Source organism: Rhodococcus sp. JG-3, assembly GCF_000482405.1.
Lineage (GTDB): Bacteria > Actinomycetota > Actinomycetes > Mycobacteriales > Mycobacteriaceae > Rhodococcoides > Rhodococcoides fascians.
This window is the reverse complement of the sequence record NZ_KI519398.1, coordinates 2,544,631-2,601,112: the sequence shown is the minus strand read 5'-3', so window position 1 is coordinate 2,601,112 and position 56,482 is coordinate 2,544,631. Positions and strand designations below refer to the sequence as shown.

Below are 56,482 nucleotides of genomic sequence, written 5' to 3'. Positions count from 1 at the left end.
GCCACCGCCGTCGTACTCGCGTCCTGCGATCCGGCCAACCCCTACGGCGGAGCACTGCCCTGGCCGAAGGCCGGCGGCGAAGACACCGACGACACGACGAAGCACCGGCCGGGTCGCAAGGCGGGAGCGCTGGTCGTACTCGTTCGTGGGGAGTTGACGATGTTCGTCGAACGTGGCGGGAAGTCGGTGCTGACCTTCGGCGACAACACCGAGGACATCGCTTCTGCAGCAACGGCATTGGCGACCACTGTCAAGCGCGGCGGGGTGGACAAGTTACTGGTCGAACGGATCAACGGTCACGATATCCACGGCACGGACTTCTCGAAGACGCTGACCGCGGCCGGTTTCTCGGCGACTCCCCGCGGACTACGCCTGCGGCGCTGAGGCACCGCACCACTGACGAAGAAGAGAACCGAAGAACGAGAGAGGACGTAGATGCCCGAGGGCGATACCGTCTGGCGCGCCGCCAACACTCTGCGGGCAGCGCTCGAGGGCCAGCAGCTCACTGCCTGCGACATTCGTGTACCCCGTTACGCCACAGTCGACTTCACCGGCGAAACGGTCGAGTCCGTCGCGTCGAGGGGCAAACACCTGCTGATCAGAGTGGGCGGCTACTCGATCCACTCGCACCTGAAGATGGAAGGCACCTGGCACGTCTATGCACTGGGGGCTCGCTGGCGTCGTCCGGCCTTCCAAGCTCGGATCATTCTGAACACCGAGAAGGCGCAGGCCATCGGATTCGAGCTGGGCGTGCTGGAGATCCTCGAGAACGAGGACGACGCTGTCGGCTATCTCGGACCGGATCTACTCGGACCCGACTGGGACCCAGGTGTCGCCCTGACCAATCTGGAGTCGGACCCCGGCCGACCGATCGGCCTGGCCCTGCTCGATCAGCGCAACATAGCCGGACTGGGCAATGTCTACCGCAACGAGATCTGCTTCCTTCGCGGAGTCGATCCCCGCACTCCGGTCGAGGACTCCGGAGACCTGAAGAAGATGATCGACCTGTCCTTCCGCACCATCACCGCCAACAAGAATCGCAATCAACGCGTCACCACCGGGGATCGTCGCGCGGGTCGTCATTTCTGGGTGTACGGCCGCGAGAACAAGCCGTGCCGACGGTGCGGTACCACCATCGAGTTCGGACTGATCGGCGACAACCCACTCGAAGAACGGCAGATCTACTACTGCCCGCACTGCCAGAGATGACCGGCCTTCACAGAGCTTCGTCAGGTGAGACCAAGCCTGCTCACAGCTTCGCCGATCACCATGGATCGTATGTTGACACTTGCGATACTCACCCTGCTGGTCATGGCTGTCTCCGGCGCGACGGCTGCTCGCGCACCGCGGACGCTGGTTCGGGTTCCGTGACTCAGAGGGTCCGGACGGGTTCGAGAATTTCCTGACGCGCTTCGGGGGCGACGACGCGCAGGGCGTCGGCAGATTCGTCGTCCGGCTGACGCTGCGACGCGATCTCGGCCTCGACCCGAGCCCGGTACGTGTCGACCTCACGGTCGACCGTGGCCTCGTCCCACCCCAGGATCGGGGCGATGAGTGCGGCGACCTGACCCGCGCAGTTCATCCCACGATGCGAGTACTCGATGGAAATCCGGGTGCGCCGCGACAGCACGTCCTCGAGGTGCAGTGCGCCCTCGGCCGCAGCGGCATAGACCACCTCGACCTGCAGATAAGCCGGCGCGTCGGTCAACGGTTGCAGCAGTTCGGGTTTGCCGTCCGCCATGGCCAGCACCTCGTCGATCAGCGAGCCGTACCGGTCCAGCAGATGAGTCACTCGGTGCGGATGCAGCCCGTGTACTTCGCCCAGGTGCGGGGCCTGATTGACCAGGGCGAAGTAACCGTCCGCGCCGACGAGCGGCACTTTCTCGGTGATCGACGACGCCACCCGCGCCGGGATGTCCTCGGCCGCGAGATCCACTGCGTCCTCGGCCATCACCCGGTAGGTCGTGTACTTGCCACCTGCGATGGCAATGAGTCCCGGTGCCACCCGCGCCACCGCGTGCTCACGGGACAGCTTGGACGTCTCGTCGCTTTCACCCGCCAGTAGCGGCCGCAATCCCGCGTAGACGCCGTCGATGTCGTCGTGCGTGAGCGGCGTGACGAGCACCCCGTTGACTTCGCCGAGAATGTAGTCGATATCGGCTTTGGTCGCGGCAGGATGCGCGAGATCGAGGTTCCAGTCGGTATCGGTGGTCCCGATGATCCAGTGCGCGCCCCACGGAATGATGAACAGCACGGACTTCTCGGTGCGCAGAATGATCGCGGCCTCGCTGACGATCCGATCTCGCGGCACCACGATGTGCACACCCTTCGAGGCCCGTACTCGGAAGCGACCACGCATGTTCGACAGCGACTGAATTTCGTCGGTCCACACGCCCGTGGCGTTGATCACCACGTGCGCACGTACCTCGGTGGTGGCCCCGGTCTCCGAATCTCGCACTCGCACACCGGAAACACGGTCGGCTTCACGGAGGAACCCCACGACCTGAGTGGACGTCCGCACCACTGCGCCGTAGTGGGCTGCCGTTCTGGCGACGGTCATCGTGTGCCGCGCGTCGTCGACGACGGTGTCGTAGTACCGAATTCCGCCGATCAGCGATTTCCGCTTGAGGCCGGGCGACATCCGCAGGGCACCCGAACGGGTCAGATGCTTCTGTTGCGGAACCGATTTGGCACCGCCCATCCGGTCGTACAGAAAGATACCCGCCGCGATGTACGGGCGCTCCCACCCCCGATGGGTGAGGGGGAACAGGAATTTCAGCGGTTTGACCAGATGCGGCGCGAGTGTGGAGAGCGAGAGTTCACGTTCGTGCAGCGCCTCACGGACGAGTCCGAACTCGAGTTGTTCGAGGTAGCGAAGGCCACCGTGGAACATCTTGGACGAGCGAGAGGACGTGCCCGACGCGTAGTCACGCGCCTCCACGAGCGCCACCTTCAGGCCTCGTGTTGCCGCGTCGAGCGCGGCACCCGAACCCACGACGCCACCGCCGACGACCACGACGTCGAATTGTTCGCGTCCGAGCTGGTCCCACGCCTCCACCCGTTGGGTGGGTCCGAGGAACTTCGTGTTCGATCGGTTGCTCACTGGACGCTCCCTGTCCTCGAAAATTCCTCGCGATGTCTCCCACGTCAGGCTACCGCCCCAGGTCGGCCGAGCGCAGAACCAGCGCAGGCTGGTCGCGGTTCAGCTCCGCCGTGTCATCGACGCATGTGCCGCGCTCAGCCGCCGCACCGCCTCGTTCAGCACCTCCGGTGTGGAGCCGGCGAAGCTCAACCTCAGCGAGTGGCGGAAGTACTCGGCCGACGTGGACGTTGCAGCGCGCACGAACGCGCTACCCGGCACGAACGCGACGCCGTGCGCGAGCGCCGCAGCGAGCAGCTCGGTGGTATCGGTCCCGTCACGAAAGGTCGCCCATGCGAACATTCCACCTGTGGGTCGCGAGACGTCCAGCGCCGAACCGAATTCCCCGGAAAGAGCGCTCGTCAATGCGTCTGCGCGACAACCGTACTCACGCCGAAGATCGGTCAGGTGGTCCGCCAGCCACTCGGTGTCGCCCAGCAGGTCGGCCGCCATCAGCTGTGTCAGCGAGGAACCGCACAGATCGGCACCCTGTTTGAGCAGTTCCACCGCCGCGCACACTCGGGGCGGGGCAACGAACCATCCCACGCGCAGAGTCGGCGCCAGGATCTTCGACGCGCTCGACAACCTGACGACCCGATCGCTGTGACACGCGATCGGCAACGGGGGCGGTCCGGATTCGATTGTGTCGAACCAGATCTCGCTGTACGGATCGTCCTCGATAATCCAGAATCCGTACCGGTCGGCCAGGGCCGCGAGTCGGCGACGGCGAGCCTCGGTCATCGTCACGCCGCGGGGGTTGTGAAAGTTGGCGACCGTATGGACCACCGCGGGCCGCAGGCCGGCGAGCAGCCGCGCTTCGAGCTCGTCGACATCCATCCCGCCATCGGTGATGGGGATGGATTCGATCTGTGCCTCGGCAATCGAAAACACCTGCAGCGCTCCGGTATACGCCGGTTCGTCGACCACCACGACGGCACCCGGGTCGATCAGCGCCTGCGCGAGCAGTGTCAGGGCCTGCTGCGATCCGTGCGTCACGACGACGGTGTCAGTCGGAACCGTCACTCCCCCGCGCACGGCGCTCTCTCTGGCGGCGATCACGTTGCGCAGTGTGCGGTGGCCGGAGGTCTCGCAGTACTGCACTGCGTCGGAGTGTCGCAGCACTGCGTCCGCTGCGGCAGCGATGCGGTCGACCGGTATGAGATCTGTGGCCGGTAAACCGCCGGCCAGGCTGATGATCTCGTCGCGAGCGGTCAGGGCCAGATGGTCGCGGATGGCCGAACTGTCGAGTGTTGCGGTGCGTCGGGCCAAGCCGGCAGGCGGATGAATCGAAGACACGAAAGAGACTCCAGGGCAGCAGGGACGGGAAGAACGGCCCGCGGATCCGCAGAGTCGAAGAGAGAGCGGACGGGTGTGTCCGCTCTCTCGACTATGTCATGTGCGTCCGGAATATGAAACGCACTTCTCACATTGTGAAATCAGTCCAGGTCGTCGTGCGCCATCAACTGACGCGCGGCCTCGATGACCGAACCCGACAGCGACGGATAGACCGAGAACGTGTTGGCGAGGTCGTTCACCGACAGATTGTTCTGCACGGCCATCGCGATCGGAAGAATCAACTCCGATGCGCTCGGAGCAACCACCACGCCACCGATGACCACACCGGTGGCGGGGCGACAGAAAATCTTGACGAAACCACGCTTGAGACCACTCATCTTCGCTCGCGGGTTGGTCGTCAACGGCAACATCACCGTGCGTGCCGGTACGTCGCCTGCATCGATCGCGGACTGTGCGACGCCGACCGATGCGATCTCGGGCCGCGTGAACACCGCCGACGCCACGGTCTTGAGCTTGATGGGACTGACGGCCTGGCCCAGGGCGTGGTACATCGCGATGCGTCCCTGCATCGCGGCCACCGACGCCAACGGCAGCAGACCCGTGCAGTCACCCGCCGCGTAGATGCCCGCGACCGCGGTACGAGACACGCGGTCGACACGCAGGTATCCACCCTTGTCGAGTTCGATGCCCACCTTTTCGAGTCCGAGACCGGAGGTGTTTGGAACGGAACCGACGGTCATCAGCGCGTGGCTGCCCTCGACGGTGCGCCCGTCGGACAGCGTGACGACGATGCCGTCGTCGGTGCGGACGACCGAGTCTGCGCGGGCATGCTTGACGAGGGTGACGCCGCGTTCGTTGAACGCGTCTTCGAGCACCAGGGCGGCGTCCTCGTCCTCGTGCGGGAGGACGCGATCGCGGCTCGATACCGCGGTGACCTTGACGCCCATCTCGGTGTAGGCCGAGACGAACTCGGCACCGGTCACACCGGATCCCACGACGACGAGGTGTTCGGGTAGTGCTTCGAGGTCGTACAACTGACGCCAGTTGAGAATGCGTTCGCCGTCCGGCTCGGCACCCTTGACGACGCGGGGGCGCGCTCCGGTGGCGACGAGGACGACATCGGCGTCGAGAATTCGCTCCTCGCCGTCGGCCAACACCGCCTTGATCTGGTGCGAGGCCAATCCGACGTGCGTGTCGATCATCTCGGCGCGACCGGCCAGTATTTCGACGCCCACCGAGGTAACCCGGTGCGCGATGTCGGTGGACTGCGCCTGCGCGAGGCTCTTCACTCGCGAATGAATCTGGGGCAGCGCGACGGCTGCCTGTGATGGGTCGAGTGAGATTCCGAGGTCGCTCGCGCGACGCATCTCGGTGCGAATGCCGGTCGAGGCGATGAACGTCTTCGACGGCACGCAGTCCCACAGAACGCACGCACCACCGATGCCGTCGGAATCGACGAGCGTCACCTGTCCGCCGTGCTGCGCCGCCACCAATGCTGCTTCGTACCCTGCCGGACCACCACCGATGATCACAATCCGGGTCATTGATCCTCTTCTCGCGTGCTGAAATCTTTGTACTGTGTCACGTCAACGGTATTGCAGTGTCCGGTTCCGCGCGTCGGTAAGGCTAGCTTCACTCCACCCGCCGCTCGGCGTACCTGCGACGACGCACCGAAACACCACCACGGGGCGTCAACGGGCGGCGATACGGTTTAGGCTGGCCGACGTGCCAATTTATGCCGCCTACGGATCGAACATGCATCCGGAGCAGATGTTGCAGCGTTGCCCCCACTCACCGCTGTCGGGAACCGGGTGGCTGCACGGGTGGCGCTTGACCTTCGGCGGTGGCGACATCGGCTGGGAGGGCGCGCTCGCCACGATCGTCGAGGACCCGGACTCACAGGTCTTCGTGGTGCTCTACGACGTCTCCGATGAGGACGAGGAGAGCCTGGATCGGTGGGAGGGCTCGGAGCTCGGCATCCACCGCAAGATCCGGCTGCGCATCGAGACCGGAGGCGAGCCGGTCCTGGCGTGGCTCTACGTTCTCGACGCCTACGAGGGTGGCCTACCGTCGGCACGCTACCTCGGGGTCATGGCCGAGGCCGCCGAAATTGCCGGTGCCCCAGCCGAATACGTGCGCGACCTACGCACCAGGAACAGCCGCAACGTAGGACCGGGCACCACGTCGTAGAAGTTCGCGGTCAGCGGCGACGACAACCGCCCGACCGCTAGTTCGGGTCCAATGCGATTCCGGTCATCACTTTCACACCCACGGCCAAGGCTCGCTCGTCGAGGTCGAATGTCGGCTGATGGATGTCGAGTTGCGGACCGGTCCCCGACCACACGCCCAGTCGGGCCATCGCTCCCGGCACGTTCTCCAGGTACCACGAGAAGTCCTCGCCGCCACCGGACTGCGCCGTGTCGGCCAATGCTGTCGGGCCGACTCGGCCGATGGCCTTCTCGAAGGTGGCCGTGGACGCCGGATCGTTCACCACAGGCGGTACGCCGCGACGGTAGTGCAGCTCGAAGCGCACCCCGGTCGGTGCCAGCAGACCGGTGACGATCTCGGAAACGAGCGGCTCGAGCAGCGCCCACGTTTCGTGGTCGCCGGTCCGTACTGTTCCGGTGAGCATGCCGGTCTGCGGAATGGCGTTGGGGGCCTGCCCCGCCACGACCGCGCCCCAGACCATCACTGTGCTGGTTCGCGGATCGATTCGTCTGCTCAACATGCCGGGCAGCCCGGTGATGACGGTGCCCAACGCGTAGACCAGATCGGTCGTCAGATGGGGCCTCGACGTGTGCCCGCCCGGCGAGTCCAGACGCAATTCGACGGTGTCGGCGGCGGAGGTGATGGCCCCGACACGCACTCCCACCTGCCCCACCTCGAGCCGAGGATCGCAGTGCAACGCGAAAATCTTCGACACCCCATCGAGCGCTCCCGCGGCAACAGCGTCGAGTGCACCGCCCGGCATGACCTCTTCGGCAGGCTGGAAGATCAGCCGAACCCCGTACTGCAGGTCCGGCAGCGACGCCAGCGCTAGTCCGGTCGCCAGCAACACCGTGGTGTGGGCATCGTGCCCGCACGCGTGGGATACGCCGGGAACCGTCGACGTGTACGGCGCACCGGTGATCTCCTGCAGCGGCAGCGCGTCCATGTCCGCGCGCAGCGCGACGCGCGGGCCGTCGGGACCGATATCGCAGATCAAGCCCGTACCGCCGGGCAGAGGTTTGGGTGACAGGCCTGCCGCCGACAGCTGCTCCATGACGAACGCCGTCGTAGCGAATTCACGACGGGCCAGTTCCGGATGGGCGTGAATGTGCCGACGCCACAGGGACAGATCTTCTGTGTGAGCCTGGATCCACCGATCGATCGCGGCTTCACGTGAACTCATCCGAACTTCTGCCTCTTCGCCTGCGCTCATCCGAACTTCTGCCTCTTCGCCTGCGCTCATCCGAACTTCTGCCTCTTCGCCTGCGCTCATCGCTGCACCGCGGATCGAGCGTTCACACCGTCGAGCAGACGCGCCCGGGTCTGTGGATCGGCTGCGGCACAAGCGGCCGTTCCGGCGAGGGCGAGAGCACCGTCGAGCAGTGCACGATCGGCGGACTCGGTGACACACGCGGCGGCGAACTCCGGTTGATGCGTCACCGCCCCTCCGGCATCGAGGCCGACGACGGGGTGGATTCCGGGTAGAACATTCGTCACGTTTCCCATGTCAGTGCTGCCCAACGGGCGAAATCCTTCCAAATCCGGTGCCAAGGGCGACCGTCCCAATGATTCGATTTCCTGACGAAATGCCGCCACCAGCCACGAATCCGGGGTCAGGGCCGCGTACGTCGGCGACACCGTGCGGATTTCGTGTGTGCATCCGGTGGCAATGGCACCCGCCTCGAAACAGGCGAACGTCTTCTTCGTCAGCGCCTCGAGTGACTCGGTGCTGTTCGCGCGAAGATAGTAGAGCAGCTCGGCATGTCCGGGCACGATGTTCGGCGCGACGCCGCCGTCGCTGACGATGCCGTGCAGTTGCTGGCCGGGCGAGAGGTGCTGGCGAATGAGCCCGAGCGCCACCTGCGCGACGGTGACGGCATCGCCCGCGTTGATTCCCCACTCGGGGGCGGCCGACGCATGGGCCGCACGGCCGGTGAATTTGACGGCAACGTCGGCCAATGCCAGCGACGTCGCGCCCACGATGTCGAACGGGCCCGGATGCACCATCAGTGCGGCACCGATGTCGTCGAAGACGCCGCGCTCGAGCATCAGGACCTTGCCACCGCCCGTTTCCTCGGCAGGGGTGCCGAGCACTCGGACCGTGATGCCGAGCGCATCGGCCACCGGCGCGAGCGCCAGGGCGGCACCCACCGCGGACGCGGCGATGATGTTGTGTCCGCAGGCATGACCGATCTCGGGCAACGCGTCGTACTCCGCGCAGATTCCGATCACGAGTTCGCCGCTACCCACCGACGCGGTGAATGCGGTGTCGATGCCGGCGACCCCGGATTCGATCTCGAAATGGTGGGCGCGGAGCGTGTCGAGGACCTTCGCAACGCTGCGGTATTCCTCGAACGCCAGTTCCGGTTCTGCGTGAATCGAGTGCGACAGCGCAACCACTTCGTCGGTTGCGTGAGCGAGCGCGCGGCCGATCTCCTCGCCCACGGCGGCACTGTTCGGTTCGTCGATCACGAGAGACAGTGTGTCACTAGCGCGGCGGCGTGTCGGAACGGCTGTGCCGACTCCGAGCCCGAACAGTGCCGGACGGGGCTAGTTGCCGAAGCTGAAGTTGCTGTCGTCCGTCGGCGTCGTCAGCGCAGCGAGCAGGTCCACGTGCATCCGCCTCTTGATGCCGGCCAGGTTCGCTCCCCGGGTGCTGGTCAGCGCCGCCGCCTTGGCAACGGCGTCGGAGACCACCGATTCCTCGGACGCGGTGGCCTCGACGATTCCTGCGGCCACCGCATCGGCCCCGCCGTAACGACGGCCGGTCAGCATCGCCTCGACGGCGGTCTGCTTGGGCAGCCTGGAATTGATCAGGGCAGACATGCCGACGGTGAACGGCATGTTGAGGTTGACCTCCGGCAGGCAGTAGAAGCCTCGGTCTGCGCGCTGGATGCGGAAATCCTGCGATGTCGCGAACATCGCGCCGGCACCGAACGCATGGCCCTGCACCGCTGCGACCGTGGGCATCGGGAACGCCAGCAGCCGCGTGTAGAGCGTGTGCACGCGGTCGAGGTACCAGGTGATCCGGTCCAGGTTCGCGAACAGCCAATCGGTATCGAGTCCGTTGCTGTAGAACTTGCCTGCCGAGGTGGTGACCAGCGCGGCCGGACCGGTCGATGCCTCGACCTCGTCGAGCAGTGCATGGACGGCATCTATCCAGTCGGGGTGGAACCTGTTCTCTGGATTGCCCGCGCCCTCCTGGGCACCGAGGAACAAGATGTGGACATCACCGTCGCGTTCGAGATAAGGCATGCAGCGGATACTACTCGGCGGTAACTTCCCGGTCGCACCGTCTCGGTTCCACATCCATCGCAGCGATCTCATACTGTTGTTCATCGTGGCAACTTCCGACGCACGAGCAACCGATCCCGTGACCGATCCCGATGCGGCGGCGCGCACCGCCGCCGATGCTCTCGCTGCAGCGACCGGCATCGACACCCATACCGTCGCCATCGTCCTCGGCTCCGGCTGGCAGGCGGCCGCAGATGTCTTCGGCTCCCCCACCGCGACCGTGCGCATGGCCGATCTCCCCGGCTTCGCGCCGCCGTCCGCGTCGGGCCACTCCGGCACGATCACCTCGGTGGACGTGGGCGGAACCCACACTCTGTTACTTCAGGGCCGTACGCACGCCTACGAGGGTCACGACCTCCGACGCGTCGTGCACCCGGTGCGCACCGCGATCGCGGCAGGCGCGACGACCGTCGTCCTCACCAACGCCGCCGGCGGCATCCGTGAAGGCATGAGCGTCGGCCAACCGGTTCTGATTTCCGATCACCTCAACCTGACCGCCCGTTCGCCGCTCGTCGGCGCCGAATTCGTCGATCTCGTCGGTGCCTACTCACCCGAACTCCGCGCTCTCGCGGCCGAGATCGATCCGTCTCTCGAGGACGGCGTCTACGCGGGACTGCCGGGCCCTCACTACGAGACGCCTGCCGAAATCAAGATGCTGCGCACGTTCGGTGCAGATCTGGTGGGCATGTCGACGGTGCACGAGACGATCGCCGCCCGTGCAAAGGGTGCTCGTGTGCTGGGAATTTCGTTGGTCACCAACCTCGCTGCCGGCATGACCGGAGAACACCTCGATCACTCCGAAGTGCTCGCTGCGGGCAAGGATTCGGCAGCTCGGATGGGCGCTCTTCTGCACGAGTTGGTCACCCGACTGTGATCGAGGATCTCACCGAGCGTGTGCAACGCTGGATCGCGGGAGATCCCGATCCGGCGAGCCGCGACGAACTCGACGGCCTCTCCGATTCCGAACTCGCGGACCGATTCAGCGGTCCGTTGACCTTCGGCACCGCCGGCCTCCGAGGGCCGGTGCGCGCCGGCCCGAACGGCATGAACGTCGCCGTGGTCGTGCGAGCGACCGCCGGTATCGCAGCGTGGCTGCTCGGGCAGGGCCTCGGCGGATCCACCGTCGTGGTGGGCCGTGACGCGCGCACCGGTTCGGAACAGTTCGCCTTCGCAGCGGCGGAAACGTTGGCCGCGCAAGGATTTTCGGTGGTCCTTCTGCCTCGACCACTCCCCACGCCCGTTGTCGCCTTCGCCGTACGGGCGCTCGATGCCGAGCTGGGGGTGCAGATCACCGCATCGCACAACCCCGCCGCCGACAACGGGTACAAGGTGTACCTGCGGGGCGGGTCGCAGTTGGTTCCGCCGAGCGATGCCCAGATCGAGGCGCTCATCGACGCCAGCGCAGATGCAGTCGACGTGCCTCGCACAGCCGTCGAGCCCAGCGGCTCGGACATCGCGTCGCGCTACCTCGATTCGGTTGTGAGACTGCCCCGTTCGAGATCACGCGATGTTCGTATCGCCCTGACCGCACTGCACGGCGTCGGCGGAGAACTCGCCGTGGCGGCACTGCGCGGCGCTGGGTTCCGCGACATCCGGGTGGTCGAGGAGCAGTTCGAGCCCGATCCGTCCTTCCCGACGGTGACCTTCCCCAACCCGGAAGAGCCGGGTGCTGCGGACGCGGTTCTCGCGCTGGCGGCCGAGACCGACGCCGACCTCGCCGTGGCACTCGACCCCGATGCCGATCGCTGCGCAGTCGGAGTCCGAGACGCTCACGGTTGGCGGATGCTGACCGGGGACGAAACCGGCGCTCTGCTGGCCGACTACCTGCTGCGTGACGCGCCGCCCGGCTCACTGGTGGCCAACACCATCGTGTCCTCGCAGCTGCTCTCGGCACTGGCACCGGCCCGCGGCGCGCGCTATGCCCGCACACTGACCGGTTTCAAATGGCTCGTGCGCGCCGGAGACGGCCTCGTGTACGCCTACGAAGAAGCGATCGGTCACTGCGTAGATCCGAATGTGGTGCGAGACAAGGACGGGATCTCTGCCGCCGTCGTACTGGCGGACCTCGCGGCAGCGCTGAAGCAGGACGGACGCACGCTACTCGACGTACTCGACGACCTCGCCGTCGAATTCGGAGTCCACAGCGGTGCGCAGGTGTCGCGCCGAGTGCAGGATCTCACCGACATCGGGGACATGATGCGCCGGTTACACAGCACGCCGCCGACGGAGCTGGCGGGACGCACGGTGACCGTCATGGACTACGCCGACCGGGACGACGAGTTGCGCACCGACGCAGTCGAAATCGCGGGATCCGGACTCCGGGTCATCGTGCGACCGTCCGGGACCGAACCCAAGCTCAAGGCGTACCTCGAGGTCGTCGAGCCCGTCTCGGACCGGCAGGATCTGGCAAGGGCGAGAGCGACGGCGTACGAACTCCTGGCCCAGCTCTCCGCGTTCGCAAAAGAGCTGTAACTCAGAACAGTGCCGACTGCACCGCAGGCAGATCGGACGAGAAGGCACCGAGTTCGATGCGCCGACCCTTCAATGCCGCCAGATCCGCGACGTAGGTCTGCTCGTCGACCGAGGCGATCACCGCCTGCCCGACGCATGTCCTGATCTGCAGTCCATGAGAGCCGGTTGCGACATCGGCGGGGTAGGCAACCCGAGTATCGTTTTCGCTCAATGTTTCCCGCCCCGCAGGCGGAGTCCACCGCTCCGCGATCGGCCGACATCCGCCGATCGCGGCGTCGGTCAACAGCTGACGGACCTGCTCCGCACGCGCGGCAGTGCCTGCCTCCAACCGGTCGAGATCGAGTGGCACGCACAGCGATGCTGCCTTCGTCGCCGACCGTACGGCCTGCCGTAGTCCGAGCCTTTCGGTCACCAGGTCCTCGGCGACACGCACGGCCTTGCCGTCGTCCGCGTACGCGACGTACTGCGCACAGATAGCCCCCTGCTCGGCCAGCCGACCCCATTTGCGAGTCTGCGCGGCTGTCCCGATCTTGAATGTGCCGTTGGCAAATGCCGCCAGGTAGAGCCAATGCGGTGCCATGACATGCTTTTCCAGATCGCGGGAGACGAATCCGCTGCGGTGCACGGTATGAACGAAACGAAACACGTCCTTGTCCGCGCACCGTGCGCACTGGCTCGACCCGACGGCCGGCTCTCGGCCCGGGCACGGAACGTACCGCGGTGGCCCGTCCGCAGTGAATGCCGTTCGGCCCGTGCAGTATCGGTCTGCCGAACCGCCGAGAGCGCGGTAGCTCAGTGTGTTACCCACCAGCTCCTGGAACTCGACCTGCTCGGTCTCGATATCGAGCAGGCGCAACCGCGGGGTGTCGGGCCCGGCGGAGGGCCAGGACACCCCGAGCGCGAGCAGGGTTGCACCGGAGCGAATCAGCGGGGTCCGAACTGACGGTCGCCCGCGTCGCCGAGGCCCGGGACGATGAAGGCATTGTCGTTGAGTCCGTCGTCGATGCTCGCGGCAACGAGTCGCACCGGGAGTCCCGACGCTTCGAGCGCTGCGACACCTTCGGGGGCGGCCACGACGCAGATGGCAGTGACATCGGTTGCGCCGCGTCCGACGAGCAGCTCGATCGTGTGCACCATCGATCCGCCGGTCGCCAGCATGGGGTCGAGCACGTAGACCGGAGTCTGGGACAGGTCGTCGGGCAGGGACTCCATGTAGGGCACCGGCTGATGCGTCTGCTCGTCCCTGGCCATCCCGACGAACCCGACGCGAGACTGTGGAATCAGACCGCTCGCCTTCTCCACCATACCGAGACCGGCACGCAGTACGGGCACGAGCAGCGGCGGACGAGCCAACCGGGTGCCCTGGGTGACTGCGACGGGAGTACGTACCTCGAACGTGTCGATGTCGGCGTCCCTGGTGGCCTCGTACACCAGCATGTGGGTGAGCTGGCGGAGCGCAGTTCGGAACGTGGCGTTGTCGCTCCGCTCGTCCCGCATGGTGGTGAGCAGGGCGGCGGCCAGTGGGTGGTCGACCACGTGTGTATCCATGTCTCACAGGATAAGGCCCAGCACCATGAGGCCCCACACGATGAGCCCCACCGGAGGAGATCGCCGAGACGCACGGCGAACGGCAAGTCGTGGGAACCGATGTGCCCGCACACGCGTCGAACCAGTTGGGCGTCGCATTCGGCGACTGCGCGAACGCACGCGATTTCAGGGGGACTCATGGACGAACTCGTCGTCGAGACCGAGGGGCTGCTCGCCTACGGCGCAGCGGCGTCGACCATGGCCGAGCAGATCGCGGCGGCCGGTGCTGCCGCCGCTTCCTGTGGGCCCGCCGTGTTGGCACCGGTGTTCGGCGTGATCGGGCAGGAATTTCTGGCCACGGTGACCGGAACCCATCTGGCCCATACCGATGCGGTCGTTCGCCTGGCGGGAGCGGTGGCAAGCCTCGGTTCCGCGGCCGCCGATGCTGCGGTGTCGTACGCCCGCACCGACGACGCAACCGGGGCGGGCGTCACGGCCCACTCTGCCGGTCGCGCACCGGACGCTCGGTAAGCGGCGATGATCGATCTACTCTCTCGCCCCATCGTCGAGCTGCTCGGTGCCTTCGGCGGCGGTACCGTTCCCTCCGGAGGCCCCGCGGATGTGTTGCGACTGTCGTCGGCTGCGATCGAGGCCGCCCAGGGAATCGGCCGCATCGCGATCACCGAACTTGGTTCGAACTGGAACGGCGACGCCGCGGACGCAGCACTTCGGTACGCCGAGAACGCTCATGCGAGTGCTCTGGCCCTTGCCGATCACGCGGACGACATCGCCGCCGTCGTCGATCGGGCATGTCGGGATACCGAGCAGGGTTTCGTCGAACTACAGGCAATAGTGCAGTCGTTCGTGGGCATCGCCCTCTCCGCAGGACCGATCGTCGCCACCCCGATGGGGCAGACGATGCTGATCTCGGCCGCGATCGAGCACCTCGAGCGCGCTCTGGCGGTGGTCGCGCGTGTGCGCGCCGAACTGGCCGTGCACGCTGCGACAGCCGGCGAGCTGGCCTCCCCACCCGCGGTTCCCCCACCCGTCGACTCCGGCCCCGCAGCGGTGCCGGGCTCGCCCTCGAACCTGATGACCTCACCCGCAACGGCGCAGGTCATCGAGACCGGGGAGAAGCTGGCGAAGACGTTCGCGCAGTCGCTCTCACAAACCGGCGGCACGCCGGACTCCCCCGGAGCCGGTGGAGCACAGCACTTCTTGAGCAATTCGGCGATGGATTCGCCCCGCGCCGGGGACGCGGACCGAGGAGTAGAGGTGCGATTGCCCGACGGGAGCACCGTCACCGCCCCCAACGCCGAAGCCGCAGGTGCCGTTCGCAGCGCGTTGACGCAGCAGGGCGTCCCCTACGCCTGGGGCGGTACGACGCCGGGCACCGGACTGGACTGCAGTGGGTTGACCCAATGGGCGTACGCACAGCAGGGCGTCGACATCCCCCGGCTGGCGCAGGAACAGGACATCGGCTCGTCGGTCGCGGCCGGTGACGTACAGCCCGGCGATCTCGCGGTGTGGGACGGCCACGTAGCGATGGTCATCGGCAACGGCCAGCTCGTCGAGGCGGGAGACCCGGTGCAGGTAGGACCGATCAGAACGACCAACAGCGACATGGCATTCAAGGGCTTTTACCGCCCGACCCAGTAACGGTCGGACCGAACGAGAGGCAGACCGAATGAGAGGAAGTCAATGACGAACGCGAACACCACCGTCGTCAGCGCGGTATCGGCAACTCGATCCGGCTCGGTATCCGTTCGCGCCACCGAGCATGGAGTGCCGATCGCAATCGCTATCGACGAACGTGAACTACGTTACGGGGGAACAGCATTGGCGTCGACGATCCTGGATCGATGCACGCGGGCGACCACAGCCGCTCGGGCACAGCGCCGAATCCGGTTGGCCGAGGACGGGGTTCCCGCCGACATCCTCGATCGCCTGGGTCTGCCGACCGACGCCCGAGTGGCCGCCGACGCGAACGACGATCTGGCCCAGGATCCGGCACCCACGAGTTGGTTGCGACCGGTATGACCCACTCTCACCCCACCGATCTCGACACCGTGATCGACAAAGCCCGACACCGGCTCGACGGATTGCGTGAGACACAGGAGCGCGTCGACCACATCAGGATTCGAGTGGCCTCGCCCAACGGGCTCGTGAGCGTCGTCGCGGACGGTACCGGGGCCATGGTCGGCCTCGATCTCGCGGAGGATCTCGGATCGGTGACTGCCCGCGAACTCGCGTCGACCATCGTTCTCACAGCCGCCGAGGCGGCGTCCGCAGCGTTGGACCAGCGCGAGACCATCCTGCAAAGTCTGCAGGATTCGTTCACAGACTCCTGAGATAGGCTTCGCGCCATGGCTGGAGACATCATCCCGATCGAACTCGGTCTGACCGCCGGTGACTTCTCGACACTGTGGGCACCGGAGTGGCGAGAAGGCGACGACGAATGGGAGGCATTCCTCGGACACGAGGAAGATCTCTACGGATTCGCCACGGTTGCCGAGCTCGCCGCATTCGTCCGATCCGACGACGACAACGACCTCGTCGACCACCCGTCGTGGCCGGTGGTGTCCGCTCTCGCGGCCTACGAACTCGAGCCCGACGAGCTGCATCGGTTCGACCTCGTCGCAGTGCCCGAGCTGGTGGCTGCAGACCCCGAAGCCGACGTTCTCGCCGAACTGCAGGCCACCTTCGACATCGTCTCGTCCATCGGTGATGTCTGCGAACTACGGCCCGTCACAAGCTTTTTCGGAACCAATCCGTTCGTCGGAGCGGTGGCCGGTGGCGTCGAGAACTTTCTCGGCCGTGAAGGTGCCGAGCTGTGGGACCGCATCGGCGCAGCAGTGGCGAAGCATTGGGACGAAGTCCTCGACGCAGTCGATTCCATCGTGACCTCCCCCGACGTCGACAGCGCCGCCGTCGCCGTCGCCGAGGCGGAGATCACCGCGGCTGCGGAGAACGCCGTCGATGCAGACGACGCAACGGACGACATCGACGACGACACCGAGGACGACGAGTCCGACCACGACGCAGAGAGCGACGAGGACGACGTCGACCGAGATCCCATCGCCGCTGCCGCGGCGGAGGAGACGTTCTGGACCACCGTCGGTATCGATCCCATTCGCATCATCACGTCCGACGACACGCTGTACACCCTGCGGTGCTACCTCGGCGACAAGCCCGTCTTCCTCGGCCGCGGTGGAGCCATCAGCGTGTTCGGGTCCGAGCGGTCGCTGGCTCGCTATCTCGCCGACGATCACGATCACGATCTGGCGCAGGTCAGCACCTACTCCGATGTTCAGACCGCCGCGATCGACGGCTCCCTGGACATCACGATCACCGACGACAACGTCTACGTCTTGCCCGGACTCGCCGACGACCTTGCCGACGGGCCCACCGCAGTGGACGTCGACCAGCTCGATCTTGCCGTCGAATTGTTCACCGATGCAGCCGATTTCGCCGGCGACAGCTCGGTGGACGAGGCCCTCGCCACGTCCACACCGTTGGGCTGGTACGTCTCGTACACCCTCGAGCCCAGTCCCGATCGGCTGGCCCCGAGCGCACCGTTCGACGTCGAGGCCGAGGCCTGGCGAGCCCTCGAGCGAGAGTTCGAGAGCCGTCTCCGCAAGAAGTAGGGCGTTCTCGCCCGGCCGCGCGCTCGCTCGTCAGCCGATCAGCACCGCGTAGCCGGGCTTGATGACGTCGTCGATCAACGCCAATCGCTCGTCGAACGGCAGGAATGCGGACTTCATCGCATTGATGGTGAATCGCTCGAGGTCACTCCACCCGTAGCCGAACGTATCCACCAGTTTGACCATCTCTCGGCTCATCGAGGTGTCGCTCATCAATCGGTTGTCGGTGTTCACGGTGACGCGAAACCGCAGTCGTGCGAGCAGATCGAAGGGGTGCGTCGCCAACGATTCGACGGCACCGGTCTGCACGTTGGAACTGGGGCACAACTCCAACGGCATCCTGGTGTCGCGGACGTACGCGGCCAACAGACCGAGTGACGGCGTGCCGTCGGAGTTCGTGGTGATGTCGTCGGTGATTCGCACTCCGTGTCCGAGCCGGTCGGTCCCGCAGAACGCCACTGCTTCCTGGATGGACGGCAGACCGAACGCTTCGCCTGCGTGAATGGTGAAGTGCGCGTTGCTGGCTCGCATGTATTCGAAGGCGTCGAGATGGCGGCTGGGAGGGAAGCCCGCCTCGGCCCCGGCGATGTCGAAGCCCACCACTCCGCGGTCACGGAAACGCACCGTCAGTTCCGCGATTTCTCGTGAACGTGCGGCGTGCCGCATGGCCGTCAGCAGGGTGCCTATGGTGATGTTCTTGCCCCGCACCTTGGCTGCGGAGATGCCCGCCTCGAAACCGGCGAGGGTGTGGGTGACGACCTCGTCGAGGCTCAGCCCGCGTTCGAGGTGCTGTTCCGGCGCGAAGCGCACCTCGGCGTACACGACGCCGTCGTCGGCCAGATCCTCGGCGCATTCGCGCGCCACCCTGAACAACCCCTCGGGGGTTTGCATCACGGCCACGGTGTGCGCGAAGGTCTCGAGGTAGCGCTCGAGCGATCCACTGTCCGCTGCGTCGCGGAACCACTCCCCCAGAGCGGCACCGTCGGTCGCGGGTAACCCGTCGTATCCGCATTCGTCGGCCAGTTCGAGCACGGTCTGCGGTCGGAGTCCGCCGTCGAGGTGGTCGTGGAGCAACGCCTTCGGAGCCGACCTGATGGACGCGAGATCGAGTGGCGCACTGCCACCGATCGAGGACTGAGTGTTCTCCGCGGTGCTCATGTGTCGACGGTAGCGCGCGTCGTGCGCGGACGCGCGCCTGTCATCGCCACTCGGCGAGTCCGCGGATTCCCCCGACGTCCGCCGCTTCCGCGACCTATTTCGTTGCATTGTTACTCCGATGAAAACTATTCCGTCGATACACAGCGAATCGGCGACGGAAATCGTAGTGTTCATCCATCACACGCGACCGATTCTGTCGGGTCCCCTTCCGACGCCTCGGTCGACTCGAACCTCGGAGAGACCTATGTCGATTGCGGAACCGCCCAGCACCATTCCGGGCAAGGGACTCAACACCGGCGCGCTCGGGTTGGTCGGCAACATCGTCATCGGACTGTCGGCGGTGGCCCCGGCCTACAGTCTCGCCGCCACCCTCGGCTACGTCGTTCTGGCCGTCGGCGACAAAGCACCGTCGATGTTTCTCATCGCCTTCGTTCCGATGCTGCTCACCGCCTTCGCCTACCGCGAGCTCGGGCGCGACACACCGGACTGCGGTACGTCGTTCACCTGGGGCACCAAGGCCTTCGGGCCCTGGGTCGGTTGGATGGCCGGGTGGGGGCTGGCCGTCTCGGCGATCATCGTGCTGGCCAATGTTGCCGAGATCGCAGCCATCTACCTGTTCGAGTTCCTCGGCCTGTCGGACTTGGCGGAGTCCACCGCGGCCAAGGTCGCCCTCGGTTCGTTCTTCATCGTCGCGATGACCTACGTGAGTTTTCGCGGCATCCTCATCAGCGAACGCATGCAGAACGTGTTGCTGGTCGTCCAGTTCGGCGTACTCATCGGAGTGTCGGTGACGGCACTGGTCAAGGTGGGGACGGGTACGGCCGGTCCGCAGGCCATCACGCCGCAATGGAGCTGGTTGGTGCCCACCGGGGTGACGATGTCCGACGCGGCCCAGGCCATCATCCTGTGCATCTTCATCTACTGGGGATGGGATGCCTGCCTTGCCGTCGGCGAGGAAACGAAGGACTCGGAGAAGACGCCGGGACGAGCCGCAGTGATCACCACGCTGATTCTCGTCGCGACCTACGTGCTCGTCGGATACGCCGTGCAGTCGTTCGCGGGGTTCGGAGACACGGGTATCGGTCTGAACAATCCGGACAACGTCGACGATGTGCTCACCATTCTCGGCGATCCGGTCGCCGGCTCGATCGTCGCGTCGCTGCTGCTGTTGACGGTGTCCATCTCGGCGCTGTCCTCTACACAGACGACCATCCTGCCCACGGCCCGCGGAACACTGTCGATGGCTGTGTACGAGGCAATCCCCAAGCGGTTCGCCAGCGTGCACCCCAAGTACATGACGCCCGGCTTCGGCACGCTCGTGATGGGTGCCGCAGCCCTGATGTTCTACCTGGTGCTCACCTTCGTCAGCGCCAACGCGCTGCAGGATTCGGTGGCATCGCTCGGACTCGCGGTCGCGTTCTACTACGGCATCACGGCATACGCATGCACATGGTACTTCCGTCGGACACTGTTCTCGTCCGCCCGAAACCTGTTCATGCGCGGCATCTTTCCACTTCTCGGCGGGCTGTCCATGACGTGGGCGTTCGTGCAGAGCGCAGTCGACATGATCAAGCCCGACTACGGTTACACCGTCTACGGTCCGATCGGCGGAGTGTTCGTCCTCGGTGTCGGCATGCTGGTACTCGGAATCCCACTGATGCTGCTCTGCTTCGTGGGTAACAAGGATTTCTTCCAGGGCAAGACACTCACCGCGTCCACCGAAGTCAAGGTTCCGGACACTTACTAGAAGAGAAGGACCGAAACTCATGAAGATCACCGTCGGCTACCTCGCCACCCCCAGCGGCGACGACGGCGTAGCCCTGGCCACCGCCCTCGCCCGCGCCCTCGACGCGTCCATCGACATCGTGCTGGTCATGGCCGTCGACGAACCTGTCATGGAAGGCAGTGGACCGTATCGAAAGATCCTCGAGGCCAAGGCAAAGGGCTGGGTGGACGACGCGGCCGCCCAGGTCCCGTCGGGTATCGAGGTGACCACGCACGTGATCGGCCACGAGTCGTTCGCCCGCGCCCTGATCGACTTCGCCGTGAACTCCGATGCCGACATGATCGTTGTCGGCGGTGCCAGTGACGGCCTGCTGAACCGACATTCGATCGGCTCGGTCGCCGGTCAGCTTCTGCACGCCTCGGAAGTTCCGTTGGCACTTGCCCCTCGGGGTTACCGGCTCTCCAGCGCACCGATCACCGATCTCACCGTCGCCGTCCCCACCCGGTCATCCGCGCCGAACCCGTTGCCGTTCGCTTTCACTCTCGCCAGCGCTGCGCACGTGCCTCTCCGATTGGTCTCGCTGGTCTCTCTGGAATCGACCGGAACCCCGAGCGACGAGACTTCACTGGACACGCGTCGACGGCAAGTCGCTGCCGCACAGGAGAATCTGGAACTCGCGGCCCGCACGCTCCCCGGCATCGAAGGCCTGGAATCCGTGGTGGCCGACGGGTCGACACTGGACGAGGCCGTGGGCAACCTCGAGTGGAAGCCGGGTGATGTGTTGTTGCTCGGCTCGAGTCGGCTGGCGACTCCCAAGCGGGTGTTCCTGGGCTCGAGTGCCGCCAAGATTCTGCGTGCTGCCCCGGTGCCGGTGGTCGTCGTTCCGCACGAGTGAGCGGCTTCGCCGCATGTGAGTGGAAATGCGTAGCAGAGCCCGAGTTTCCACGCACGTGCGGCGCAGCCGCTCTAACTGTCGAAGCCCAAACCCAACGCGTCCATTCCCTTCAGCCACAATCCCCGCCGTCCCTCGTTGCGGTCTGCGCGAGCGAATTGCGCACGAGTGATGTTGATCCCGATCGACTTGAGGGGCTCGGGTGGAAACGGCAACGGCTTGGTACGCACCATCTTCAGGCGCGTTCGTTCGGTGTCGCGCCCGTCGAGCAGATCCAGTGCCGTTCGGGCCCCGAAGTGCGACGCGCCGACGCCGAGGCCGGTGAACCCGGCCACCGACGCCACTCGCCCGTTCATACCCAGATCCCAGAAGGCACTGAACCGCGAGCACGTGTCGATCGATCCGCCCCACGCGTGGGTCGCACGGATTCCCTCGAGGGTTGGGAACATCTGCAGCAGATGTTCGGCGAGCAACGCGAACTCGTCTGGATGTTGGGTTCGACGTGGGTCGGTGTCGCTACCGTAGAAGTAGTGCGCGTCCCACCCGCCGAACAGGATGCGATCGTCGGCCGTCAACCGGAAATAGTGGAATCGGTTGCCGGAGTCGGCCAATCCTTCGCGGCCGGACCAGCCGATTGCGGCGAGCTGCGCCGGCGTCAGTGGTTCGGTCATGATCACGTAGTCCCACACCGGGACGATCCAGTGACGGAGCTTGCGGCGCAACGATTTCGATGCCGAGGTGGCCAGCAGAACCTTGGCTGCCTCGATGGTGCCGTAGCCCGTCTTCACCCGAATACCGTTGCCGGACTTGTCGATCGACAAGGCCCGAGTGTTCTCGTGGATGCGTACGCCGAGCGACTCCACCGCGTCGGCCAGGCCCCATGCCAATTTGGCAGGATCGATCATCGCGACGTCGGGGTCGAACAGGGCACCGCGCGCCATCGGTGAGGTGATTTTGGCTCTCACTGCAGCGGCGTCGAGGTATTCCATCGGTTGCGACAGTCGTCTCCCCTCGTCGCCGAGCTCACGGAGGTCGTCGACTTGCCAGTCGAAATTGGCGATGTCGAGCTCGCCGGTGCGTTCGATGTCGGCGTCGATTCCGTACTTCTTCGCAGCCGCGCAGATCGCGTCGAGCGTCTCGGTTCCCATCCGCAGCAACTCGGGTAGTTCGTCGGCATACCGGTCGAGTCCGTTGCCCAGTCCGTGCGTCAGGCTGGCCGCGCAGAAGCCGCCGTTGCGTCCGGTGGCGCCCTCGGCAATGCGGTCGCCTTCGAGCAACACGATCGATCTGTCGGGGTTCTCCTCTGCCGCCTGCAGAGCCGCCCACAATCCGGTGAACCCGCCGCCGACGATCACCAGATCCGCAGACGTCGAACCGGAGTGCCGCGGCCTGGGCGTCGGTCGTTCCGGTCGGTCGAGCCAGAAGGGCTGCGGCGCTGCTCCGAGAACTATCGCCACGCCGCGATCGGTGGGGTCGGTCGCCCAGGATGCGCTCATCGTCGTAGCTCCTGATCCTCGGGTCCTGCGCTGGCGAAAACGGTGCGATGCCAGGACTTTCGGGCCACACCGGTGATGTCGGTCATCACGTGTTTGACGGTGAGGTACTCGTCGAGCGAGTAGCTCGACATGTCCTTGCCGAAGCCCGACGCTCCGAAACCGCCGTGCGGCATCTCGCTGATGATCGGGATGTGGTCGTTGATCCACACACAACCGGCCGCGATCTCCCGCGACGCTCGGCCCGCGCGATACACGTCGCGGGTCCACGCCGAGGCCGCCAGTCCGAACGCGGTGTCGTTGGCCCGCCGAATCGCATCGTCGTCGCCGTAGTGCCGCGACACCGTGAGCACCGGTCCGAACACCTCGTCGCGGTAGATCTCGTCCTGCTCACCCACATCGGCGATCAACGTCGGCGGGTAGAAAGCACCCCTACCGTCCGGGACACGGCCTCCGGTGACGATCCTCGCTCCGATATCGCGAGCCCGATCCACCATGGCCGCAACCCGATCCCGATGCGCGATCGAGATCAGCGATCCCATGTCGGTCGCCGGATCCGTCGGATCTCCCATGACGACGCGTTCCATCACCTCGGCAACTCCGGCGACGAAATCGTCGTAGAGCGAGTCCGCGACGATGGCGCGGGTGGCTGCCGTGCAATCCTGTCCGCCGTTGATCAACGAACCGGCGACGGCACCGTGAATCGCAGCCTCGAGGTCGGCATCGTCGAACACCACGAAGGGGGCCTTGCCGCCGAGTTCGAGCTGCACCCGGGTGCCGTGCACGGCTGCCTGCGACATCACCTGCCTCCCGACGGGAGTGGAACCGGTGAAAGTCATCAGATCCAGGCCCGCATGCGAGGACAACGCGACTCCGGCCTCCGCTCCGGTTCCGGTGACCACGTTGAACACCCCGTCGGGCAGGCCGGCCTCCGAGGCGAGACGCGCCAGACGCAGCGTGGTCAGAGGCGTGAGTTCACTGGGCTTGAGCACGATGGAACACCCGGCCGCCAACGCCGGGATCGCCTTCCAGACGGCCATCTGCAGCGGATAGTTCCACGGCGTGATCGATCCGACCACGCCGACCGGGTCGCGTCGGATGGCCGAGGTGTGTTCGCCCGAGTACTCGGCCGCCGCCTTGCCGTCCAGATGTCGGGCAGCTCCGGCGAAGAACTCGATGTTGTCGACGCTGCCCGGAACGTCGAACTCCGTTGCCAGACGCACGCTTTTGCCGGTCTGGGCCACCTCTTCGGTGGCGAATTCGGCGTCGGCCGCCACCGATCGCGCCAAGTCGGCAAGCACCGCGCCGCGCTGGGCCGGAGTTGCGGTGGCCCACTCCGGTAGCGCCGAGCGCGCTCGAACGAAAGCCGCTTCGACGTCCGCTGCCGTGGCGAGACCGAACTCGGACACCACAGTTCCGGTCGCCGGGTTCTCGACGCCGCAGCGGTCGCCGCTGCCGTCCACTGCGCGTCCGTCGATCCAACAACCAGGAATGTTCGCCATGACTGTACGATACCGACCGATCCACGGATTCGCCCGATTTCCGATCCCGCAACAACCGATTCTGTCGTCGACACAGATATTTATTGCGAATTTCATCGCCTATCGCTTGTGTCGGCGGCGGTGTCGGTGACAAGATCGACCGATGCCGGATCAGTCACCCATCGCACTCGACGACGTCTCCAAGGCGATCATCGAACAACTTCAGGAGGACGGGCGACGCTCCTACGCCGCGATCGGCAAAGCCGTCGGGTTGTCGGAAGCTGCCGTGCGGCAACGTGTTCAACGCTTGACGGACTCCGGCGTCATGCAGATCGTCGCCGTCACCGATCCGGTGCAGGTCGGGTTCAAGCGGCAGGCCATGATCGGCATCAAGTGCACCGGAGACAGTCATGCACTGGCCGAGCAACTCTCGGCGATCGACGCGATCGACTACGTGGTCCTCACGGCAGGCTCCTTCGACATCGTTGTCGAAGTGGTGTGCGAGGACGACGAACAACTACTACGGATTCTCAACAAGCAGATCCGCAGCCTCGACGCGGTCACCAGTACCGAAACCCTGGTCTATCTGAAACTCGTCAAGCAGCAATACAATTGGGGAACACGATGACGCGAACCACATCCGAGCTCGACGCCTCCGCGGCAAAGCATCTGTGGGGCCACTTCACCCGTCACGGCGGCGGGGTCACTCCCCCGATCATCACCCGCGGCGAGGGTTCGACCATCTGGGACTCGAACGGCAAGAGCTACATCGACGGACTGTCGGGCCTGTTCGTGGTGCAGGTGGGGCACGGCCGCGAAGAACTGGCCGAGGCCGCAGCGAAGCAGGCCAAGGAATTGGCGTTCTTCCCACTGTGGTCGTACGCCACCGAGCCGGCCATCGAACTCGCCGAACGGCTCGCCGGATACGCCCCTGGGGACCTCAACCGAGTGTTCTTCACCACCGGCGGTGGCGAAGCAGTCGAGAGCGCGTGGAAGCTGGCCAAACAGTATTTCAAGAAGGTCGGCAAACCAGGTAAGCACAAGGTGATCTCGCGTGCCATCGCGTACCACGGCACCCCGCAGGGCGCCCTGGCCATCACCGGTATCCCGGCACTCAAGGAACCATTCGAACCGTTGACCCCGGGCGCATTTCGGGTGCCGAACACCAATATCTATCGGGCTGCGGCCCCCATGGACACCGATCCCAAGGCGTTCGGAATCTGGGCGGCCGACCGCATCGCCGAGGCCATCGAATTCGAGGGCCCCGACTCGGTGGCAGCCGTGTTCCTCGAACCGGTCCAGAATGCGGGTGGCTGCTTCCCTCCTCCACCCGGATACTTCGAGCGGGTCCGCGAGATCTGCGATCGCTACGACGTCCTGTTGGTCTCGGACGAGGTCATCTGCGCGTTCGGGCGCATCGGATCGATGTTCGCCTGCAACGACTTCGGCTACGTACCCGACATCATCACCTGCGCCAAGGGAATGACCTCGGGCTACTCCCCCATCGGCGCGATGATCGCCTCCGACAAGCTCTTCGAGCCGTTCGACGACGGCACGTCGAGCTTCGCCCACGGCTACACCTTCGGCGGGCACCCCGTCTCCGCAGCCGTCGCCATGGCCAATCTCGACATCTTCGAACGCGAGGGGCTCAACGCCCACGTTGCGGACAACGCACCCGCGTTCCGCGCGACGCTCGAAAAACTGCACGATCTGCCCATCGTCGGCGATGTGCGCGGCGAGGGGTACTTCTACGGCATCGAGTTGGTGAAGGACAAGGCCACGAAGGAAACGTTCAGCGACGCCGAAGCAGAACGCATCCTCCGCGGGTTCCTGTCCACCGCCCTGTTCGACGCCGGGCTGTACTGCCGGGCCGACGATCGCGGCGACCCGGTGGTACAGCTGGCTCCGCCACTGATCTGCGGGCAGAAGGAGTTCGACGAGATGGAACAGATTCTGCGCAGCGTGCTGACCGAGGCGGGCAACCTGATCTGACCGACGGCGTTACAGCCCGATCCGGTCGATGACGAGGGGGGTCGGCTGCGCGGCGGTGGTGCCGATCTCCCAACTGGCCTCGAGGGCCTGCTGCGCGTAGTCGAACTTCTCCGGGGTGTCGGTGTACAAAGTGGCCAACCGATCCCCGGCGCGAACCCGATCGCCCGGCTTGGCATGCAGACGCACGCCGGCTGCGCTCTGTACCGGCTCGCCCTGCCGCTCCCGGCCCGCACCGAGCCGCCACGCCGCGAGGCCGACGCCCATCGCGTCCACGCCGGTGACGACGCCGTCCTGCGTCGCAGTGAATTCCTGGCTCTCACGGGCGACGGGCAGCGCGGCGTCGGGGTCGCCGCCCTGCGCCGCGATCATCGTGCGCCACCGGTCCATGGCGGACCCGTCGGCAAGCTTGTCTGCCGGATCGATGCCCTCGATCCCGGCCGCGGCGAGCATGGTGCGTGCCAGCGTGATCGTCAGCTCCACGATGTCCGACGGTCCGCCGCCGGCCAGAACCTCCACCGACTCCTGCACTTCGAGCGCGTTGCCCGCGGTGAGGCCGAGCGGTGTGTCCATCGCCGTCAGCACCGCCAGGGTCCGTACGCCCGCATCCGTTCCGAGTTCGACCATCGCCGTTGCCAGTTCGCGCGCATCGTCGACGTTCTTCATGAACGCGCCCGCCCCGACCTTCACGTCGAGCACCAACGCGCCCGTGCCCTCGGCGATCTTCTTGCTCATGATCGAACTGGCGATCAACGGAATCGACTCGACAGTTCCGGTGACGTCGCGCAGGGCGTAGAGCTTCTTGTCGGCCGGAGCCAGATCTGCGCCTGCCGCGCAGACCACCGCGCCCACGGCCGGGTCGGCAAGAATCCGGTGCATCTCGTCGCCGCTGAGATCAGCTCGCCATCCGGGGATGGACTCGAGCTTGTCCAAAGTGCCCCCGGTATGTCCCAGCCCGCGGCCCGACAGTTGCGGCACCGCCGCTCCGCACGCAGCGACCAAGGGTGCGAGCGGCAGCGTGATCTTGTCTCCGACGCCACCGGTCGAGTGCTTGTCCACGGTAGGGAGCGGCAACGCGGAGAAGTCCATTCGCGTGCCCGACGCGATCATGGCGTTCGTCCACGTACTCAACTCCCGGCGCGACAATCCGCGCAGCAGAATTGCCATCGCCAACGCCGACATCTGTTCCGGCGCGACGCTTCCGCGGGTGAACTCGGCGATCACCCACTCGATCTGCTCGTCGTCGAGAACGCGTCCGTCGCGTTTGGCGCTGATGATCGATACGGCGTCAGGCATGGTTGTTCACGCGTCCTTCGTCGAGGTTGTCGGGGCCGAATGCGTCCGGGAGCAACTCTGCCAGCCGACGCGGCCCGGTGGCGGTATCGACGAGCAGATCCGCGCCGCCGAACTCGTACAGCAACTGCCTGCACCGCCCGCACGGCATGAGGATCTCGCGTCGGGAATCGCAACAGGAAAAGGCAACGAGCCTGCCCCCGCCGGTCGAGTGCAGGTTCGACACCAACCCGCACTCGGCGCACAGGCCCAAACCGTATGAGACATTTTCCACATTGCACCCGGTGACAATGCGATTGTCGTCCACCAGAGCTGCCGCGCCCACCGGAAAATTGGAGTACGGGGCGTATGCGTGCCTCATGGCCCCATGGGCATTGTCGCGCAACGCATTCCAGTCGATTTCGTTCATGGTCACCCATCCAATCACGCTGTCTGAATTGATGCAGAGATCTACCCGAAACCGCCCGAATGAATTGGGAAGGCAAACCTAACACGGGATTTCGGCACCATACGAACCTCGAGTCGAATTAGTTCCGTGTTTCGAATGGGTTTACAGTTTCTATCAAGCGGCTAGTACAACCAGCACTAGGGCCGAATCGCGACAAATCGAGCCAGGTTAAGCCCGGCCACCGGGCTCGACGCGTCCACCAACGACGTTGGAGGCATTGCACTCGATGAGTAGCACGACGGAAGCCGCTCCGGTCAAGGAGCGCAAGCGGTCTCTGTACCGCGGGGACCCGGGAATGTGGTCCTGGGTTCTGCACCGCATCACAGGCGTGTTGACGTTCTTCTTCTTGTTCGTCCACGTTCTCGACACGGCGATGGTTCGGGTCAATCCCGAGACGTACGACGCCATCATCGAAACCTACAAGACCCCGCTCGTCGGACTCATGGAACTCGGCCTCGTCGCGGCAGTGCTGTACCACGCGTTGAACGGCATCCGAGTCATGCTGATCGACTTCTGGGCCAAGGGACCGCAGTACCAGAAGCTGATGCTCTGGGTCATCGCAGTCGTCTGGCTCGTCGTCATGATCCCGGGCGCGGGACGAATCTTCTACAACATGTTCACGGCGGGTGGTCACTGATGTCGACGCAGGGTCCCGAGGCGAAGGTCCTCGGCACGAACTACGACCGTCCGGCCAGCCTGGCCAACCCGCGTTCGCCGCGGCGTCAGAGCAAGGGCAACTTCGAGCTCTACGCGTGGCTGTTCATGCGGTTCTCCGGCCTGGCACTCGTCGTGCTGGTCCTGGGCCACATGTTCATCATGCTGATGCTCGACGACGGCGTGCACCGCATCAACTTCGCCTTCGTCGCCGGCCGTTGGGCCAGCCCGTTCTGGCAGTTCTGGGATCTGACGATGCTGTGGCTGGCACAGCTGCACGGCGGCAACGGCCTGCGCACCATCATCGCGGACTACTCCCGCAAGGACTCGACGCGATTCTGGCTGACGACCTTGCTGGTGCTGTCGATGATCCTCATCATGGGCGTCGGCACCTACGTCATCTTCACCTTCGATCCCAACATCTCGGCGAGCTAAGGACACTGACGCTTACATGCAGGAACATCGTTACGACGTACTGATCGTCGGCGCAGGCGGTGCCGGAATGCGTGCTGCGATCGAAGCCGGACCCCGTGCTCGGACAGCCGTATTGACCAAGCTCTACCCCACCCGCTCCCACACCGGAGCAGCTCAGGGCGGCATGTGTGCCGCCCTGGCCAACGTGGAGGAAGACAACTGGGAGTGGCACACGTTCGACACCGTCAAGGGCGGCGACTACCTCGCCGACCAGGACGCGGTGGAGATCATGGCCAAGGAGGCCATCGACGCCGTCCTCGACCTCGAGAAGATGGGTCTTCCGTTCAACCGGACACCCGAAGGAAAGATCGATCAGCGACGCTTCGGCGGCCACACCCGTGACCACGGCAAGGCACCCGTTCGTCGCGCGTGCTACGCAGCCGACCGCACCGGTCACATGATTCTGCAGACGCTCTACCAGAACTGCGTCAAGCACGACGTCGAGTTCTACAACGAGTTCTACGCGCTCGATCTCTGCCTGACCGAGACGGACGACGGGCCGGTTGCCACCGGCATCATCGCCTACGAACTCGCCACCGGCGAACTGCACATCTTCCACGCCAAGTCGATCATCTTCGCGACCGGCGGCTCGGGACGTATCTACAAGACGACCTCCAACGCGCACACTCTGACCGGCGACGGCATGAGCATCGTGTTCCGCAAGGGACTTCCCTTGGAGGACATGGAGTTCCACCAGTTCCATCCGACCGGCCTCGCAGGCCTGGGCATCCTCATCTCCGAGGCCGTCCGCGGCGAAGGCGGCATTCTGCGCAACGAGTCGGGTGAACGCTTCATGGAGCGGTACGCCCCGACCATCAAGGACCTCGCTCCGCGCGACATCGTGGCGCGGTCGATGGTGCTCGAGGTTCTCGAGGGACGCGGCGGTGGTCCCAACAAGGACTACGTCTACATCGACGTCACCCACATCCCCGAGGAAGTTCTCGACGAGAAGCTCCCCGACATCATGGAGTTCTCGCGCACCTACCTCGGTGTCGACCCCGTCAAGGAGCCGGTGCCGGTCTACCCGACCTGTCACTACGTCATGGGCGGTATCCCCACCAAGATTCGCGGTGAGGTGCTGCGCAACAACGAGGACATCGTCCCCGGCCTGTACGCGGCAGGTGAGTGTGCCTGTGTGTCGGTGCACGGCGCGAACCGTCTGGGAACCAACTCGCTGCTCGACATCAACGTCTTCGGTCGTCGTGCGGGCATCGCCGCGGCCGAGTACGCCAACTCGGTGGACTTCACCCCGCTCCCCGAGGAGCCGGCGAAGATGGTGCAGGACTGGCTCGAGCTGATCCTGTCCGACCACGGTCACGAGCGGGTGGCCGACATCCGTTCCGAGATGCAGCAGTCGATGGACAACAACGCGTCGGTCTTCCGCACGCAGGAACGCCTCGAGACGGCGCTGAAGGATGTGCGCGCCCTCAAGGAGCGCTACAACCACATCACCGTCGCGGACAAGGGCAAGCGCTACAACAGCGACCTGCTCGAGGCCATCGAACTCGGCTTCCTGCTCGAGATGGCCGAGGTGACCGTCGTCGGAGCGCTCAATCGCAAGGAATCACGCGGCGGACACGCTCGCGAGGACTTCCCCGATCGCAACGACGCCGAGTACATGAAGCACACCATGGCCTACAAGGAGGGCGAAGGTTTGCTCACCGAGATCCGCCTGGACTACAAGCCGGTAATCCAGACCCGCTACGAGCCGATGGAGCGGAAGTACTGACATGAGCGCACCCACACTGGACAAGAAGTCCGAACAGAACGATCTGCCTCCCGTGCCCGACGGCGCGGTCATGGTCACGCTCAAGATCGCTCGTTTCAACCCCGAGAGCGGCGACGGCCAGTACTGGGACACCTTCCAGGTCCCCACGCTGCCCACCGACCGCCTGCTGAACCTGCTGCACTACGTCAAGGGCTACCTCGACGGAACTCTGACGTTCCGTCGCTCGTGCGCCCACGGCGTCTGTGGCAGTGACGCGATGCGCATCAACGGCGTCAACCGTCTCGCCTGCAAGGTGCTGATGCGCGACATGCTGCCGAAGGATTCGTCGAAGACCCTCAACATCACCATCGAGCCCATCCGTGGCTTGCCGGTGGAGAAGGATCTCATCGTCAACATGGAGCCCTTCTTCGACGCGTTCCGCGCCGTGAAGCCGTTCCTCATGACGACGGGCAACGAGCCGACCCGCGAGCGCATTCAGTCGGCTGCGGACCGCGCCCGTTTCGACGACACCACCAAGTGCATCCTGTGTGCGTGCTGCACCACCTCGTGCCCGGTGTTCTGGAGCGACGGAAGCTACTTCGGTCCGGCGGCCATCGTCAACGCGCACCGGTTCATCTTCGACAGCCGTGACGAGGGTGCCACCGAGCGTCTGGACATCCTCAACGACGTCGAGGGTGTGTGGCGCTGCCGCACGACGTTCAACTGCACCGACGCGTGCCCTCGTGGCATCCAGGTGACCAAGGCCATCCAGGAAGTCAAGCGCGCGCTGCTGTTCGCTCGCTGATCACCACGCCTACGACGAAAGCGCCCCTTCGCACACGCGAGGGGGCGCTTTCGTCTGTCCGTCACACGAACGCGCTGTAGCCCGTCACGCCTCGCCCGACGATGAGGTTGTTGATCTGCGCAGTGCCTTCGTACGAGTACAGCGCCTCGGCATCGGAGAAGAACCTGATGACGTCGTGCTCGATGAGAATTCCGTTGCCGCCCATGATCTCTCGGGCCCATCCGACCACCTCGCGCAGACGCGTCGTGCAGAACGTCTTCGCGAGCGCCGCATGCTCGTCGTGATGAACTCCGTTGCCCTGCAGTTGTGCGACGCGAACGGCCATCCCCAGAGACGCGGTGATGTTCGCCGTCATCCGCGCGATGAGATCGGCGATGAGCTGGAACGACGCGATCGGAGACCCGAACTGCTCCCGTTCGCGCGCGTAGGCGACGGCTCGCTCGTACGCGCCCATCATGACGCCGACGGCTTGGAACGCCACTCCTCCGCGGGTCAGCCGAAGCACCTTGGCGGTGTCGGCGAACGAGTTGGCATCGGCCAGCTTGTTGGCGACCGGGACGCGGCAGTTCTCGAGATGGACGTCGGCGTTCTCCACTGCGCGAAGCGAGTACTTCCCCTCGATCTTCTCTGCCCGGAACCCCTCGAATTCCTTCTCGACCACGAAACCCTTGACCTCGCCGTCCGCCTCGTCCTTGGCGAAGACGATCGTCAGGTCCGCGAAGGTCGCATTACCGATCCATCGCTTGCTTCCGTTGAGAATCCAATGGTCTCCATCGAGGCGAGCCGTGGTCTCCAACCCGCCGGCGACGTCCGATCCGCCGTGCGGTTCGGAGAGTCCGAACGCGCCGATCGTCTCCATTCGGCGCATGGCGGGCAACCACCGCTCGCGCTGTTCCTCGGACCCCAGAATCGAGATACTGCTCATCGCCAGCGAACTGTGCACGCTGAACATCGTTCCGGTGGACGGATCGACCCGCGCGAACTCCATTTCGAGCCAGCCGGTGAGTAGTTTGCGGGAGGCCTTGCGGTCGTCAAAGGTGTATCCCAGACCCGCGATTTCGAGGTCGGCGATGGCCGGCATCAGGTGTACCGGTGAGACGGCCTTCTCCCAGAACTCGTTGGCTCGCGGCGCAACCTGCTCCTGAAGGAACCGGCGGGTACGCAGGACCACCTCGGTCTCGGCTTCGTCGAGCAAGCCCTGATACCCGTAGAAATCCGACTCGAGGAAATCCGGCGACAGTGGCCCGAGGGGTTCGTGCTTGCTCATGGTCGACTCCTTCGTCCGGTGCCGCCCTCGGGCACCACTACTGCTCTTCTACCCGCCGTGCCCGTGTCTCACCCATCGCAGGTCGTCAGCGGCCGAGTTCGTGGGTGAGGGTCGCGAGCTCTTGGCCCCCAGCCATTTCGGTCGTCAACTCGTCGAGCGAGATGTCGTCGTAAGTGCAGTCCAATTTCTGGCGGCCGCGGTCGAGCAGGACGAAATGATCGCCCACCAGGTACGCGTGGTGAGGATTGTGGGTGATGAACACGACGCCCAGTCCCTGTTCCTTGGCGGCGGAGATGTAGCGCAGCACCATCCCGGATTGTTTGACTCCCAGCGCCGCGGTCGGCTCGTCGAGAATCAGCACACGGGCTCCGAAGAAGATCGCGCGCGCGATTGCCACGCATTGCCGCTGACCGCCGGACAACGCCCCGATGGGGGCATCGACGTCGGGCAGATCGATGCCCATCTTGCGCAGCTCTTCGATGGTCGTCGCGCGCATGGCGTTCGTGTCCAGAGTCTTGAAGAATCTGCCTTTCGTGAGCTCCTGGCCGAGAAAGAAGTTGCGCCACACCGGCATCAACGCGACCACGGCAAGATCCTGGTAGACCGTCGCGATACCCAGGTCGAGAGCATCCCTCGGCGAGTCGAACGTCCTCGCTGTGCCGTCGACGAACAGTTGCCCCTCGGACTGCTTGTGCAGGCCCGCCATGATCTTGATCAGCGTCGACTTGCCTGCACCGTTGTCACCGAGAACTCCGGTGACCTCACCGGCACCGACGCGTAGGTCGATTCCGTGCAGCGCAACGATGTTGCCGTAGTTCTTACCGACGTTCTTCAGTTCGATGAGCAGCACCGACGCGCCCGACGGCGACTCGACGGGCTGGTCCGAGGAGGTAGTCATGCTCACCTTTTCGCCGCGTAGTTACGGAAGGAGTTGTTGGCGATCACGGCGAAGAGGAGCATCGCGCCGAGAAAGAACTTGAACCAGTCGGGATTCCACCCGGCATACACGATGCCCTGGTTGGTCATTCCGAAGATGAACGCACCGATGAACGCTCCGACGGCGGTGCCGTAACCACCCGTGAGCAGACATCCTCCGATGACTGCCGCGATGATGTAGAGAAATTCGTTGCCGACGCCTTGGCCGGACTGCACGGTGTCGAACGCGAACAGTAGGTGCATCCCGACGAACCATGCGCAGAACCCCACGAACACGAACAGGCCGATCTTGACCTTGGTGACCGGAACACCGACGGCCCTGGCCGATTCCTGATCGCCCCCGACGGCGAAGATCCAGTTACCGATACGAGTTCTCATCAGCACCCACGTGGCCACGAGCGTGAACACGAGCCACCACACGACGGTGATGCGGATGGAGACCCCGAACAGCGAGAACGACGAAGAGAAGACGGCCTTCGCCGAATCGAAGCCCTGCATGTCCGAGATCGACGGGGTCGCAACCTGTCCGGTGACGAGTTTGGTGACGGCCAGATTGATGCCGGTGAGCATCAGGAACGACGCCAGCGTGATCAGGAACGACGGAATTCTCGTCTTCGTCACCAGATACCCGTTGACGAAGCCGACCGCCGATGCGAGGCCCAGTGCCAGTACGGCACCGGTCCACACGTTGAGGTGCAGGTTGTAAGCGAGCATCGATGCCATGATCGAGGAGAACGTGACCGCGACCCCGGTGGACAGGTCGAACTCGCCGCCGATCATCAGCAGCGCGACACCGATCGCCATGATTCCGATCGTCGACGACGCGTACAGCACGGTGGCCAGTGCTTCGGGAGACCGAAACGGCGGCGCGACGATGCAGAAGAAGACGAAGATGGCGATCGCACCGAACAGGGCACCCATCTCTGGGCGAATCAGCAAGCGCTGCAACGGTTTCTGTTTCTTCACCCGCTCGTCCAGGATCACGGCGTGCGTTCCCGAAGCCGGGTCGGCCTGTGTTGGCATGATGTTCCTTCCGCGTCCGGACGACGCTCAGCGAGTTCCGTTGCGGGCGTACTCGGCGATGGCCTCGATGTTGGTCGAATCGACGAAGGCCGGGCCGGTGAGCACCGGGGTGCCGCCGCCGATGGTGTTGCCGTTGTTGAGGTAGAGCCACAGGGAGTCGATGGCGAGATAACCCTGCAGATAGGGCTGCTGGTCGATGGCCCAGGCGACGTCACCTGACTCGATCGCGTCGACGAGGGCCGCGTTGGTGTCGAACGTGACGACGGTGGCGTCGCTACCGGCATTGGTCTTCGATTGCACCGCGGTCAGTGCGATCGGGGCTGCGAGCGCTACCACGTGATCGATGCTGGGGTCCTGCTGGAGCTTCGCGGTGATCGTCGCCTCGACCGACGGCATGTCCTTGCTGTTGACGTTCAGAATTTCGGTGCTGCCCCCGGTGAAGCCCTGTCGAACTCCTGCGCAGCGCGCCTCGAGCGCTACTGCACCCTGCTCCTGGATAATGCACAAGGTCTTTCGCGCACCGTCTTCGGTGAGCCGCGCCCCGGCAGCCCTACCCGCGATGGTTTCGTCCTGACCGAAGTACTGCTGCACCCCCATTGCGCTCCATGCGTCGTAGCCGGAATTGAAGGCGACGACCGGGATGCCCGCTGCGGTTGCCGCCTCGACAGCCGGAGCCATGGCCTCGGGCTTGGCCAGTGTCAGAGCGATGCCGTCGACCTTCGAGTCGATCGCGCTCTGAACGAGATTGGCTTGATTGGGTGCCTCCGGATCGGCCGAGTAGCGGAGCTCGATGTTGTCCTTGGCTGCTGCGGCCTCGGCTCCCTTTCGGATGAGATCCCAGAACGTGTCGCCCGGTACCTCGTGCGTGATCATCGCTACCGTCGCCGCAGGCGTGTTCGCCACTCCCGCATTGCTGCCGTTGTCGGTGGATCGTGGAGCCCCACCGGTGCTCGAACAGGCCGTCAGCGTCAGCACCATCACCAACCCGAGCGCGACGCCCGCCCCACCGGCGCGGCGTCGAACCGGGCGGAGCGAGCCGGTACGGGCCGCCTGTCGAAATATCATCCGGGTTCCTCTCGGGCGACCGAGCTGTCGGTAGCACAGCTCGGCGGATCACTGTCTGTACAACGTAATGCCGATCACAGACGATGGACGTAGTTTGGCAGGGCCGTCGAACCGGCCCGCTCCCCGGTGGGTCGCGGCCTCGGTGACCTCTGTAGCGCCTATGGTAATTCGCGATGAAAAGGACCCGAAAGTTCGTAGCCGTGTGGGCGACAGCTCTCGCTCTCGCCGGCGTCGGCGGCGGCCCTGCATCGGCGCAGCCGGCAGTCGAGCCACCCGTCGTATCGACGACGCCACCGTTCACGACGCCGAACACCGACGCGTGCCCGTTCGCGGCCTCGCCGCCCCCGGCGATCGATTCCTCGGAAGTTCCGGCTCCGGGTAGCACTGCGCCACAACCGGTTCCGATCCCGGCGGACCCGGTGGGCGGATCCCGACTGGCCGAGTGCGGCGCGATCGTGCCGGACGGCGCGCCCCCACTGCCCGCGGACATCTCGGCGACCGGGTTCGTGGTGGCAGACCTCGATTCCGGATCGGTCGTGGCCGCCAAGGATCCACACGGTCGGCACCGACCGGCGAGCACGATCAAGATTCTGCTCGCCCTCGTCGCTCTGGACGAGCTGGACCTCGGCAAACAGATCACCGCAACGGCCGAGGATGCCGACGCGGAAGGCAGCGCCGTCGGCATCGGGAAGAACGGTGTCTACACCAATCTGCAACTGTTGCAGGGCCTGGTCATGGCGTCGGGAAACGATGCCGCGCATGCCTTGTCGGCTCAGCTGGGAGGTGACACCGCGACCGTCGAGAAGATGAATGCCAAGGCAGCAGAGTTGGGCGCGCTCGACACACGGACCGCGACTCCCTCCGGCCTGGACGGGCCCGGCATGGCCAGCTCGGCCTACGACCTGGCACTGTTCTACCGGGAGGCCATGCGCAATTCGACCTTCGCGCAACTGATTTCGACCGAGAACGTGCAATTTCCCGGCTATCCGAAGGATCCCACGATCCCCGACGACCAGGACCGCCCCGGTTTTACGCTGTCCAACGACAACCAGCTGCTCTACAACTATCCGGGCGCTCTCGGCGGCAAGACCGGCTACACCGACGATGCCCGGCAGACCTTCGTGGCGGGTGCCGAACGCAACGGTCGCCGTCTGGTCGTGACGCTCATGAAGGGTGACGTGCTACCGATCCGGCCGTGGGAACAGGCGGCTCGGCTGCTCGACTACGGGTTCGCCCTGGATACGAGCAGCAGCGTCGGCGATCTGGTCGAACCGGATTCCACGTCGCCGGTGACGAGTACACGTGCGACCGGCGCCGTGCCGACCCTTGCTCGACCCCCTGCGTCGGCGTCGAGTGCCGAATCGGGTACCCGACAATCCGATCTGCAGGCGCAGGGCGACACGGTCGTGCGCATCGCAATCGGGGTCATCGGTGCACTGGTCGTGGCCGGTTTGCTGTGGGGCGCACGCACACTGTCTCGCCGCCCCTGAACTCCCCCGCCGCCTCTCACATTCGCAAGTAGGTTGCCTCGGATCAGCGTCGCCGATTGCGAAGTCCAGCGATACCCAGAGCGGCCAGAGCGCCCGCGCCCACCAAGGCCAGACCACCCTTGACACCCGGGCCGTCGCTCACCTCGACCCGGGTGTTGATCACCGCGGGGTCCGGTGCCGGAACATGGGCGTCTGCAAGGCTCTCCCGAGTGGTGGCTGCGAACGCAGTCGAGAACAGCACCAACCGCGACGTCGTGAACACGAACACCAACAGACCGATGATGGGACCGAACACGACTCCGGCGGGCCCGCTCGTGACGGACGCGAGGTAGATCGCGCCGAGTTGCTTGAAGATCTCGAAACCGACTGCGGCCAACAGTGCACCTTTGGCCGCACTGCGCCACGACACCGGTTCGCGGGGCAGGCGTGAGATCACCCAGGTGAACAGCGCCCAGGTTCCGGCAAGCGCGAGCAGTATCGAGAAGACCCGCAGCGCCACTCCGACGCCGGGAACGGAATCGAGGTTCAACCATTCGAGAATGCCACGCATGACGCCGCCCCCGGCCAACGCGGACAGCCCGAGAGATAGCACCAGTGCTGCTCCCAGGCCGAGCAGAGCCGCGAGGTCCTTGGCCTTGGTCGCAAGGAATCCGCCCGACTCGTGCTGGCTTTCCCACATCGCGGTCAGGGCTTCACGCAGATTGGCCACCCAACCGAGCCCCGCGTACAGCGCGCCGAGCAGACCGATGACACCGACACCGGTACGGGACTCGATCGCGGTATCGATCAGCGAGCTGATCGTCTCACCGAAGCTACCGGGGACGTTCTCGGCGATCTGCGACTGAATCTCGGCAAGCCATTCGGGCTGATTCACCAGTACGAACCCGGCAACGGCGAATGCAACCATCAGCAGCGGAAACAACGCCAGCACACTGAAATACGTCATCCCCGCGGCGTAGTAATCGCCCTTCTGCCCCTGATACCGCTGGGCGGCAACAACAGTGTGATCCAGCCACGGCCACCGAGCACGCCGATCGTCGAGCATGGCCTTGAAATCGGGCATGGCACTCACCTTTTCGCTGTCGTCGGCGGCTGTTCGGGCCGTGTCCTCGAAATGTCGTGTAGCGCGAATATCGTGTACTGACAGGGCTATGCGCCGGGAGGAAGGAACCCCACCCTGTCGTACACCTGAGCCAGCGTTTTGCTTGCGACCTCCCTGGCTCGATCCGCACCGACAGCGAGGAGGCGATCCAATTCGGCTACGTCGGACATGAATCCGTCCATTCGTTCGCGCAGCGGAACCACGAACTCGGTCAGCACGTCGGCAGTGTCGGACTTGAGATCGCCGTAGCCCTTGCCTGCGTAACCGGCGACCAGATCATCGATGCTCTTCCCGGACAGAGCGGACTGAATCACCAGAAGATTGCTGACGCCTGCCTTGTTCTCCGGATCGAAGACGATATCGCGTTCGTTGTCCGTCACTGCCGAACGAATCTTCTTCGCGGACACCTTCGGATCGTCCAGGATGTTGACGATGCCCGCCGGATTCGACGACGACTTGCTCATCTTCGCCGTCGGATCCTGCAGGTCGAAGATCTTGGCCGTGCCCTTGATGATGTGTGCATCGGGAACCACGAAGGTCTTCTTGAACCGCGAGTTGAACCTCTGCGCCAGATCGCGAGTCAACTCCAGATGCTGACGCTGATCCTCGCCCACCGGAACGAGATTCGGCCGGTACAGCAGGATGTCCGCGGCCTGCAGAATGGGATAGGTGAACAACCCGACGCTGGTGTGATCGCGACCCTGCTTGGCGGACTTGTCCTTGAACTGCGTCATCCGGCCGGCTTCGCCGAACCCGGTGATGCAGTTGAGAACCCACGCCAACTGCGCATGCTCGGGAACCTGGCTCTGCACGAACAACGTCGACTTCTCGGGATCGATACCCACCGCCAACAGTTGCGCGGCCGCTATCCGGGTGCGTCGACGCAATTCCTTCGGGTCCTGCGGAACCGTGATCGCATGGAGATCGGGAACGAAGTAGAACGCATCGAACTCCTCCTGCAACTCCACCCAGTTCCGCACCGCACCCAGGTAGTTACCGAGATGGAACGAATCCGCCGTCGGTTGGATGCCCGAGAGCACCCGACGACGCGGACCCTGCGACGTGTCGATCGAGTCAGGAGAAGACATGCTGCAATCTTTTCACGCCGTCCCCGACCCGTACCCGTTGCCTTGCCACACCAGTCACTCCGCAGGCTCCGCTCCTAGCAACCCGGTCACTCCGCAGGCTCCGCTCCTACCACCCCGGTCACTCCGCAGGCTCCGCTCCTACCACCCCGGTCACTCCGCAGGCTCCGCTCCTACCACCCCGGTCACTCCGCAGGCTCCGCTCCTACCACCCCGGTCACTCCGCAGGCTCCGCTCCTACCACCCCGGTCACTCCGCAGGCTCCGCTCCTAGCGGTAGCGCACCGTCACCGGCGCGTGATCGGACCACCGCTGGTCGTACGCCTCCGCTCTTTCGGTGACAGCTTCTTTCGCACGCTCGGCCAGATCACTGGTGGCGAGTTGGTAGTCGATGCGCCACCCGGCGTCGTTGTCGAACGCCTTGCCGCGGTAGGACCACCAGCTGTACGGCCCCTCGACGCCGGGGTGCAGCTCACGCACCACGTCGGTCCACGGTGACTTCTCGGCGAGCAATCGCGATACCCACTCACGTTCTTCGGGCAGGAATCCCGACTTCTTGCGGTTGGTCTTCCACGACTTCAGATCCGCTTCGGTATGGGCGATGTTCCAGTCGCCGCAGACCACGACGTCGCGCTCGGCAGACGTCGTTGCCTTGGCGGTCTTGGCGAGATACTTCGCGAACGCCGCCATGAAGCGTTCCTTCTCGTCCTGTCGGTCGGTCCCCACCTCGCCCGACGGCAGGTACAGGCTCGCCACGGTGACGTCACCGTAGTCTCCTTCGATGTAGCGACCCGCGTCGGCGAATTCAGCGACGCCGATGCCGGTTCTGATCGCCTCCGGCGCGGCCCTCGACAGCAGGGCCACACCGTTGCGTCCCTTCGCCGACGGTTCCGCCGACGCCAGATGCCATCCCGCATCGAGGGCCGGGGCCAGTGCTGTGGTCAGCTCGCCGTCGTTGGCGCGCGTCTCCTGAAGACAGATGACGTCGGCATCGGTGGCCTCGAGCCACGGAAGCATGCCCTTGCGAACAGCGGCGCGGATCCCGTTGACGTTGACAGTGGAAATAGTGATCGGCACGCCGACGACCGTAGCGGAGGCCACCGACAACCGGCAGGTGGCCTCCGCAGGCTCACCTTCTCTTCGGTTTGGCTCCTGGCTTCGGAGCCGTCACCACCGATGCCACCTTCGGCACCGCGACCGGCTCCCGGTCGATCCGTCGGTAGACGATGTGCTGCTGGGCGTAGGTCCAGATGTTGTTGCTCACCCAATAGAGCAGCACCGCAACGGGCAGCACCGGGCCACCGATCAGCACCCCGGCCGGGAAGACCCACAGCGCGAGTTTGTTCATGATCGCGGTCTGCGGGTTCGCCGCGGCGGCCGCATCCTGACGCGCGATCGATGCCCGGGAGTTCAGGTGGGTAGCCACCGCGGCAACGATCATCAACGGCACTGCGACGACCGCGATGCTCCACACCGACGGCACCCCACCGAACGGACCGAACGCTTCGAGAACATCTCGAGAGCTACTGACGGCAGCGGAGATCGGTGCGCCGAACAGCCGCGCGTCGAGAAACGACTGCACATCGCCCGCACCGAACACGTAGTTGGCTGTACTCGCATTCTCCTGCGCCGACATACCGAGATGCCCGAACCCGGTTCCCGTCCGGTTGAACGAGCGCAACACGTGCAGCAGACCGATGAACACCGGTGCTTGCGCGAACAGCGGGAGGCAACCCATCAGTGGGTTCACCCCGTGTTCCTTTTGCACTGTGCGGATTTCCGTGGCCTGTCGAGCCCGGTCACCGGAGTACTTCTTCCGTACCTCCTCGAGCCTGGGTTGGAGTTTCTTCATAGCGAGCTGTGAACGAATCTGACCGACGAACGGCTTGATCAACAGCGTTCGTAGCGTGAAGACCAAAAATACGACGGCCAAGGCCCAGGCGACGCCGTTGTCGGGGCCGAGCACGAAACCGAATACCCGGTGCCAGAACCACAGCACCGCGGAGACGGGGTAATAGACGAAATCGAGCATGATGGAGTGCCTCACTGAGAGAGAAATCGGTCGGATGACGTCTCGACCGGATCTCGCAGTGGCTCAGCGGAACTGGAGCCACCGATCCGGTCCGTGAACCGATCCGGGTGCTCTCGGCATAGGGCGGCCTGGCGCGTCGGGTTGCTCTTGTCTGCGGTAGGCCCCACGGAGTCTGCCGCCGTCGGATCCGGCGGTTGTGGACGCGGGCGGCACCACGACGAGGACGTCGGCCGATGCACCCGTCACCAGCAGTGCCGCAGCCACCAGCGCACCGAACATCGCTATCTGGGCCGCGGGCTGGGCATCGACGACGGCGAAGACGACCAGCAGGACTGCCGTCACTCCGACGAGGGTGACCACTGCGGCTCGCCACGGCGACACCGCACGCCTGGAAATTACGTCGAATGCAGCCGTCGAATCGAGACGGCGGGTGGCGTTGTCGATGGACAACATGGTGATTCTCCCGATGAACCTCGTGGACCAGGGGCACGTGAGGTGTGGGAGAGCTGTCGAACTACAGCGCTCCCACCAGGAGACCGGGTGCTCGCGGCTGCGGGCGACCGGGTGCGTCGGGGCGATGTTGGCGTCGGAACGAGCCACGAAGGTGGCGCTCCTCCGCATTCGGTCCGACGTTCGACGGACGGTACAGAAGGCTCAGCGCCCCGGCACGATGCGCGTAGAACACCGTTGCCGCCAGAGCAGCGACGATGATCAGTGCGAGATCCGCCGGTCCGGCCGGAGTCGTCAGTAGCAGCGTGAAGAACAGCACCGACGTGACGACGAGGTTCTGATAGCCCATCGTGCACCTCCGTCCTTACGTCACCGATCGTCGAGTCGTTGCTCAGGGTACAGATACCGTCGGGTCTGTGCACTGGTACCAGCTGTCTCCCCAGGAGACCGGGCCCCGGGCCTGAACACACTCACGAACACGTTCGGGCAGGCGATCGAGTTCGGAATCTGCGTCCGCCGACAACCCGCCGAGGTAGAACACGTCGATCCGCCCCGTCTCCTCGAACCGTTCGACGTTCTGCCGCGCGATGTACGCGTCCGGGTTCAGGGCCGCGAGGGCGAGAACGGTCAGCACTGCTCCCACACCGACTGCTCGCGGAAGCCAGCGACCCGACATCCGTACGCCCGCGACGAGCAGCAATACGAACACCGAACCCAACCACCATTCGACGGCGGTGACGAACAGCCGCAGGGTGGTGTAGCCGTACTGCTCCTCGTACAACGACATTCGATGCAACGCCGACGCCACGATCACCACCGACAGTGCGCACAGCGCGCCGAGCAGAACCCGCAATGCGAGTCGGTCGCGTAGGTCCGTTCGTTCGGCCTTGGTCACGGTGACCGCGATGACGAGCAAGGTCAATACCGTCACCGTCAGCAACTGCCAGAATCCCTGCCGTGCGTACTCGGCGTTGGTCAAACCTTCGGTGCTCAGAACGTGTCCCTGGCCGCCGAACAAGCTCGGAATCTGAAAGGCGACGAATACCCCGAACAGGCCGACGACAGCGCCGAGCGGTATTGCCCACTCCCACAACCGAAGTGTGCGACGCGGTGTTGCCGCCAGGCGGTCGAAGCGCGGCGGACGCACGGCCACGTATGCGGCGGCGAGGGCACCTGCGGCCGTCAGTACGAAAACGACCACTCGGCCGAAAATCGATCCGAGATCGAACTGCGGAGTGACCGAGCCCAGCGCATCCGCGAACCGTCGATCCGCCGCCCCGAACAGCGCGGCGAACACCACACAGAGCGCGACGGTGACGGCGGCGACCACGCCGATTCGGATCGGCTTGGGCCCGTCGAGATCGATGGTTCCCGCCCCTCGTCGCGTCCACCGCACGACCCGCAAGGGCAGCAGCACCGGCAGCACGGCGCCGAGAGCGATGCCCGTCCAAGTCCAGGCCCGCGAGAGAACCACCGACCCGACGACGACAGCAAGGGCAACGGACAGAGCGACGATCCACTCCGCCTCTCGTAGCGCCGCGACGCTGGACAAGGCGAGGACCCCCGCCACACCCACCCACTCCCACGGCGACAACGACGCGCGTCGTACCGCTACGACGACAGCCATGATGCTTGCGGCAGTGATGGGTACGCCGAAGTTGTTGTAGCCCAATACCACTGCACTGACGAGGCCGGCAGCGAGCGCTCCGACAAGTGCCGCGCGGGGTGCCCGAGAGTGTCGCAGCACCGGCCAGGTTCGAGGGCTCCACAGCGATCGACGAGGCCGCGTTCTGGGGTGCATGGGTATTCCGATCGTGGTCATGGCTGTCATCCATTTCTGTGTTCGAGGCATGCCGAACCGCGGCTGCGGTCCAGGGACGAGCAGTCGAGGTGAGTGGGTGTGTGAGAGAAGGTGGGTCGTCAGCGCCCGGGGATGGCCACTCGGATGTGGCAGCCCGATTCACTGTCGAGAACGTCGATGGTCCCGCCGTGCAGTTCGGTGGCCCACCGCGCGATTCCGAGTCCGAGACCTGTTCCGCCGTCGGTGGATCCGCCGCGTGTGAACCGGTCGAACACCGCGTGACGGTCGGCCGGTGCGATGCCGGGACCCTCGTCGCGAACATCGAACGCGAACCGGTCCCCGGTTCGATGCGCCCGGATACTCACCGTGCCCGACTGCGGCGAATGCCGTACGGCGTTGTCGACGAGATTGGTGATCACCTGCGTCATTCGAGCGCGATCGGCGACGACCGTCCCGGCACCGGGTGAGACGACGATCGATACTCGTTCTCGGTGAACGCCGGTCGCCTCCTCGAGGAAGGGGCGCACCGGGAATTCCGTCGGGGCGATGCTCAGCACTCCGCCCTCGACCCTCGACAGATCGAGCAGTTCGGTCACCAGGTTTCCCAGTCTCTCGGTCTGGCCGAGAGCCACCGACAACGTAGCCGGGTCGGGTTCGGTCACCCCGTCGACCATGTTCTCGAGCACTGCCCGCAAGGCAGCGATCGGAGTCTTCAATTCGTGGGAGACGTTTCCGATCAGCTCGCGGCGGTACTTCTCGGCGGCTTCCAAGTCGCTCGCCATGGTGTTGAACGCGATGGCGAGCTCGCCCACCTCGTCGCGGGACGTGGCACGCACCCGGGTCGAATAGTCGCCTCGCGCCATCGCTTTGGCTGCCGAGGTCATCTCTCGCAGGGGCGACGTCATGCCGTGCGCGACGAATTGTGTTGCGGCCAAAGACACGATCAATGCGGCGAGAAGTGTGTAGCGAAACTGCCAGCCGGCCCCGATCCAGAAGACGACGCTCGCCAGCACCAGCACGATGCCCACCACGAGCGAGACCTTGAGTTTGAACGACCGCAAGGGATCGAGCGGACGCGGCAGCATCGGCCTCATCGCGGTGCCTCCACGGCGTATCCGACGCCGTGGACGGTACGAATCAGGTCGCCACCGAGCTTGCGCCGCAACGCTTTCACATGACTGTCGACGGTACGACTGCTGGCCGAATCGTCCCAACCCCACAGTTCCGACAGCAGGGTCTCCCTGGACACCGCCGTGCGAGGTCGAGCGGCCAGATACGCCAGGATGTCGAATTCGGTTCTGGTGACGTGGATGTCGCCCGCGTCGGTGGAGACGCGTCGCTCCCGGTGATCGATGTGCACGTCGCCGATTCGAGTGGTGTACTGCTCGGGAGTGACGACGCGCTCGGCGCGCCTGATGAGAGCGTGCACACGCGCGACCAGTTCACGCATGCTGAACGGCTTGCCCAGATAATCGTCTGCACCGACGCCCAGCCCGACGAGCATGTCGGTCTCGTCGGACTTGGCCGTCAACATCAGTACCGGTACCGGCCGGGACGCCTGGATGCGTCGGCACACTTCGAGTCCGTCGAAACCGGGAAGCATCAGATCCAGCACCACCACGTCGGGGTCGATCCGGCCGCACACTTCCACCGCGGAGGGGCCGTCGGCGGCAGTGACCACCTCGTACCCTTCGCCTCGCAGTCGAGCGGCCACGGCGTCGGAGATCGTGGGTTCGTCGTCGACTACGAGAACTGTGCGGCTCATGAGAATTGACCCTAGAGGTCGCACATGGAGGACTTCGTCGGGAAATGTGGAGGTTCGGTGAAGGTTGACCTGAAAGTCGAACTAAGGGTGGGCTACCCTTCCTTTCGATACCCGACCTGACGAAAGGCCCACTCGATGCGTACCCGACCACTTCGGAGAACTTTGGCGGTGTGCGCGATCGCGCTGACCACGGCGGGACTACTGAGCGCCTGCTCGAACTCGGACGGCACGTCCGACGGCCCCGACTCCCCCACGACCGCCAGCTCGGGCGTCTTTCCCGTCTCGGTAAAGCATGCGTTCGGCGAGACCGTCGTTCCCGAGGAACCCACGCGCGTCGTGGTGGCGGGATACACCGAACAGGACACGGTGTTGGCCCTCGGCGTGATCCCCGTCGGAGTGACGGAGTGGTACGGCGACCAGCCGTACGCGACCTGGCCCTGGGCTCGGGCCGCGCTGGGAAATGCCCAGCCCGAGGTGCTCACCAACAACGGCGACGGTTTCGAGACCGAGAAGATCGCCGCCCTCGAGCCCGATCTGATCATCGCCACCAACGCCGGTCTCACCGCGGACAGCTACCGGACTCTGAGCAACATCGCACCCACGCTCGCCCAGTCCGACGCGTCGACCGCCTACTTCGAGCCCTGGGACGTACAGGCGGAGAAGATCGGCCGGGCGATGGGCAAGAAAGCCGAAGTGGACGGACTCATCGACGGTGTGAATCAGAAGTTCGCCGATGCCGCGGCGGCTCACCCCGAGTTCGCAGGGAAGAAGGCGATCTTCCTGCAGAACGCGTTCTACGAGGGCAAGGCCATCGCGTACCAGGACGGTTTGAGCACCGACTTCCTGACGAAGCTCGGTTTTGTGATCCCCGACGACATCGACGCGTTCGTGCCGGCCGACGGCAGTGCGCAGGCGAGCATCCCGCTGGAGAACCTGTCGGTCCTCGACACTGCAGATGTGCTGATCTGGGGAACGGAGAACCCGGGCGATCGCGGCCAGTTGGAGAAGGAACCGGTGTACAACGCTCTGCAGCCGGTGAAGGACGGCAACCTCGTCTTCACCGATGGGGTGACGGCGGGGGCGATCTACTTCACGAGTGTGCTGAGCCTGCCGTACGTGATCGACAAGGTGGCTCCGGCAATGTCCGAGGCGCTCGGCGGAACCGCCACCACCATCACGTCCTGACTCTCATGCCGCCGAGCGCTTCTCCATCCACATGGCGACGGACAGAACGCCCAGGCCGGCAACAGCGAGACCCGAGCCGACGGCGGCCGGTGCCGTGTAGCCGAGACCTGCGGCGATCACCGCACCGCCCACCGCGGCTCCGATGGCATTGGCCAGGTTGAACGCCGCGTGATTGAGTGACGCGGCGAGAGTCTGCGCGTCCTCCGCCACGTCCATCAGACGGGTCTGAAGTCCGGGGACGACGGACGAGCCGGACGCGCCGATCAAGAACACGAGAAGCAGCGCGGTCACCGGGTTGTGAGCCGCGACGACGAAGACGGCCAGGGACACCGCGGTCGCGGCCAGCCCGATGAAGGTGCCTTTGAGCTTGTACTTGTCGGCCAACCAACCGCCCGCGTAGTTGCCGGCAACCATGCCGAGGCCGTAGATCATCAAGGCCACCGGAACCAGTGCACGGGCAAGGCCTGCGACGTCGGTCAGGGTCGACGCGATGTAGGTGTACACCGCGAACATGCCGCCGAATCCGACGATGCCGACGAACAGGGTCATCCACACCTGGCCACGGCGGAGGGCACCGAGCTCGGTGATCGGGCTGGTGGTCGGCATGGCGTCGAGTCGCGGCATCCACAGGACGAGTGCACTGACGGTGAGCAACCCGATCACGGCGACGAGGGCGAATGCGCTTCGCCACCCGAGTGCCTGGCCGATCCAGGTCGCCACCGGTACACCGACGACGTTCGCCACCGATAGACCCATCATCACCATCGCGACGGCTTTGGCCCGTTTACCCGGTTCGGCGAGGTGCGCTGCCACCAGTGCCGCAACGCCGAAATACGCGCCGTGCGGCAGACCGGCCACGAACCGGGACGCCACCAACTCGTTGAAACTCGGCGCGAAGACCGTCCCGAGATTGCCGAGCGTGAACGCCACCATCAGCGCCAGCAACAACATGCGCCGAGGAACACGCGCCGCAAGAGCAGCGATGGTCGGCGCACCGACGACGACGCCGAGCGCGTAGGCGGAGATCATGTGGCCGGCCGACGGCTCCGAGATTCCCATCGTCGTCGCGATGTCCGGGAGCAGGCCCATCGACGCGAATTCGGTGGTGCCGATGCCGAAGCCGCCGATGGACAGGGCCAGCATGGCGAGCCTGCGGCGGGTCGAGTGCGGTCGATGGCCGACACTCAACCCACTCGACACCTTGCCGCGCACGGCGCTGACGTTTCTGGCGAGAGCGGAATCGGTGACAGTCACAGCAGAACAACCTTCGTAAGCAATCGGATTACAGAGCGGGCCAGGGGCTGGTGGATCGACGACCTGGTAAATCGACGACCTGGTGGATCGATTCAGTACAGCCCGACCGGACGGCACAACGTTCGTCGTGTTCATTGTCTTCCCCGAGGCGACCGGTTTTCGAGTCGTCGGGCGGTGATTGTCCTCACCAGAGCATCTGCTCGAGGGTCGTGAGCGCCCTCGTTCCCCCGAGACACCCGTACCCGCTAAGATTCCTGCCAGGTCATGAGTGCCAGCATCGAGCCCCGGCTTGCTGGCCGGCAACCCTCCAACCGCGGTGGGGTGCCCCGGGTGAACGACCAGGCCGATGCAACACATCCGTGTCGTATCGACAAGCGCGGGTCCGCTCCGAAGCGGACCCACTGATCTTCGGTCCCCACGGGCCGAGGCATGTCAGGAGGTTCTCATGTGTTGCTGTACCGATACGCCCCGTAACGCTCGAGTTCTCGAGCTTCATTCGACAGAAAACACGTCTGAGAAAACGGAGTATCACCAGCCATGACCGATTCGACCCCCGACGTCGTAGACGCCACCGGAGCACCCACCGAGGATCCGTTCACCGATCCCTCGGCCGACTGGAGCTTCGAGACCAAGCAGATCCATTCGGGTCAGACACCGGACGGCACCACCAGGGCTCGTGCGTTGCCCATCTACCAGACCACCTCGTACACCTTCGACAACACCGACCACGCGGCCGCACTGTTCGGCCTGGCGGAACCGGGCAACATCTACACCCGCATCATCAATCCCACGCAGGATGTCGTCGAGCAGCGCATCGCCGCTCTCGAAGGGGGCGTAGCAGCGCTTCTGCTCGCGTCGGGCCAAGCAGCAGAAACGTTCGCCATTCTAAATCTCGCCGAGGCGGGCGATCACATCGTCTCGAGCCCGCGGCTCTACGGCGGCACGTACAACCTTTTCCACTACACGCTTCCCAAACTCGGGATCACCGTCTCGTTCGTCGACGATCCGGACGATCTCGAGCAGTGGCGCGCGGCCATCACACCTTCGACCAAAGCGTTCTACGGTGAGACGATCTCCAACCCGAAGAACGACGTTCTCGATATCCCCGGCATTTCGGCGATCGCCCACGAGAACGGCATTCCGCTGATCGTCGACAACACCGTCGCGACGCCGTACCTGCTGCAGCCGCTGAAGCACGGTGCCGACATCGTGGTGCACTCGGCGACGAAGTACCTCGGCGGTCACGGCACGGCGATCGCGGGCGTCATCGTCGACGGCGGAACGTTCGACTGGACGCAAGGCCGTCACCCCAACTTCACCACCCCGGATCCGAGTTACCACGGTGTCGTCTTCGCCGATCTCGGCGCTCCGGCCTTCGCGCTGAAGGCGCGGGTGCAGTTGTTGCGCGACATCGGGGCTGCGGTGTCACCCTTCAATGCGTTCCTCATCAGTCAGGGCCTCGAGACGTTGAGTCTTCGAATCGAGCGGCACGTGGCGAACGCGCAGAAGGTGGCCGCCTTCTTGGCAGGTCGCGACGACGTCGTCTCGATCAACTACGCCGGACTCGAATCCTCGCCCTGGTACGAGCGCGGGCAGCAGCTGCTCCCGAAGGGGCAGGGCGCGATCATCGCGTTCGAGCTGAAGGGAGGAGTGGACGCGGGCAAGAAGTTCGTCAACGCTCTCACTCTGCACAGTCATGTGGCTAACATCGGAGACGTGCGTTCTCTCGTCATCCATCCCGCGTCCACCACGCATTCGCAGTTGACCCCGGAAGAGCAGTTGGCCTCCGGCGTCACTCCTGGCCTCGTGCGTCTGGCCGTCGGTATAGAAGGAATCGACGACATCATCGCCGATCTCGAGGTCGGCTTCCGCGCGGCGGCGTCTTGAGCCACAGCTTGAATACAGGCGTTCGTCCGGAGGCGGTCCTTCCGTCTCCGGACGGGCGGTTGGGAACCATCGACATCGGTGGTCTCGATCTCGAGAACGGTTCTCACATTCCGCACGTGACCGTGGCGGTGCAGCGTTGGGGCGAGATGGCGGCCGATCGCAGCAACGTCGTGCTCGTCGAACATGCGTTGACCGGTGATTCCCACGTTTCGGGACCGCCGGATGCCGACCACGTACTGCCCGGTTGGTGGAACGGGATGGTCGGCCCGGGCAGCCCCATCGACACCGACGAATGGTGTGTCGTCGCCACCAACGTGCTCGGCGGATGCGGAGGCACCACCGGGCCGAGCAGCATCTCCCCCGACGGCACCCCGTACGGTTCTCGCTTCCCGGAAATTTCGATTCGCGATCAGGTGGCGGCAGAGGTCGCGGTGGCCGACGTTCTGGGCATCGATCGGTTCGCCGCCGTCGTGGGCGGGTCGATGGGTGGCATGCGCACCCTCGAATGGATTGTGGGACATCCGGATCGGGTGGGTGCCGCGCTGGTGCTCGCCGTCGGTGCCCGCGCGACAGCGGACCAGATCGGGACACAAACCACCCAGATCGCTGCGATCAAGGCCGATCCGGGTTGGCTCGGCGGCAACTACCACGACACCGGCACCGCCCCGACCGCCGGACTCGGGATCGCTCGTCGCATCGCGCATCTGACGTACCGAACCGAGAGCGAACTCGACATTCGGTTCGGGAACTCTCCGCAGAACGACGAGGATCCGTGGGCCGGCGGCAGGTACTCCGCGCAGAGCTACCTCGAGCATCAGGCCGCCAAACTGGTCAATCGATTCGACGCGGCGACGTACGTTCTTCTGAGCGAAGCGATGAACCGGCACGACGTGGGCCGAGGACGCGGCGGAGTCGCCGAAGCCCTTGCGTCCGTGCCGGTTCCGACCATCGTCGGGGGCGTCGATTCCGATCGCCTCTACCCGCTTCGACTGCAGAAAGAAATTGCGCGTGAACTCCCACAGTGCCGGGGGCTCGAAGTGATCCAGTCGCGAGACGGCCACGACGGATTTCTCACCGAGGCCGATTCGGTGGCGAAGCTGCTGGCCGAGACGATGGAGCTCGCCCGCCTCGGACGGCGCTGACCCGAATCGATCGGTCTACGTCAGTCCGTCCCCAGGGGATCGATCGACAGCGACAGAAAGACGATGGCACCGCCGACGCCTCCCAGCGCCAACACGTCGAATCCCCTGCTGCGCACCTTCAGGGTTCCGACGCGTGACTCGGGCAGGCACAGTCGCAGCAACGCTGCCACCACCGCTGCACACCCGAAGATGAACGAGCCGCGCCGCCAACGGTCGGCGAGAACCAGGACCAGCGCAGCGAGCACGATGATCGACACCACGACCATCGGTAGATTCCGAGCGAGCGCCGCTCGGAGACCCGGCACGTGATCGCCTCGCGCATCCTGTACGTCGTTCACCTCGGCTCGCTCAACTCTGGGCCGCAGCGCGTTCGGCTCGCTCCACGACATTGGACAGCAGAAACGCGCGCGTCAACGGACCGACTCCACCGGGGTTGGGCGACAGGAAACCGGCCACCTCGGCGACGTCGTCCGCGACGTCTCCGCGCAATCCGTCCTCGGTGCGGGTGACCCCGACGTCGAGCACAGCCGCCCCGGGCTTGACCATGTCTGCGGTGATCAAACCGGGAACCCCGGCGGCCGCGATGACGATGTCGGCGCGGGAGACCTCTGCGGCAAGATCACGAGTTCCGGTGTGGCACAACGTGACAGTCGCGTTCTCCGAACGGCGGGTCAGCAGCAGTCCGATCGGCCGGCCCACCGTCACACCGCGGCCGATGACCACAGCGCGCGCCCCGTCGAGTGCGACGTCGTAGCGCCGCAGCAAGTGGACGATGCCCCGCGGGGTGCACGGCAGTGCGGCGTCCTTGCCCAGCACCAAGCGGCCGAGGTTGATCGGGTGCAGACCGTCGGCATCCTTGTCGGGATCGATGCGCTCGAGCGCGGCGTTCTCGTCCAGATGCTTGGGCAACGGAAGCTGCACGATGTACCCGGTGCAGTCGGGGTTGGCGTTGAGCTCGTCGATGACCGCTTCGAGTTCGGACTGAGTGATATCCGCGGGAAGATCGCGTCGGATGGAAGTGATGCCCACCTTCGCGCAGTCGTTGTGCTTGCCCCGCACGTATGCGGCAGAACCCGGATCATCTCCGACGAGCACCGTCGCCAGGCCGGGAGTGATGCCCTGCTCCCGCAGACGTGCCACACGGGCGGTGAGGTCGACGAAAATCTCGTCACGAGTCGCTTTGCCATCGAGGATCGTTGCAGTCACCGGGCCATTGTTTCAGGTTCTGTCGGCCCGGCGGCGCGCCGGGCCGATCACCGCGGTCAGCTCTCGACGATCAGACCCTGCGCAGCCGCGAAGGCCACTGCTTGCATCAGTTCGATCTTGGCCCCGCGCACCCCTGCGCCGACCCACAGCGACGCATCGACGACGGCTCCGCGCAGGTCCGACTCCTCCATTTTGGCACCGACGGTTCGTGCGCCCGCGAGATCGACGGACCGCAGCACCGCTTTGCGAAGATCGGTCGAGGTCAGGTTCGCCTCCCGCATCCGACATCCGGTCAGATCGACGCCGCGCAGGTCGGCATTACCCAGCGAGGCCAACGTGAAATCGACTTCGTCGTAGGTGGCCGGACGCATGCGAGTGTCCACGAACACCGATCCCATCAACGTCGAGTGACGGAAGACGCTGTGCTGCAGGTTGGTTCGAGTGAACGTGCACGATCGAAAGGCCGAGTTGGTGTGCACCGAATCCGTGAGGTCGGTACCGGTGAAGTCGCATTCGGTGAAGACGACCGAGTCGGTCCGCACATTGCTCATGTCCGCGTCACGGAAGGTGCACCGGACGAACTGCCTTCCCGACCACTCCCGCCCGTCGAGTCGAGAATCCGAGAAATCTTCGCCGATGGTCTGTTCGTCGTCCACCTGCCCCATCCTCCCCGGGCTCGTGGTGGCAGAGTGATCCGGGTGTTTCGACTCATGTTCTTCGAGCCCCGGATTCCGCAGAACACCGGCAATGCGATTCGCCTCGTCGCCGGCACCGGATGCGAACTGCATCTCGTGGGCCCCCTCGGGTTCGACATGTCCGAACCCAAGCTCAAACGTGCGGGATTGGACTACCACGACCTCGCGTCGGTCACCGTGCACCAGAACCTGCCGTCGGCGTGGTCCGCACTGGCCCCGGAACGGGTCTTCGCCTTCACCGCGCACGCAACACGCTCCTACGCCGACGTCGCCTACCAACCCGGTGACGTCCTACTGTTCGGACCGGAACCCACCGGACTCCCCGACGACGTCTTGAACGACCCCCATGTGACCGATCAGCTGCGCATCCCGATGATCCCCGGACGCCGATCACTCAACCTGGCGAACGCCGCAGCAGTGACAATGTACGAGGCCTGGCGCCAACACGACTATCAGGGCAGCGTCTGAACGATTTGCGTTCGAGTGCGCTCGAAGCCATAGCTTTCCGTTCATGACACAACCGCTCGGACAACGGCATTGGCTCATCACCGGAGCATCCTCCGGCCTGGGTCGGGCGCTCACCGTCGCCGCCCTGGAGGCAGGCGACACCGTCGTCGCAGCGATGCGGCGACCCGAACGTCTCGACGACCTGGTTGCCGAGAACCCGGAATCCCTACTGACCATCGCCTTCGACGTCAGAAACACCGAATCCGCGCCGACCGTCGTCGAGGCCGCGATCGGCCGGTTCGGACGCGTCGACGTACTGGTGAACAACGGAGGCGTCGGGCAGATCGGTGCGGCGGAGGAGATAGACGACACGCGATTGCGCGACATGCTCGAACAACACGTGGTCGGGCCTGCTGCTCTGGACCGCGCAGTCCTGCCTCACATGCGAGAACGGAGCGCGGGAACAATCGTGCAGATCAGCAGCCAGGGCGGCCGCGTCTCGTTCCCGGGTGCTGGCTCGTACTCTGCAGGTAAATTCGCGCTCGAAGGCTGGTCGGAAGCCCTTGCCGGCGAGGTTGCTCCGTTCGGCATTCGAGTTCTTATCGTCGAACCGAGTCGGTTCAGGACCGGGTTCAACAATGCCGATGTACTCGAGATCGCAGACCCCATCGATGCCTACACCGCCCTGTTGGGCGCGCTCAGAGTCGACATGCTCGACGTCGACGGACGGCAAGAGGGCGATCCGGCCCGCGCCGCGCACATCATCCGCCGACTGGTCGACGCCGAATCCGCTCCCCTGCGCATCCCACTGGGGCGAGAAGCGGTTCGACGGCTACGCGAGTCGTACCGTCGGGAACTCGACTCCTTGAACACCCATGCCGAATTGTCCGCAAGCGCGGATTTCCCTGGTGTGCCCGAATCCGTCCGTCCGGTATGACTGCCCAGGTAGGACTATCTTCCCTCTCATGTCGACGAACGAATTGATGAACAGGGCGCTGTCGGCGGCCGTGGACTCGGCTGCGCCCCTGACGGTGGAGCTGCTGCACGACCTGATCGAGCCGTCGGAACTGCCCGAACCGCTCGGTATCGCCGAGGTAGCCGAACTACTCGGCATCTCCACACACACGCTGCGGTACTACGAGCGATGCGGCCTCATCGACGTCGATCGCGACGGACTCGAGCACAGACGATACGATTCCGCGGCCGTCCGTCGATTGGTGTTCCTGACAAGGATGCGGCTCTCGGGTATGCCCATGCGCGACCTCCGGAGATACGTCGCGCTGGTCGACAGCGGCGACCAGACCGTCCCGGAACGACTCGAGATGCTCGTCGCGCATCGCGACGCTGTTCACAAGCGCATCCGAGAACTGCAACTGTCTCTCGTGGCAACCGAGTACAAGATCGCAACATACGGCGGCGCCACGGGTCCGTGATCCGGGTGAAACAACCGTTCGGCCCGGTGGGCATGTCTGCGTCCTCGCACGTCAAATCGATTGTGAGCGTCGACAAATCGATCTGGTCGGAACGGCACCTGCGCTGTGAGACCCAACTATCGAGCCGCGTCCGACGGCTCGCCAGCCCTCCGATAACAATTTCCTTTCGTTCGGCGGTCGCCCGGGCATGCCGACTCGGAGCATCGCCACCCGCTTCGGACACCGGCACCGAGCCGACAAACAAGCCCCAATCATGAACTGACGGAACGGAATCGACCGGACTGCACACGTAGAACCTGGGCAGTACGAAGGCGGTACGAACCGGCTCGACCGATACCGCAGGGGTCCGAGAAATCGGACTTCTACGACGATTCATCTCCCGATGCCATCGGCACCGTTACACAATCTGTGTCTGCTTGCTGTCACGGACCCCCGGAGCGGGGTACCGTGTGCCGCACCGACCCGTTTCGCTCGTGAAGGAGCTTTCTGTTGTTCTCTGTTTCCCTGCCCCGTACGGTTTCTTCCAACTCCTCCTCCGCGCGAACGTTCAGTCGGTTCGGTAGTCGAATCGCCCGCACCGCAGCTATTTTCGCCATCGGATCGGGCCTGACGGCGGCCGCCTTCGCCGGCACCGCCACCGCGTCGGCGGCACCGGTCACGTGCGCGTCGCCGCCCTCGGCCAACGACATCCAGGTGAGTGACACAGCGAGCTGCGGAGCCACCTCGAACGGACCCGGAAGCGCCACCGCCGGTGCCGCTGACAGCGGTACTGCCGTCAGTGTCAACGACGGGCCGGGCGCAACCAACACCTACGCCAACGGTTACGGTGTCGCGCTCGGAGCAAGCAAGAACGCGGGCACGGCATACGCGCTCGCACTCGGCGGCGGAATCGCGCACTCGTGGGCAGATGCCGGCCAGACGACCCTCGCGGTCGCAGGATGGGGATCCGGTGCCACATCCGAGGCACGCGGCGTCGACTGCGTAGGGCCGCTGTCGTTGGCACTGAACCTCACGAGCGGTCAGTTCTGCGTTCTCGGTAGCTGATTCTTCTTCCGATCGAGCGGAGCCGACTACCCCGACACGGACCCGTCGAGGTAGTCGGCTCCACCGACGTAGACAGTCCGGTCGGACTTCTCGATGGGTCCGATTGCAGCCTCCGTCACAGCCGACGCGAACTCCGCAATGGTCGGGAGCGCACCCTGCGCGGTTCGCGCAGCGACTGAGTCCGGGTTACGACGTTCGAGCAGGGTGACCACGATCGTGCCCTCGATCATGTTCCCGGACACCACGACCAATTCGATTCCCCGAGAATCCAATTCAGGAATCATCCCACGTAGTGCATCCTCCCCCGCCCGTTTGCTCGCAGCAACGGGTTCGTATTCGACGGGGACCGGTTTCTTGCCGTGAAAATGCGCCTAATGGCTGGTGAGGAAGACGATCCGCGAGCCCGGCTCCATACGGTCGATACTCGCGCGAGCCAGCGCCACCTGCGCGTCGCGATTGATACTCATCGCGTA

Annotated in this window: 58 protein-coding genes and 1 riboswitch (2 of these 59 running past the window's edge); of the genes, 26 read left to right on the top strand and 32 right to left on the bottom strand. The window is 65.0% G+C overall.

The features are described 5' to 3' along the window. Both K414_RS0113710 and K414_RS0113705 read left to right on the top strand, forming a co-directional pair. Positions 1–384, top strand: partial view of an ATP-dependent helicase gene (locus K414_RS0113710; RefSeq protein ID WP_027496445.1) — the final stretch only. The gene continues 4,158 nt to the left of window position 1, outside the view; only the last 384 of its 4,542 coding nucleotides appear in the window; its start codon lies off the left edge, out of view; the stop codon is at positions 382–384. Positions 385–435: 51 nt separating this feature from the next. Then, on the top strand, positions 436–1,209 hold the full coding sequence (locus K414_RS0113705) for a DNA-formamidopyrimidine glycosylase family protein (RefSeq protein ID WP_027496444.1): 774 nt from the start codon (positions 436–438) through the stop codon (positions 1,207–1,209). Between the two features lie 163 nt (positions 1,210–1,372). Here the strand turns inward: K414_RS0113705 and K414_RS0113700 are convergent, their stop codons facing one another. The 3 genes from K414_RS0113700 to K414_RS0113690 form a co-directional block, all read right to left on the bottom strand. Next, the gene (locus tag K414_RS0113700; protein ID WP_027496443.1) at positions 1,373–3,103 is read right to left on the bottom strand and encodes a glycerol-3-phosphate dehydrogenase/oxidase; all 1,731 of its coding nucleotides are present in this window, start codon (positions 3,101–3,103) and stop codon (positions 1,373–1,375) included. A gap of 99 nt (positions 3,104–3,202) precedes the next feature. Beyond that, entirely contained in the window at positions 3,203–4,435 is a 1,233-nt protein-coding gene (locus K414_RS0113695; protein WP_027496442.1) for a PLP-dependent aminotransferase family protein, read from the bottom strand. Positions 4,436–4,575: 140 nt separating this feature from the next. After that, entirely contained in the window at positions 4,576–5,979 is a 1,404-nt protein-coding gene (locus K414_RS0113690) for an NAD(P)H-quinone dehydrogenase (RefSeq protein WP_027496441.1), read from the bottom strand. 181 nt (positions 5,980–6,160) lie between these two features. On the opposite strand from K414_RS0113690, the gene K414_RS0113685 reads away from it, so the two are divergent. Then, positions 6,161–6,625 carry a gamma-glutamylcyclotransferase gene (locus K414_RS0113685; protein ID WP_027496440.1) on the top strand — a complete coding sequence of 155 codons (465 nt, stop codon included), beginning with the start codon at positions 6,161–6,163 and terminating at the stop codon, positions 6,623–6,625. Positions 6,626–6,662: 37 nt separating this feature from the next. Here the strand turns inward: K414_RS0113685 and K414_RS0113680 are convergent, their stop codons facing one another. The 3 genes from K414_RS0113680 to K414_RS0113670 form a co-directional block, all read right to left on the bottom strand. Then, a complete protein-coding gene (locus K414_RS0113680; protein ID WP_027496439.1) occupies positions 6,663–7,826 on the bottom strand; it encodes a M20 family metallopeptidase in 1,164 nt (387 codons plus the stop codon). A gap of 86 nt (positions 7,827–7,912) precedes the next feature. After that, a complete protein-coding gene (locus K414_RS0113675; RefSeq protein WP_027496438.1) occupies positions 7,913–9,076 on the bottom strand; it encodes a M20 family metallopeptidase in 1,164 nt (387 codons plus the stop codon). 117 nt (positions 9,077–9,193) lie between these two features. Next, positions 9,194–9,898 (bottom strand): enoyl-CoA hydratase-related protein, encoded by a 705-nt coding sequence (locus tag K414_RS0113670; RefSeq protein ID WP_027496437.1) that lies wholly within the window; start codon positions 9,896–9,898, stop codon positions 9,194–9,196. A gap of 85 nt (positions 9,899–9,983) precedes the next feature. On the opposite strand from K414_RS0113670, the gene K414_RS0113665 reads away from it, so the two are divergent. Further along, a complete protein-coding gene (locus tag K414_RS0113665) occupies positions 9,984–10,811 on the top strand; it encodes a purine-nucleoside phosphorylase (protein ID WP_048319886.1) in 828 nt (275 codons plus the stop codon). After that, a complete protein-coding gene (locus K414_RS0113660; protein WP_027496435.1) occupies positions 10,808–12,409 on the top strand; it encodes a phospho-sugar mutase in 1,602 nt (533 codons plus the stop codon). Before K414_RS0113665 ends, K414_RS0113660 begins: the two co-directional genes overlap by 4 nt. 1 nt (position 12,410) lies before the next feature. Here K414_RS0113660 and K414_RS28250 read toward each other — a convergent pair whose 3' ends face one another. Beyond that, positions 12,411–13,301 carry a DUF2797 domain-containing protein gene (locus K414_RS28250; RefSeq protein WP_237606183.1) on the bottom strand — a complete coding sequence of 297 codons (891 nt, stop codon included), beginning with the start codon at positions 13,299–13,301 and terminating at the stop codon, positions 12,411–12,413. A gap of 32 nt (positions 13,302–13,333) precedes the next feature. Next, the gene (gene upp, locus K414_RS0113650; protein ID WP_027496434.1) at positions 13,334–13,957 is read right to left on the bottom strand and encodes a uracil phosphoribosyltransferase; all 624 of its coding nucleotides are present in this window, start codon (positions 13,955–13,957) and stop codon (positions 13,334–13,336) included. A gap of 177 nt (positions 13,958–14,134) precedes the next feature. Between upp and K414_RS0113645 the strand changes: the two genes are divergently transcribed. Genes K414_RS0113645 through K414_RS0113625 form a run of 5 tightly spaced genes read left to right on the top strand, consistent with a single transcriptional unit; the run spans position 14,135 to position 17,583 of the window. Further along, positions 14,135–14,467, top strand: a complete 333-nt coding sequence (locus tag K414_RS0113645; protein WP_027496433.1) for a type VII secretion target — start codon at positions 14,135–14,137, stop codon at positions 14,465–14,467. 6 nt (positions 14,468–14,473) lie between these two features. Continuing rightward, entirely contained in the window at positions 14,474–15,595 is a 1,122-nt protein-coding gene (locus tag K414_RS0113640; RefSeq protein WP_027496432.1) for a C40 family peptidase, read from the top strand. A 42-nt stretch (positions 15,596–15,637) separates the two neighbouring features. Beyond that, on the top strand, positions 15,638–15,976 hold the full coding sequence (locus tag K414_RS0113635; protein ID WP_027496431.1) for a hypothetical protein: 339 nt from the start codon (positions 15,638–15,640) through the stop codon (positions 15,974–15,976). Then, on the top strand, positions 15,973–16,287 hold the full coding sequence (locus tag K414_RS29400) for a YbaB/EbfC family nucleoid-associated protein (protein WP_051365109.1): 315 nt from the start codon (positions 15,973–15,975) through the stop codon (positions 16,285–16,287). Before K414_RS0113635 ends, K414_RS29400 begins: the two co-directional genes overlap by 4 nt. A gap of 15 nt (positions 16,288–16,302) precedes the next feature. Further along, positions 16,303–17,583 (top strand): hypothetical protein, encoded by a 1,281-nt coding sequence (locus K414_RS0113625; RefSeq protein ID WP_027496430.1) that lies wholly within the window; start codon positions 16,303–16,305, stop codon positions 17,581–17,583. A 30-nt stretch (positions 17,584–17,613) separates the two neighbouring features. Here K414_RS0113625 and K414_RS0113620 read toward each other — a convergent pair whose 3' ends face one another. After that, positions 17,614–18,738: an adenosine deaminase gene (locus tag K414_RS0113620; RefSeq protein ID WP_051365108.1), complete on the bottom strand. Its 1,125-nt coding sequence runs from the start codon at positions 18,736–18,738 to the stop codon at positions 17,614–17,616. 244 nt (positions 18,739–18,982) lie between these two features. On the opposite strand from K414_RS0113620, the gene K414_RS0113615 reads away from it, so the two are divergent. Beyond that, complete coding sequence (locus K414_RS0113615) at positions 18,983–20,485, top strand: APC family permease (protein ID WP_027496428.1); 1,503 nt, start codon at positions 18,983–18,985, stop codon at positions 20,483–20,485. Between the two features lie 19 nt (positions 20,486–20,504). Beyond that, positions 20,505–21,359, top strand: a complete 855-nt coding sequence (locus K414_RS0113610) for a universal stress protein (protein WP_027496427.1) — start codon at positions 20,505–20,507, stop codon at positions 21,357–21,359. A 71-nt stretch (positions 21,360–21,430) separates the two neighbouring features. Here the strand turns inward: K414_RS0113610 and K414_RS0113605 are convergent, their stop codons facing one another. Both K414_RS0113605 and K414_RS0113600 read right to left on the bottom strand, forming a co-directional pair. Continuing rightward, complete coding sequence (locus K414_RS0113605) at positions 21,431–22,852, bottom strand: FAD-dependent oxidoreductase (RefSeq protein WP_027496426.1); 1,422 nt, start codon at positions 22,850–22,852, stop codon at positions 21,431–21,433. Continuing rightward, positions 22,849–24,351: a gamma-aminobutyraldehyde dehydrogenase gene (locus K414_RS0113600; protein WP_027496425.1), complete on the bottom strand. Its 1,503-nt coding sequence runs from the start codon at positions 24,349–24,351 to the stop codon at positions 22,849–22,851. The genes K414_RS0113605 and K414_RS0113600 overlap by 4 nt, the downstream gene beginning before the upstream one ends. A gap of 142 nt (positions 24,352–24,493) precedes the next feature. On the opposite strand from K414_RS0113600, the gene K414_RS0113595 reads away from it, so the two are divergent. Both K414_RS0113595 and K414_RS0113590 read left to right on the top strand, forming a co-directional pair. Continuing rightward, the gene (locus K414_RS0113595; protein WP_027496424.1) at positions 24,494–24,958 is read left to right on the top strand and encodes an Lrp/AsnC family transcriptional regulator; all 465 of its coding nucleotides are present in this window, start codon (positions 24,494–24,496) and stop codon (positions 24,956–24,958) included. After that, entirely contained in the window at positions 24,955–26,322 is a 1,368-nt protein-coding gene (locus K414_RS0113590; protein WP_027496423.1) for an aspartate aminotransferase family protein, read from the top strand. Before K414_RS0113595 ends, K414_RS0113590 begins: the two co-directional genes overlap by 4 nt. Positions 26,323–26,331: 9 nt before the next feature. Here the strand turns inward: K414_RS0113590 and K414_RS0113585 are convergent, their stop codons facing one another. Then, positions 26,332–27,615 carry a thymidine phosphorylase gene (locus K414_RS0113585; RefSeq protein WP_027496422.1) on the bottom strand — a complete coding sequence of 428 codons (1,284 nt, stop codon included), beginning with the start codon at positions 27,613–27,615 and terminating at the stop codon, positions 26,332–26,334. Continuing rightward, positions 27,608–28,021, bottom strand: a complete 414-nt coding sequence (locus tag K414_RS0113580) for a cytidine deaminase (RefSeq protein WP_027496421.1) — start codon at positions 28,019–28,021, stop codon at positions 27,608–27,610. Before K414_RS0113580 ends, K414_RS0113585 begins: the two co-directional genes overlap by 8 nt. Positions 28,022–28,286: 265 nt before the next feature. Here K414_RS0113580 and sdhC point away from each other — a divergent pair, with 265 nt between their 5' ends. The 4 genes from sdhC to K414_RS0113560 are packed head-to-tail and all read left to right on the top strand — an operon-like array spanning position 28,287 to position 31,701. Beyond that, entirely contained in the window at positions 28,287–28,697 is a 411-nt protein-coding gene (gene sdhC / locus K414_RS0113575; RefSeq protein ID WP_072692119.1) for a succinate dehydrogenase, cytochrome b556 subunit, read from the top strand. Beyond that, the gene (locus K414_RS0113570; protein ID WP_027496419.1) at positions 28,697–29,149 is read left to right on the top strand and encodes a succinate dehydrogenase hydrophobic membrane anchor subunit; all 453 of its coding nucleotides are present in this window, start codon (positions 28,697–28,699) and stop codon (positions 29,147–29,149) included. The genes sdhC and K414_RS0113570 overlap by 1 nt, the downstream gene beginning before the upstream one ends. A gap of 16 nt (positions 29,150–29,165) precedes the next feature. Beyond that, positions 29,166–30,917, top strand: coding sequence for a succinate dehydrogenase flavoprotein subunit (gene sdhA / locus K414_RS0113565; RefSeq protein WP_027496418.1), 1,752 nt, complete (start codon positions 29,166–29,168; stop codon positions 30,915–30,917). A 1-nt stretch (position 30,918) separates the two neighbouring features. After that, a complete protein-coding gene (locus K414_RS0113560) occupies positions 30,919–31,701 on the top strand; it encodes a succinate dehydrogenase iron-sulfur subunit (RefSeq protein ID WP_027496417.1) in 783 nt (260 codons plus the stop codon). Between the two features lie 61 nt (positions 31,702–31,762). Here K414_RS0113560 and K414_RS0113555 read toward each other — a convergent pair whose 3' ends face one another. From K414_RS0113555 to K414_RS0113540, 4 genes are all read right to left on the bottom strand, one after another. Next, positions 31,763–32,968, bottom strand: a complete 1,206-nt coding sequence (locus tag K414_RS0113555) for an acyl-CoA dehydrogenase family protein (RefSeq protein WP_051365107.1) — start codon at positions 32,966–32,968, stop codon at positions 31,763–31,765. Between the two features lie 85 nt (positions 32,969–33,053). After that, entirely contained in the window at positions 33,054–33,866 is an 813-nt protein-coding gene (locus K414_RS0113550; protein WP_027496415.1) for an ATP-binding cassette domain-containing protein, read from the bottom strand. A gap of 2 nt (positions 33,867–33,868) precedes the next feature. Next, a complete protein-coding gene (locus K414_RS0113545; RefSeq protein WP_027496414.1) occupies positions 33,869–34,927 on the bottom strand; it encodes an ABC transporter permease in 1,059 nt (352 codons plus the stop codon). 27 nt (positions 34,928–34,954) lie between these two features. Further along, positions 34,955–35,905, bottom strand: coding sequence for a substrate-binding domain-containing protein (locus tag K414_RS0113540; protein WP_032367238.1), 951 nt, complete (start codon positions 35,903–35,905; stop codon positions 34,955–34,957). A 260-nt stretch (positions 35,906–36,165) separates the two neighbouring features. Between K414_RS0113540 and K414_RS0113535 the strand changes: the two genes are divergently transcribed. Further along, the gene (locus K414_RS0113535; RefSeq protein ID WP_027496412.1) at positions 36,166–37,482 is read left to right on the top strand and encodes a D-alanyl-D-alanine carboxypeptidase family protein; all 1,317 of its coding nucleotides are present in this window, start codon (positions 36,166–36,168) and stop codon (positions 37,480–37,482) included. Between the two features lie 43 nt (positions 37,483–37,525). On the opposite strand, the gene yhjD is transcribed toward K414_RS0113535, so the two are convergent. From yhjD to K414_RS0113490, 9 genes are all read right to left on the bottom strand, one after another. After that, positions 37,526–38,545: an inner membrane protein YhjD gene (gene yhjD, locus K414_RS0113530; RefSeq protein ID WP_027496411.1), complete on the bottom strand. Its 1,020-nt coding sequence runs from the start codon at positions 38,543–38,545 to the stop codon at positions 37,526–37,528. An 86-nt stretch (positions 38,546–38,631) separates the two neighbouring features. Continuing rightward, positions 38,632–39,672 carry a tryptophan--tRNA ligase gene (gene trpS / locus K414_RS0113525; RefSeq protein WP_027496410.1) on the bottom strand — a complete coding sequence of 347 codons (1,041 nt, stop codon included), beginning with the start codon at positions 39,670–39,672 and terminating at the stop codon, positions 38,632–38,634. A gap of 266 nt (positions 39,673–39,938) precedes the next feature. Then, on the bottom strand, positions 39,939–40,745 hold the full coding sequence (locus K414_RS0113520) for an exodeoxyribonuclease III (RefSeq protein WP_027496409.1): 807 nt from the start codon (positions 40,743–40,745) through the stop codon (positions 39,939–39,941). Between the two features lie 52 nt (positions 40,746–40,797). Next, positions 40,798–41,700, bottom strand: a complete 903-nt coding sequence (gene yidC / locus K414_RS0113515; protein ID WP_027496408.1) for a membrane protein insertase YidC — start codon at positions 41,698–41,700, stop codon at positions 40,798–40,800. 63 nt (positions 41,701–41,763) lie between these two features. Continuing rightward, a complete protein-coding gene (locus tag K414_RS26965) occupies positions 41,764–42,153 on the bottom strand; it encodes a DUF6412 domain-containing protein (RefSeq protein ID WP_051365106.1) in 390 nt (129 codons plus the stop codon). 61 nt (positions 42,154–42,214) lie between these two features. Then, on the bottom strand, positions 42,215–42,499 hold the full coding sequence (locus tag K414_RS29395) for a DUF6412 domain-containing protein (protein ID WP_027496407.1): 285 nt from the start codon (positions 42,497–42,499) through the stop codon (positions 42,215–42,217). 42 nt (positions 42,500–42,541) lie between these two features. Then, a complete protein-coding gene (locus K414_RS0113500) occupies positions 42,542–43,972 on the bottom strand; it encodes a DUF4173 domain-containing protein (protein ID WP_027496406.1) in 1,431 nt (476 codons plus the stop codon). Positions 43,973–44,070: 98 nt separating this feature from the next. Next, a complete protein-coding gene (locus K414_RS0113495) occupies positions 44,071–45,045 on the bottom strand; it encodes an ATP-binding protein (RefSeq protein ID WP_027496405.1) in 975 nt (324 codons plus the stop codon). After that, entirely contained in the window at positions 45,042–45,716 is a 675-nt protein-coding gene (locus K414_RS0113490) for a response regulator transcription factor (protein ID WP_027496404.1), read from the bottom strand. The genes K414_RS0113495 and K414_RS0113490 overlap by 4 nt, the downstream gene beginning before the upstream one ends. A gap of 135 nt (positions 45,717–45,851) precedes the next feature. Here K414_RS0113490 and K414_RS0113485 point away from each other — a divergent pair, with 135 nt between their 5' ends. Then, positions 45,852–46,901 carry an ABC transporter substrate-binding protein gene (locus tag K414_RS0113485; RefSeq protein ID WP_027496403.1) on the top strand — a complete coding sequence of 350 codons (1,050 nt, stop codon included), beginning with the start codon at positions 45,852–45,854 and terminating at the stop codon, positions 46,899–46,901. Between the two features lie 3 nt (positions 46,902–46,904). Here K414_RS0113485 and K414_RS0113480 read toward each other — a convergent pair whose 3' ends face one another. Next, on the bottom strand, positions 46,905–48,044 hold the full coding sequence (locus K414_RS0113480) for an MFS transporter (protein ID WP_032367243.1): 1,140 nt from the start codon (positions 48,042–48,044) through the stop codon (positions 46,905–46,907). A 371-nt stretch (positions 48,045–48,415) separates the two neighbouring features. Beyond that, positions 48,416–48,538, top strand: a riboswitch (SAM riboswitch). A 154-nt stretch (positions 48,539–48,692) separates the two neighbouring features. Here K414_RS0113480 and K414_RS0113470 point away from each other — a divergent pair. Beyond that, positions 48,693–50,042, top strand: coding sequence for a bifunctional o-acetylhomoserine/o-acetylserine sulfhydrylase (locus K414_RS0113470; protein WP_080732016.1), 1,350 nt, complete (start codon positions 48,693–48,695; stop codon positions 50,040–50,042). 59 nt (positions 50,043–50,101) lie between these two features. After that, a complete protein-coding gene (locus K414_RS0113465) occupies positions 50,102–51,184 on the top strand; it encodes a homoserine O-acetyltransferase (RefSeq protein WP_230593015.1) in 1,083 nt (360 codons plus the stop codon). Positions 51,185–51,204: 20 nt separating this feature from the next. Here the strand turns inward: K414_RS0113465 and K414_RS0113460 are convergent, their stop codons facing one another. The 3 genes from K414_RS0113460 to K414_RS0113450 all read right to left on the bottom strand — a co-directional run bounded on the left by K414_RS0113460 (position 51,205) and on the right by K414_RS0113450 (position 53,055). Then, on the bottom strand, positions 51,205–51,450 hold the full coding sequence (locus K414_RS0113460) for a DUF3017 domain-containing protein (protein WP_045842095.1): 246 nt from the start codon (positions 51,448–51,450) through the stop codon (positions 51,205–51,207). Positions 51,451–51,532: 82 nt separating this feature from the next. Then, entirely contained in the window at positions 51,533–52,390 is an 858-nt protein-coding gene (locus tag K414_RS0113455) for a bifunctional methylenetetrahydrofolate dehydrogenase/methenyltetrahydrofolate cyclohydrolase (protein ID WP_027496398.1), read from the bottom strand. Positions 52,391–52,446: 56 nt separating this feature from the next. Beyond that, positions 52,447–53,055, bottom strand: a complete 609-nt coding sequence (locus K414_RS0113450) for a pentapeptide repeat-containing protein (protein WP_032366683.1) — start codon at positions 53,053–53,055, stop codon at positions 52,447–52,449. A gap of 33 nt (positions 53,056–53,088) precedes the next feature. Here K414_RS0113450 and K414_RS0113445 point away from each other — a divergent pair, with 33 nt between their 5' ends. The 4 genes from K414_RS0113445 (at position 53,089) to K414_RS0113430 (ending at position 56,009) form a co-directional block, all read left to right on the top strand. Then, positions 53,089–53,553, top strand: coding sequence for a tRNA (cytidine(34)-2'-O)-methyltransferase (locus K414_RS0113445; protein ID WP_179271319.1), 465 nt, complete (start codon positions 53,089–53,091; stop codon positions 53,551–53,553). 43 nt (positions 53,554–53,596) lie between these two features. Continuing rightward, positions 53,597–54,469, top strand: a complete 873-nt coding sequence (locus K414_RS0113440) for an SDR family NAD(P)-dependent oxidoreductase (protein WP_027496395.1) — start codon at positions 53,597–53,599, stop codon at positions 54,467–54,469. Positions 54,470–54,497: 28 nt separating this feature from the next. After that, positions 54,498–54,965, top strand: coding sequence for a MerR family transcriptional regulator (locus K414_RS0113435; protein ID WP_027496394.1), 468 nt, complete (start codon positions 54,498–54,500; stop codon positions 54,963–54,965). A 489-nt stretch (positions 54,966–55,454) separates the two neighbouring features. Continuing rightward, positions 55,455–56,009 carry a DUF6764 family protein gene (locus K414_RS0113430; protein WP_027496393.1) on the top strand — a complete coding sequence of 185 codons (555 nt, stop codon included), beginning with the start codon at positions 55,455–55,457 and terminating at the stop codon, positions 56,007–56,009. A gap of 26 nt (positions 56,010–56,035) precedes the next feature. Here K414_RS0113430 and K414_RS28245 read toward each other — a convergent pair whose 3' ends face one another. Next, entirely contained in the window at positions 56,036–56,293 is a 258-nt protein-coding gene (locus K414_RS28245; RefSeq protein ID WP_027496392.1) for a hypothetical protein, read from the bottom strand. 87 nt (positions 56,294–56,380) lie between these two features. Beyond that, positions 56,381–56,482, bottom strand: the 3' portion of a protein-coding gene (locus K414_RS28240; RefSeq protein WP_027496391.1) for a hypothetical protein. Its footprint extends 90 nt past the window's final position; 102 of the gene's 192 nt are visible here — the last part of the coding sequence; the start codon falls outside the window, past its right edge; the stop codon is at positions 56,381–56,383.

Bases quoted from the DNA above. Each gene is read 5' to 3' on its own strand.
- K414_RS0113550 (WP_027496415.1), bottom strand. From the start codon at position 33,866: ATGACTACCTCCTCGGACCAGCCCGTCGAGTCGCCGTCGGGCGCGTCG.
- K414_RS0113485 (WP_027496403.1), top strand. From the start codon at position 45,852: ATGCGTACCCGACCACTTCGGAGAACTTTGGCGGTGTGCGCGATCGCG.
- K414_RS0113495 (WP_027496405.1), bottom strand. From the start codon at position 45,045: ATGAGGCCGATGCTGCCGCGTCCGCTCGATCCCTTGCGGTCGTTCAAA.
- K414_RS0113460 (WP_045842095.1), bottom strand. From the start codon at position 51,450: ATGGTCGTGGTGTCGATCATCGTGCTCGCTGCGCTGGTCCTGGTTCTC.
- K414_RS26965 (WP_051365106.1), bottom strand. From the start codon at position 42,153: ATGTTGTCCATCGACAACGCCACCCGCCGTCTCGATTCGACGGCTGCA.
- K414_RS0113560 (WP_027496417.1), top strand. From the start codon at position 30,919: ATGAGCGCACCCACACTGGACAAGAAGTCCGAACAGAACGATCTGCCT.
- K414_RS28245 (WP_027496392.1), bottom strand. From the start codon at position 56,293: ATGATTCCTGAATTGGATTCTCGGGGAATCGAATTGGTCGTGGTGTCC.
- K414_RS0113590 (WP_027496423.1), top strand. From the start codon at position 24,955: ATGACGCGAACCACATCCGAGCTCGACGCCTCCGCGGCAAAGCATCTG.
- sdhA (WP_027496418.1), top strand. From the start codon at position 29,166: ATGCAGGAACATCGTTACGACGTACTGATCGTCGGCGCAGGCGGTGCC.
- K414_RS0113490 (WP_027496404.1), bottom strand. From the start codon at position 45,716: ATGAGCCGCACAGTTCTCGTAGTCGACGACGAACCCACGATCTCCGAC.
- K414_RS0113595 (WP_027496424.1), top strand. From the start codon at position 24,494: ATGCCGGATCAGTCACCCATCGCACTCGACGACGTCTCCAAGGCGATC.
- K414_RS0113605 (WP_027496426.1), bottom strand. From the start codon at position 22,852: ATGAGCGCATCCTGGGCGACCGACCCCACCGATCGCGGCGTGGCGATA.
- K414_RS0113580 (WP_027496421.1), bottom strand. From the start codon at position 28,021: ATGAACGAAATCGACTGGAATGCGTTGCGCGACAATGCCCATGGGGCC.
- K414_RS0113500 (WP_027496406.1), bottom strand. From the start codon at position 43,972: ATGACCACGATCGGAATACCCATGCACCCCAGAACGCGGCCTCGTCGA.
- K414_RS0113635 (WP_027496431.1), top strand. From the start codon at position 15,638: ATGACGAACGCGAACACCACCGTCGTCAGCGCGGTATCGGCAACTCGA.
- K414_RS29400 (WP_051365109.1), top strand. From the start codon at position 15,973: ATGACCCACTCTCACCCCACCGATCTCGACACCGTGATCGACAAAGCC.
- upp (WP_027496434.1), bottom strand. From the start codon at position 13,957: ATGGATACACACGTGGTCGACCACCCACTGGCCGCCGCCCTGCTCACC.
- K414_RS0113545 (WP_027496414.1), bottom strand. From the start codon at position 34,927: ATGCCAACACAGGCCGACCCGGCTTCGGGAACGCACGCCGTGATCCTG.
- K414_RS0113540 (WP_032367238.1), bottom strand. From the start codon at position 35,905: ATGGTGCTGACGCTGACGGCCTGTTCGAGCACCGGTGGGGCTCCACGA.
- sdhC (WP_072692119.1), top strand. From the start codon at position 28,287: ATGAGTAGCACGACGGAAGCCGCTCCGGTCAAGGAGCGCAAGCGGTCT.
- K414_RS0113470 (WP_080732016.1), top strand. From the start codon at position 48,693: ATGACCGATTCGACCCCCGACGTCGTAGACGCCACCGGAGCACCCACC.
- K414_RS0113570 (WP_027496419.1), top strand. From the start codon at position 28,697: ATGTCGACGCAGGGTCCCGAGGCGAAGGTCCTCGGCACGAACTACGAC.
- K414_RS0113625 (WP_027496430.1), top strand. From the start codon at position 16,303: ATGGCTGGAGACATCATCCCGATCGAACTCGGTCTGACCGCCGGTGAC.
- K414_RS0113690 (WP_027496441.1), bottom strand. From the start codon at position 5,979: ATGACCCGGATTGTGATCATCGGTGGTGGTCCGGCAGGGTACGAAGCA.
- K414_RS0113680 (WP_027496439.1), bottom strand. From the start codon at position 7,826: ATGAGTTCACGTGAAGCCGCGATCGATCGGTGGATCCAGGCTCACACA.
- K414_RS0113555 (WP_051365107.1), bottom strand. From the start codon at position 32,968: ATGAGCAAGCACGAACCCCTCGGGCCACTGTCGCCGGATTTCCTCGAG.
- K414_RS0113450 (WP_032366683.1), bottom strand. From the start codon at position 53,055: ATGGGGCAGGTGGACGACGAACAGACCATCGGCGAAGATTTCTCGGAT.
- K414_RS0113610 (WP_027496427.1), top strand. From the start codon at position 20,505: ATGAAGATCACCGTCGGCTACCTCGCCACCCCCAGCGGCGACGACGGC.
- yidC (WP_027496408.1), bottom strand. From the start codon at position 41,700: ATGCTCGATTTCGTCTATTACCCCGTCTCCGCGGTGCTGTGGTTCTGG.
- K414_RS0113440 (WP_027496395.1), top strand. From the start codon at position 53,597: ATGACACAACCGCTCGGACAACGGCATTGGCTCATCACCGGAGCATCC.
- K414_RS29395 (WP_027496407.1), bottom strand. From the start codon at position 42,499: ATGGGCTATCAGAACCTCGTCGTCACGTCGGTGCTGTTCTTCACGCTG.
- K414_RS0113640 (WP_027496432.1), top strand. From the start codon at position 14,474: ATGATCGATCTACTCTCTCGCCCCATCGTCGAGCTGCTCGGTGCCTTC.
- K414_RS0113705 (WP_027496444.1), top strand. From the start codon at position 436: ATGCCCGAGGGCGATACCGTCTGGCGCGCCGCCAACACTCTGCGGGCA.
- K414_RS0113600 (WP_027496425.1), bottom strand. From the start codon at position 24,351: ATGGCGAACATTCCTGGTTGTTGGATCGACGGACGCGCAGTGGACGGC.
- trpS (WP_027496410.1), bottom strand. From the start codon at position 39,672: ATGTCTTCTCCTGACTCGATCGACACGTCGCAGGGTCCGCGTCGTCGG.
- K414_RS0113670 (WP_027496437.1), bottom strand. From the start codon at position 9,898: ATGCCTTATCTCGAACGCGACGGTGATGTCCACATCTTGTTCCTCGGT.
- K414_RS0113480 (WP_032367243.1), bottom strand. From the start codon at position 48,044: ATGCTGGCCCTGTCCATCGGCGGCTTCGGCATCGGCACCACCGAATTC.
- K414_RS0113615 (WP_027496428.1), top strand. From the start codon at position 18,983: ATGTCGATTGCGGAACCGCCCAGCACCATTCCGGGCAAGGGACTCAAC.
- K414_RS0113620 (WP_051365108.1), bottom strand. From the start codon at position 18,738: ATGAGCACCGCGGAGAACACTCAGTCCTCGATCGGTGGCAGTGCGCCA.
- K414_RS0113435 (WP_027496394.1), top strand. From the start codon at position 54,498: ATGTCGACGAACGAATTGATGAACAGGGCGCTGTCGGCGGCCGTGGAC.
- yhjD (WP_027496411.1), bottom strand. From the start codon at position 38,545: ATGCCCGATTTCAAGGCCATGCTCGACGATCGGCGTGCTCGGTGGCCG.
- K414_RS0113585 (WP_027496422.1), bottom strand. From the start codon at position 27,615: ATGCCTGACGCCGTATCGATCATCAGCGCCAAACGCGACGGACGCGTT.
- K414_RS0113535 (WP_027496412.1), top strand. From the start codon at position 36,166: ATGAAAAGGACCCGAAAGTTCGTAGCCGTGTGGGCGACAGCTCTCGCT.
- K414_RS0113645 (WP_027496433.1), top strand. From the start codon at position 14,135: ATGGACGAACTCGTCGTCGAGACCGAGGGGCTGCTCGCCTACGGCGCA.